47 protein-coding genes and 3 tRNA genes (1 of these 50 running past the window's edge) are annotated in these 49,206 nt (G+C 65.9%); 33 read left to right on the top strand and 17 right to left on the bottom strand.

Going from position 1 to position 49,206, the window contains the following annotated elements; all coding sequences use genetic code 11:
• Window positions 1-113: 113 nt before the first annotated feature.
• Window positions 114-1,496: a protein kinase domain-containing protein gene (locus LOC60_RS02180; RefSeq protein ID WP_230021299.1), complete on the bottom strand. Its 1,383-nt coding sequence runs from the start codon at window positions 1,494-1,496 to the stop codon at window positions 114-116.
• A 174-nt stretch (window positions 1,497-1,670) separates the two neighbouring features.
• On the opposite strand from LOC60_RS02180, the gene LOC60_RS02175 reads away from it, so the two are divergent.
• The 8 genes from LOC60_RS02175 (at window position 1,671) to LOC60_RS02140 (ending at window position 5,941) form a co-directional block, all read left to right on the top strand.
• Window positions 1,671-1,742: transfer RNA gene (locus tag LOC60_RS02175), tRNA-Thr, on the top strand.
• A 75-nt stretch (window positions 1,743-1,817) separates the two neighbouring features.
• Window positions 1,818-1,891, top strand: a tRNA-Met gene (locus LOC60_RS02170).
• 232 nt (window positions 1,892-2,123) lie between these two features.
• Entirely contained in the window at window positions 2,124-2,690 is a 567-nt protein-coding gene (locus tag LOC60_RS02165) for a type 1 glutamine amidotransferase domain-containing protein (RefSeq protein ID WP_230021291.1), read from the top strand.
• A 79-nt stretch (window positions 2,691-2,769) separates the two neighbouring features.
• On the top strand, window positions 2,770-3,717 hold the full coding sequence (locus LOC60_RS02160) for a DUF2797 domain-containing protein (RefSeq protein WP_230021289.1): 948 nt from the start codon (window positions 2,770-2,772) through the stop codon (window positions 3,715-3,717).
• A 31-nt stretch (window positions 3,718-3,748) separates the two neighbouring features.
• Window positions 3,749-3,988 carry a hypothetical protein gene (locus LOC60_RS02155; protein ID WP_230021288.1) on the top strand — a complete coding sequence of 80 codons (240 nt, stop codon included), beginning with the start codon at window positions 3,749-3,751 and terminating at the stop codon, window positions 3,986-3,988.
• Window positions 3,985-4,434 (top strand): FAS1-like dehydratase domain-containing protein, encoded by a 450-nt coding sequence (locus tag LOC60_RS02150; protein ID WP_230021286.1) that lies wholly within the window; start codon window positions 3,985-3,987, stop codon window positions 4,432-4,434. Before LOC60_RS02155 ends, LOC60_RS02150 begins: the two co-directional genes overlap by 4 nt.
• Window positions 4,435-4,439: 5 nt before the next feature.
• A complete protein-coding gene (locus LOC60_RS02145; protein WP_230021284.1) occupies window positions 4,440-4,871 on the top strand; it encodes a MaoC family dehydratase in 432 nt (143 codons plus the stop codon).
• A 5-nt stretch (window positions 4,872-4,876) separates the two neighbouring features.
• On the top strand, window positions 4,877-5,941 hold the full coding sequence (locus LOC60_RS02140; protein ID WP_230021377.1) for a UDP-N-acetylmuramate dehydrogenase: 1,065 nt from the start codon (window positions 4,877-4,879) through the stop codon (window positions 5,939-5,941).
• A gap of 21 nt (window positions 5,942-5,962) precedes the next feature.
• Here the strand turns inward: LOC60_RS02140 and LOC60_RS02135 are convergent, their stop codons facing one another.
• From LOC60_RS02135 to LOC60_RS02095, 9 genes are all read right to left on the bottom strand, one after another.
• Window positions 5,963-6,433, bottom strand: coding sequence for a hypothetical protein (locus tag LOC60_RS02135; protein WP_230021276.1), 471 nt, complete (start codon window positions 6,431-6,433; stop codon window positions 5,963-5,965).
• 114 nt (window positions 6,434-6,547) lie between these two features.
• Window positions 6,548-7,690, bottom strand: coding sequence for an aspartate-semialdehyde dehydrogenase (gene asd, locus LOC60_RS02130; protein ID WP_230021267.1), 1,143 nt, complete (start codon window positions 7,688-7,690; stop codon window positions 6,548-6,550).
• Between the two features lie 10 nt (window positions 7,691-7,700).
• The gene (locus tag LOC60_RS02125; RefSeq protein WP_230021264.1) at window positions 7,701-8,381 is read right to left on the bottom strand and encodes a dihydrofolate reductase; all 681 of its coding nucleotides are present in this window, start codon (window positions 8,379-8,381) and stop codon (window positions 7,701-7,703) included.
• A gap of 10 nt (window positions 8,382-8,391) precedes the next feature.
• Entirely contained in the window at window positions 8,392-9,195 is an 804-nt protein-coding gene (locus LOC60_RS02120) for a thymidylate synthase (protein ID WP_331460765.1), read from the bottom strand.
• A gap of 19 nt (window positions 9,196-9,214) precedes the next feature.
• Entirely contained in the window at window positions 9,215-9,988 is a 774-nt protein-coding gene (locus LOC60_RS02115) for a DUF1648 domain-containing protein (RefSeq protein WP_230021261.1), read from the bottom strand.
• 104 nt (window positions 9,989-10,092) lie between these two features.
• Window positions 10,093-11,058 carry an NUDIX hydrolase gene (locus LOC60_RS02110; protein WP_230021258.1) on the bottom strand — a complete coding sequence of 322 codons (966 nt, stop codon included), beginning with the start codon at window positions 11,056-11,058 and terminating at the stop codon, window positions 10,093-10,095.
• Window positions 11,058-13,283 (bottom strand): RNA degradosome polyphosphate kinase, encoded by a 2,226-nt coding sequence (locus tag LOC60_RS02105; RefSeq protein WP_230021255.1) that lies wholly within the window; start codon window positions 13,281-13,283, stop codon window positions 11,058-11,060. Before LOC60_RS02105 ends, LOC60_RS02110 begins: the two co-directional genes overlap by 1 nt.
• 88 nt (window positions 13,284-13,371) lie before the next feature.
• Window positions 13,372-14,361, bottom strand: coding sequence for a mycothiol synthase (gene mshD, locus LOC60_RS02100; protein WP_230021252.1), 990 nt, complete (start codon window positions 14,359-14,361; stop codon window positions 13,372-13,374).
• A 61-nt stretch (window positions 14,362-14,422) separates the two neighbouring features.
• Window positions 14,423-15,127: a winged helix-turn-helix transcriptional regulator gene (locus tag LOC60_RS02095; protein WP_230021238.1), complete on the bottom strand. Its 705-nt coding sequence runs from the start codon at window positions 15,125-15,127 to the stop codon at window positions 14,423-14,425.
• A gap of 142 nt (window positions 15,128-15,269) precedes the next feature.
• Between LOC60_RS02095 and LOC60_RS02090 the strand changes: the two genes are divergently transcribed.
• From LOC60_RS02090 to LOC60_RS02075, 4 genes are all read left to right on the top strand, one after another.
• A complete protein-coding gene (locus tag LOC60_RS02090; protein WP_230021236.1) occupies window positions 15,270-16,013 on the top strand; it encodes a hypothetical protein in 744 nt (247 codons plus the stop codon).
• 274 nt (window positions 16,014-16,287) lie between these two features.
• A complete protein-coding gene (locus LOC60_RS02085) occupies window positions 16,288-16,887 on the top strand; it encodes an FABP family protein (RefSeq protein ID WP_230021233.1) in 600 nt (199 codons plus the stop codon).
• A 53-nt stretch (window positions 16,888-16,940) separates the two neighbouring features.
• Window positions 16,941-18,032 (top strand): CAF17-like 4Fe-4S cluster assembly/insertion protein YgfZ, encoded by a 1,092-nt coding sequence (gene ygfZ / locus LOC60_RS02080; RefSeq protein WP_230021230.1) that lies wholly within the window; start codon window positions 16,941-16,943, stop codon window positions 18,030-18,032.
• A gap of 55 nt (window positions 18,033-18,087) precedes the next feature.
• Window positions 18,088-18,489: an ankyrin repeat domain-containing protein gene (locus LOC60_RS02075; RefSeq protein WP_230021221.1), complete on the top strand. Its 402-nt coding sequence runs from the start codon at window positions 18,088-18,090 to the stop codon at window positions 18,487-18,489.
• Between the two features lie 7 nt (window positions 18,490-18,496).
• Here LOC60_RS02075 and LOC60_RS02070 read toward each other — a convergent pair whose 3' ends face one another.
• The 5 genes from LOC60_RS02070 to LOC60_RS02050 all read right to left on the bottom strand — a co-directional run bounded on the left by LOC60_RS02070 (window position 18,497) and on the right by LOC60_RS02050 (window position 22,699).
• Entirely contained in the window at window positions 18,497-19,213 is a 717-nt protein-coding gene (locus tag LOC60_RS02070; protein WP_230021218.1) for a GNAT family N-acetyltransferase, read from the bottom strand.
• 164 nt (window positions 19,214-19,377) lie between these two features.
• Window positions 19,378-20,409, bottom strand: a complete 1,032-nt coding sequence (locus LOC60_RS02065; protein WP_230021216.1) for a 6-phosphofructokinase — start codon at window positions 20,407-20,409, stop codon at window positions 19,378-19,380.
• 70 nt (window positions 20,410-20,479) lie between these two features.
• On the bottom strand, window positions 20,480-20,722 hold the full coding sequence (locus tag LOC60_RS02060; RefSeq protein WP_230021214.1) for a PspC domain-containing protein: 243 nt from the start codon (window positions 20,720-20,722) through the stop codon (window positions 20,480-20,482).
• 85 nt (window positions 20,723-20,807) lie between these two features.
• Entirely contained in the window at window positions 20,808-21,188 is a 381-nt protein-coding gene (locus LOC60_RS02055; RefSeq protein WP_230021213.1) for a hypothetical protein, read from the bottom strand.
• Window positions 21,189-21,190: 2 nt separating this feature from the next.
• Window positions 21,191-22,699: a PspC domain-containing protein gene (locus LOC60_RS02050; protein ID WP_230021211.1), complete on the bottom strand. Its 1,509-nt coding sequence runs from the start codon at window positions 22,697-22,699 to the stop codon at window positions 21,191-21,193.
• 134 nt (window positions 22,700-22,833) lie between these two features.
• On the opposite strand from LOC60_RS02050, the gene LOC60_RS02045 reads away from it, so the two are divergent.
• Both LOC60_RS02045 and LOC60_RS02040 read left to right on the top strand, forming a co-directional pair.
• Complete coding sequence (locus LOC60_RS02045) at window positions 22,834-24,180, top strand: ATP-binding protein (protein ID WP_230021209.1); 1,347 nt, start codon at window positions 22,834-22,836, stop codon at window positions 24,178-24,180.
• A complete protein-coding gene (locus LOC60_RS02040; RefSeq protein ID WP_230021206.1) occupies window positions 24,180-24,842 on the top strand; it encodes a LuxR C-terminal-related transcriptional regulator in 663 nt (220 codons plus the stop codon). The genes LOC60_RS02045 and LOC60_RS02040 overlap by 1 nt, the downstream gene beginning before the upstream one ends.
• Window positions 24,843-24,845: 3 nt before the next feature.
• Here the strand turns inward: LOC60_RS02040 and LOC60_RS02035 are convergent, their stop codons facing one another.
• On the bottom strand, window positions 24,846-26,066 hold the full coding sequence (locus LOC60_RS02035; protein WP_230021204.1) for a pyridoxal phosphate-dependent aminotransferase: 1,221 nt from the start codon (window positions 26,064-26,066) through the stop codon (window positions 24,846-24,848).
• A 283-nt stretch (window positions 26,067-26,349) separates the two neighbouring features.
• On the opposite strand from LOC60_RS02035, the gene LOC60_RS02030 reads away from it, so the two are divergent.
• The 8 genes from LOC60_RS02030 (at window position 26,350) to rplL (ending at window position 31,603) form a co-directional block, all read left to right on the top strand.
• Window positions 26,350-26,422 (top strand) — tRNA-Trp (locus tag LOC60_RS02030).
• An 84-nt stretch (window positions 26,423-26,506) separates the two neighbouring features.
• Complete coding sequence (secE, locus tag LOC60_RS02025) at window positions 26,507-26,788, top strand: preprotein translocase subunit SecE (protein ID WP_230021202.1); 282 nt, start codon at window positions 26,507-26,509, stop codon at window positions 26,786-26,788.
• Window positions 26,789-26,883: 95 nt separating this feature from the next.
• The gene (nusG, locus tag LOC60_RS02020; protein WP_230021194.1) at window positions 26,884-27,657 is read left to right on the top strand and encodes a transcription termination/antitermination protein NusG; all 774 of its coding nucleotides are present in this window, start codon (window positions 26,884-26,886) and stop codon (window positions 27,655-27,657) included.
• A 129-nt stretch (window positions 27,658-27,786) separates the two neighbouring features.
• Window positions 27,787-28,218 carry a 50S ribosomal protein L11 gene (gene rplK, locus LOC60_RS02015; RefSeq protein ID WP_230021192.1) on the top strand — a complete coding sequence of 144 codons (432 nt, stop codon included), beginning with the start codon at window positions 27,787-27,789 and terminating at the stop codon, window positions 28,216-28,218.
• Window positions 28,219-28,331: 113 nt separating this feature from the next.
• A complete protein-coding gene (rplA, locus tag LOC60_RS02010) occupies window positions 28,332-29,039 on the top strand; it encodes a 50S ribosomal protein L1 (RefSeq protein WP_227918778.1) in 708 nt (235 codons plus the stop codon).
• A gap of 125 nt (window positions 29,040-29,164) precedes the next feature.
• On the top strand, window positions 29,165-30,259 hold the full coding sequence (locus LOC60_RS02005) for a GNAT family N-acetyltransferase (protein WP_230021189.1): 1,095 nt from the start codon (window positions 29,165-29,167) through the stop codon (window positions 30,257-30,259).
• Between the two features lie 338 nt (window positions 30,260-30,597).
• Window positions 30,598-31,167, top strand: coding sequence for a 50S ribosomal protein L10 (rplJ, locus tag LOC60_RS02000; RefSeq protein WP_230021187.1), 570 nt, complete (start codon window positions 30,598-30,600; stop codon window positions 31,165-31,167).
• A 61-nt stretch (window positions 31,168-31,228) separates the two neighbouring features.
• Entirely contained in the window at window positions 31,229-31,603 is a 375-nt protein-coding gene (gene rplL, locus LOC60_RS01995) for a 50S ribosomal protein L7/L12 (RefSeq protein WP_227918771.1), read from the top strand.
• A gap of 84 nt (window positions 31,604-31,687) precedes the next feature.
• Here rplL and LOC60_RS01990 read toward each other — a convergent pair whose 3' ends face one another.
• Entirely contained in the window at window positions 31,688-32,923 is a 1,236-nt protein-coding gene (locus tag LOC60_RS01990) for an acetyl-CoA C-acetyltransferase (RefSeq protein WP_230021185.1), read from the bottom strand.
• Window positions 32,924-33,428: 505 nt separating this feature from the next.
• On the opposite strand from LOC60_RS01990, the gene rpoB reads away from it, so the two are divergent.
• The 11 genes from rpoB to LOC60_RS01935 all read left to right on the top strand — a co-directional run.
• Window positions 33,429-36,929, top strand: a complete 3,501-nt coding sequence (gene rpoB, locus LOC60_RS01985) for a DNA-directed RNA polymerase subunit beta (RefSeq protein WP_230021183.1) — start codon at window positions 33,429-33,431, stop codon at window positions 36,927-36,929.
• A gap of 189 nt (window positions 36,930-37,118) precedes the next feature.
• On the top strand, window positions 37,119-41,009 hold the full coding sequence (locus LOC60_RS01980) for a DNA-directed RNA polymerase subunit beta' (protein ID WP_230021182.1): 3,891 nt from the start codon (window positions 37,119-37,121) through the stop codon (window positions 41,007-41,009).
• A 119-nt stretch (window positions 41,010-41,128) separates the two neighbouring features.
• Complete coding sequence (locus LOC60_RS01975; RefSeq protein ID WP_230021181.1) at window positions 41,129-41,896, top strand: IclR family transcriptional regulator; 768 nt, start codon at window positions 41,129-41,131, stop codon at window positions 41,894-41,896.
• 127 nt (window positions 41,897-42,023) lie between these two features.
• A complete protein-coding gene (locus LOC60_RS01970) occupies window positions 42,024-43,220 on the top strand; it encodes a 4-hydroxybenzoate 3-monooxygenase (RefSeq protein ID WP_230021179.1) in 1,197 nt (398 codons plus the stop codon).
• A 116-nt stretch (window positions 43,221-43,336) separates the two neighbouring features.
• Entirely contained in the window at window positions 43,337-44,161 is an 825-nt protein-coding gene (gene pcaH, locus LOC60_RS01965) for a protocatechuate 3,4-dioxygenase subunit beta (protein WP_442860356.1), read from the top strand.
• Window positions 44,161-44,727 carry a protocatechuate 3,4-dioxygenase subunit alpha gene (gene pcaG, locus LOC60_RS01960; RefSeq protein ID WP_230021175.1) on the top strand — a complete coding sequence of 189 codons (567 nt, stop codon included), beginning with the start codon at window positions 44,161-44,163 and terminating at the stop codon, window positions 44,725-44,727. The genes pcaH and pcaG overlap by 1 nt, the downstream gene beginning before the upstream one ends.
• A 2-nt stretch (window positions 44,728-44,729) precedes the next feature.
• On the top strand, window positions 44,730-46,142 hold the full coding sequence (locus LOC60_RS01955) for a lyase family protein (RefSeq protein WP_230021174.1): 1,413 nt from the start codon (window positions 44,730-44,732) through the stop codon (window positions 46,140-46,142).
• Complete coding sequence (locus tag LOC60_RS01950; protein ID WP_230021172.1) at window positions 46,139-46,951, top strand: alpha/beta fold hydrolase; 813 nt, start codon at window positions 46,139-46,141, stop codon at window positions 46,949-46,951. The genes LOC60_RS01955 and LOC60_RS01950 overlap by 4 nt, the downstream gene beginning before the upstream one ends.
• Before the next feature lie 52 nt (window positions 46,952-47,003).
• Window positions 47,004-47,360 (top strand): 4-carboxymuconolactone decarboxylase, encoded by a 357-nt coding sequence (gene pcaC, locus LOC60_RS01945; protein WP_230021368.1) that lies wholly within the window; start codon window positions 47,004-47,006, stop codon window positions 47,358-47,360.
• A 58-nt stretch (window positions 47,361-47,418) separates the two neighbouring features.
• Complete coding sequence (locus LOC60_RS01940) at window positions 47,419-48,618, top strand: thiolase family protein (protein ID WP_230021170.1); 1,200 nt, start codon at window positions 47,419-47,421, stop codon at window positions 48,616-48,618.
• Window positions 48,619-48,650: 32 nt separating this feature from the next.
• Window positions 48,651-49,206: the 5' portion of a 3-oxoacid CoA-transferase subunit A gene (locus tag LOC60_RS01935; RefSeq protein WP_230021167.1), read on the top strand. 128 nt of this gene lie beyond the right edge of the window; the window shows 556 of its 684 coding nt (coding positions 1-556); its start codon is at window positions 48,651-48,653; its stop codon lies off the right edge, out of view.

Raw genomic sequence — 49,206 nt, 5'->3', positions numbered from 1 at the left:
CCCCCGGGGGCCCCGTCCCCTACGCCCCCCCCCCGCTGTTCGGGACACTACGACGGGCGCCTCCCGAAGCGGGAGGCGCCCTTCTTATTTGTCCGTCCGGTTTGCTCGTCCGGCTACTGCACGGACCCGCCTGCACGGCGGCTCTCGAGGCGCATCTCCAGGTCATTCATGACAATGGCAGCCAGGTCCGAGAGTGTTGCCTCGTCTTCGGGGGAGAAGGTGCGTGGCTTCGTGTCCAGGATGCAGAACGTGCCCAGGTTGAACCCGTCACTGGTCTGCAGCGGAACGCCGGCGTAGAACTGCAGGCCGAAGTCTCCGGCCACCAGCGGGTTGGCCAGCGTCCTCGCGTCATGCCGGGCGTCGTCGACCACATACACGCCGTCCTGCAGGATCGCCGAGGCACACAGGCCGGGATCGCGGCCAATCTCGACGGCGTCCGTGCCGTGGTGGGACTTGAACCAGATCCGGTCGGTGTCCACCACGCTGACGATTGCCACGGGGACGTCGAAGAGGCGGGACGCCAGGGCAGTGACGCGGTCGAAGGCACCGTCCGGGGGAGTGTCCAGCAGCTCGTAGCGGCGGACCGCATCCATGCGCTGGGCCTCGTCCTCGGGAAGCAGGCCCGGGTCGACCCGGTGCCGTCCGCGTGCGGCGATGATCATGTCATAGAGGACCTGGGAGACGTCGTGGGCGCTGGGACGCTCTGCGGCGTCCTGTGCGGTCATGGCGCGCAGGAGCGGTTCCCAGTCCGTGCCGAGCTCTGCGGGGATCTCAGGGTCCCGGAGGAGGCGTGCCAGGGCACTTTCCAATGCGGGGCCCGGGAAGGCGGGTTTCCCGGTGAGGCACTGCAGCAGCACCAGGCCGAGGGAATAGACGTCGCTCCACGGCCCGGCCTGTTCGCCGCGGGCCTGTTCGGGGCTCATGAAGGCGGCTGTGCCCGAGAAGGTCCCGTGCTGCGACTGCGGATCGTTGGCCACGAGGGCAACGCCGAAGTCGGTGAGCTTGGCGCGGATGCGGGCGTCGGCGCTGCGGTAGTCGAACAGCATGATGTTCGCCGGTTTGACGTCCCGGTGCACCACGCCGTTTTCGTGGATGTACTCGAGGCCCAGGGCGAGGTCATAGCCGAGCAGTGCGGCCTGCCGCCGGGGCAGCGTGCCCTCTTTCAGCCGTTCGCGCAGGTCCAGGCCGTCGACGAGTTCCATGACCAGGTAGATCAGCGGCGATTCCGGGTCGGAAGTGTCCGATCCGGCATCCAGCAGGGTGACGAGGCTATGGTGGTTCAGGCGCGCCAGGATCTTGGCCTCGGCGTCGCTGCGCCGCAGGTCCATCTCGCTGGTGGCCGACGGGCGGATGATCTTCACCGCTACGTCTCGGCCCAGGAACTCATCCTTGGCCCGGTGGACGGTGCCCATGGCACCTGCCCCGATCTGATTCAGGAGCCGGTATCTTCCACCCGGGAAGAGGCCCTCTGAGACATGGTTCGGCACTATGCTCACGTGCCCTCGCTTTCTCGTAGTGTAAGCATACTGATTAACCGCCCGGAAGCTTACTTTTGACGCCCTGCCGGGCCGCGTGTCGGACCGGCAAAAAGTGTCACTGATCACCTTTGCCGCAAACGCCCCTTTTCGATTTCATGTTCCGGAAAAGTGCTGGTAGAGTTTTATGTCGTTGCCCCGATAGCTCAGTGGTAGAGCGCCATCTTGGTAAGATGGAGGTCCCGGGATCGATTCCCGGTCGGGGCTCTCAATGGGAGGGCCCGCGTTGCTAAGGCTGTTTGTTTTGCAGAGGCCTGTGTAGGGCGGGCTTTACTCATTTATGGCGGTGTAGCTCAGTTGGTTAGAGCGCACGACTCATAATCGTGAGGTCGGGAGATCGAGCCTCCCCACCGCTACGGACAAACCCCCGGAATCCAAGTGATTCCGGGGGTTTTTTCGTGTCCCGGAAGCGTTTGCGACGGGCACCCCTGGCGATCCCGCCCTCCGTAAGGTTGCTTATCATCGCAGGTTCTCCATAGGGTGGGCAGAGCGGGACCGCGAGGTTCCCGGATCGAAGCACCAACACCGTAGAAGCATCGCGGCGGCCCGCGAGTAGTCCGGCCGCAGCCGAAACGAACGGAGTTTTCCATGGCAGAGCACGACATTTCCGGCAAGAAGGTAGCTTTCCTCCTCACCGACGGCGTGGAGCAGATTGAGCTGACCAGCCCCTGGGAAGCGGTGAAGAACGCCGGCGGACAGCCGGTCCTCGTATCCCCGAAGAAGGGCACCATCCAGGGGTTCGACGGTATGGACAAGGGTGAGACCTTCACCGTTGATCTGGACGTGGCCGACGCCGATGCAAGCGACTTCGACGCGCTGGTCCTGCCCGGCGGCGTCGTTAATGCGGACTTCCTCCGCGTGGACAAAAACGCCCAGCAGTTTGCCCGCGCCTTCTTCGAGGCACACAAGCCGGTGGCTTCCATCTGCCACGGCCCGTGGCTGCTGATCGAAGCCGGCGTCGTCAAGGGACGCGACCTGACCTCCTATCACACGCTCGCGACGGACCTGAAGAACGCCGGAGCCAACTGGACCGACGAGGAAGTAGTGGTGGACCAGGGTTTCGTCACCAGCCGCAACCCGGACGATCTGCCGGCGTTCAACGACAAGCTCGTTGAGGAAATCGCCGAAGGGGAACACGCGGGCCAGCACGCCTGACGCCTCCCGAAACACCGCCCAGGGGTGGGGTAACGTGAAAACGTTATCCCACCCTTTTGGCGTTAACCGGAGGTCCGCTTTGCCTGCAGCCGGGAGTACCGCAACACGCGCCGACGCCGGCAGGTACCTGTGTTCGGGAACCTCCTGGGATGCCGCCGGCCCCAACCTGACGCTGCACCTTCCAAACGGGCAGGCCGAAAAGCAGCGGCTCGCTCCAGGCACCGAACTGCGGTTCCGTGTCCTGGCGGACACCGACGGGAACGGGAAATTCTGCCTTGGTTCCTGGCAGGTAAACGACGGCGTCCAGTCCCACACTCCCTGTCCGGGCCAGGCCCCCGCCGAGCGCGGTTATCAGTGCACCAGCTGCTTTATCCGGGACGAGGTGCGCGGAATCCACAACAGCCACCGGGCGGACAGTATCCCCGACGCGCTCCGGCGCTACCTGGAGCAGCCGCACTGGCTGTACGTGGCCACATTCGCCGACGGATCCACCAAGGTAGGTACAGCCGCTGACCGGCGCAAGCAGCTCCGCCTGATCGAGCAGGGGGCCGTCCGTGCCCGGTACGTCGCAAGGGCGGGCGACGGCCTGGTGGTGCGGGTGCTCGAAGACGCCGTGACATCCGTGGTCGGCCTGCAGCAGGCTGTCCGGGCGGGAACCAAAACGGCCGCACTGGCCCGGCCCCTGGCCGCTGCGGATCTGGACGCCCGCAACGCCGAGGCCGCGGACTCCGTGCGTTCCATGCTGGCGGACCTGGCGATTACCGGCTTCCGGACGGCCGAGGAAGTCTGGGAACCGCCGGCCCAGTTCGCCACCGTGCTGGAAACGCCGTGTGAACTGTATCCATGCGACCCGGCGTCCGGAGAGCACGGCATGGTCATCCAAGCCGTGCTGGGTGCAACGGCCCTGGTCCGGGTGGACGGCGAAGAAACCCTGTTCGCAGCCGACCTGTCCCGCCTGAAGGGCCGCCGGCTGCAGTACGGTCCCTTCCGCACTGCTGTCCCGGCACTGCAGGCCGCATTGTTCTAGGCCGCCCCGCCCGCCCCTGTATTCTGAAGACATGCTAAATACCCCTTGGGAAACCGGCTCGCCCCTGTACCGGAAACTTGTCGTGAGCGCACTGGCGCTCAGCGGCCTCGGGGTGCTGCTGGTACTTCTGGGAGCGGTCCTGGACAACCAGGTCCTGATGTACATTGCCCTTCCCCTGATTGTGGTGGGCCTGAGCACGCACCTGAGCGGTATGGTGGTCCGCGCCAGGGACACCCGCCGCCGCATCAAGGGCATGGAGGGCAACAAATGAGCATCAACCCCCAGCTCCTGGGACGCACCTACCCGGCAGGGGCCGCGTACTCCGTGGGCCGCGAGAAGATCCGCGAATTTGCTGCGGCCGTCAAGGCCACCAACCCGGCCCACTTCGATGTCGACAGTGCCCGGGAACTGGGCTACGCCGACCTCGTTGCCCCGCCCACCTTCGCCATCATCGTTGCCCAGCGGGCCGACGCGCTGCTGGTTGCCGACCCCGATGCCGGCATCGACTTCTCCCGGGTGGTCCACGCCGATCAGCGCTTCACCCACCACCGGCCCATCGTGGCCGGAGACGAACTGGTGGCCGAGCTGCACGTGGACTCCGTCCGGGCCATGGGCGACGGCGCCCTGATCACCACCCGCGCGGAAATCTCCACCACCGAGGGTGAACAGGTAGCCACCACCCTTTCATCCATCCTCGTCCGCGGAGAGGGGCAGTAACCGCTATGTCCATTGCACTGAGTGAACTGTCCAAGGGCACCGAGATCGGTTCCACCGCGCTGGAAATCAACCGTGCCGACCTGATCCGCTACGCCGGCGCCTCCGGCGACTTCAACCCGATCCACTGGAACGAGCGCTTCGCCCGCGAGGTGGAACTGCCCGGCGTCATTGCGCACGGCATGTTCACCATGGGTACTGCCGTCCAGCTGGTGAGCGACTGGATTGGAGACCCGGGAGCGGTGATCGACTACCAGACGCGCTTCACCCGTCCCGTTCTGGTGGAGGACGTCGACGGCGCCCCGGGCGCGGTTGTCGAGGTGGCCGGCGTAATCGGCGCCGTCGACCTGGACAACTCGACCGCACGCGTGGACCTCACGGTGACGTTCAACGGCCAGAAGGTGCTGGTCAAGGCCCAGGCAGTGGTGCGGGTCTGGTGACTGCTCTGACCCGGATGCCGCTGGCATCCCTGACCACCGCACGCGTCGGCGGCCCTGCCCGCCGCTACCTCGAAGCAGAAACCGAAGACGAACTGATCATCGCCGTCCGCGCCGCGGATGAAGCGGGGGAGCCCCTGCTGATCATCGGCGGCGGTTCCAACCTGTTGATCTCCGACGAAGGGTTCGACGGCGCCGTCATCCACATTGCCAGCCGCGGGCTGGACATCCGGGAGGCTGGGGACGGAACCGCCGTCCTGCGTGCCGAGGCCGGGCACCCGTGGGACGAACTGGTGGCTCACACGCTGTCGGAGGGCTTCTCCGGCCTGGAGGCGCTGTCCGGCATTCCGGGGCTGGCAGGGGCGACGCCGGTGCAGAACGTGGGTGCCTACGGCGCCGACGTGTCGCAGTCCATCACCTCCGTGCGGGCCTGGGACCGCACCGAGCGTGCGGTGGTGGAATTCGCCAACGCCGACCTCGGGTTCGGGTACCGGGATTCGGTACTCAAGCGCAGCACGGTCAACGGCTCACCCCGATACGTGGTGCTGACCGTGGAGTTTGCGCTCTCCAAGGGATCGACCAGCGCCCCGGTCCGCTACGCGGAACTCGCCCGGGCCCTGGGGGTGGATATCGGCGAGCGTGCCGACGCCGTGGACGTGCGCCGCGAGGTCCTGCGGCTGCGGGCGGGCAAGGGCATGGTCCTGGATGCCTCGGACCCGGACACCTACAGCACCGGTTCCTTCTTCACGAACCCCATTGTTGACGAGGCGACGGCGGCCGCACTTCCGGCCGACGCTCCCCGCTACCCGGTGGCGGACCCCGGCAAGGTGAAGCTCAGTGCGGCCTGGCTGATCAGCCATGCCGGCTTCCGCAAAGGCTTTGGGCTGGCACCCGGGGACGGCACGGGAGGGCGGGCCTCGCTGTCCACCAAGCACACCCTGGCCGTCACCAACCGCGGGGAAGCCAGCGCCGAAGACCTGCTGGTCATCGCCCGGGCGGTAGCGTCCGGCGTGGAGAAGGCCTTCGGCATCCGCCTCCACCCCGAGCCGCTGCTGGTGAACTGCGCACTGTAGCCGGCTCCGGCCCGGCAGGGGTTAGCCGCCGGGACTGTGAGCCGGCCCCTCGGGAGCCGGTCCCTTCCGTGCGGGTCCCTTCCTCGCCTCGGCGGCGGCTGCCCGCGCACTCCGGATAGCCGGCCGGTCCCGGCGTGCGTCCAGCAGGCAGCTGTTGCACAGCCACTGGATAAGCCGCGGCGTCAGGGCCACCTGCGTACGCCGGTCCTGCAGGTCCGGCAGCAGCCACTCCGGCTCGAGGAAACCGCTGAGGGCATAGGCAAGCTCGTGCGCCCCGAACAGCCGGGAAAAGGCCGCCTCCGGCTCCAACGACCGCTCAAGCGCCAGCAGTGCGCGGTCCTCTGCGCAGAGGATGCCTGACCCCTCGGCCTCCAGATACCGCCGCAGCTGCAGGGCCACACGGAGATAACGGGCCCGGGTGGGGATCTGCTTGCCGGCACAGCTGAAGGCGAAGAAGGTGTTAAGGATCGAATCCACGCTTTGCTGCTCCATGCGGACAACATGCCACCCGGCACTGACAGTTTCGTCCAGCCCGCGCGTTCGCCCGGTTTAACGCAGTCCGGGTCCGCTCCACGCCGGGAGCGGACCCGGAACGGGAACCGAAAATCAGAGGTTGCCCGTGGCGATACGCAGCATCCGGCGCAGCGGTTCGGCGGCACCCCAGAGCAGCTGGTCGCCGATGGTGAAGGCGCTGACGTACTGCGGGCCCATTTCCAGTTTGCGGATGCGGCCCACGGGGATGTCCAGCGTTCCGGTGACCGCCACCGGCGTCAGCTCGGCCATGGTCGCTTCCTTGGTGTTGGGGACCACCTTGGACCACTCGTTGTCCGCGTCGATGAGCTTTTCAATCTCGGCCACGGAGAGATCCTCCGTGAGCTTCAGGGTCAGGGCCTGCGAGTGGGAACGCATGGCACCGATGCGGACGCACAGGCCGTCGAACGGAATCCGCCCGTCAGCCCCGCGGCCCAGGATCTTGTTGGTTTCCGCGCCGCCCTTCCACTCTTCCTTGGACATGCCGTTGCCCAGGTCCGCGTCGATCCACGGGATGACGGATCCGGCCAGCGGAACGCCGAACTGGGAGGAGTCCATGGACGGGTTCCTCTGCTGGGCCAGGACGGCACGGTCGATCTCCAGGATGGCCGACGCCGGATCCGCGAGGTTGGGTGCCACGGCGGCGTTCAGCGCGCCGAACTGGTTCAGCAGTTCACGCATGTGCCGGGCACCGCCGCCGGAGGCCGCCTGGTAGGTCATGGACGTGCCCCACTCCACCAGGCCGTTGCGGAACAGTCCGCCCAGCCCCATGAGCATGCAGGACACGGTGCAGTTCCCGCCCACGAAGTTCTTCACGCCGCGGGCCAGGCCGGCGTCGATCACGTCGCGGTTCACCGGGTCCAGCACGATGATCGCGTCGTCATTCATACGCAGCGTGGAGGCAGCATCGATCCAGATGCCGTCCCAGCCTGCCCCGCGCAGCTTAGGGAAGATTTCCGCCGTGTAGTCCCCGCCCTGGGCGGTGACGATGATCGGCAGCTTCGCCAGCGCGTCGACGTCGTACGCATCCTGCAGCGGTCCGGCGCCCGGCGCGAAGGCCGGCGCAGCACCGCCGGCGTTGGAGGTGGAGAAGAATACGGGGTTGACCAGGCCAAAGTCGCCCTCGTCCTGCATGCGCTGCATCAGCACGGAGCCGACCATGCCGCGCCAGCCAACAAAACCTGCACTGGGAAAAGCGGGAATGGAGGAAGAAGTCATGGTTTCCACTCTAGGCCAGCGGTGCTGCGGCGTCTTGGTTCTCTGCGTCACGGTCCGCTGCGTCAGGGTCCCGTGTCCAGAGGGCGATCCGGTACCGGGTGCCGTTCGCAGCCGTGTACCAATCGGCGGCCGGGCTGACGCCGGTGAAGGTCCAGTCCGGCCCCAGGGCAGGGGCGAAGGTGTCGCCTTCGGTTTCCAGGTCAATGACCGTCACCACTGCGGTGTTGGCCACGGGAACGGCCGCTTCGTACAGCTGTGCGCCGCCGATGATCCAGATCTCTCCGCTGCCGGGGCTGGCGCCGGCGGTTGCCAGGGCCTCCTCGAGGGAGCCGACGACGACGGCGCCCGCGGCCTCGTCCCGCAGTCCGGCACTGGAGGACACTACGATGTTCGTCCGCCCGGGCAGCGGACGGTAGGCGGCCGGGAAGGATTCCCAGGTTCGGCGGCCCATGATCACCGGGTGCCCCGCCGTCGTCGCCTTGAAGTGCGCCATGTCCTCGGGCAGGTGCCACGGCATGCCGCCGTCGCGCCCGATGACGCCGTTCAGGGTCTGCGCCCACACCAGGCCGATGAGGGGTTCGCCGTCGGGTACCGTGCCGCGCCTGGCGAGGACCTGCTCCAGGTCCTCGCCCTCCTGGGCAGGGCCGCCCACGGGGAAGTAGCGGGTGGGGCTGGGGGTTGGGGAGCTCATGCAGGTCCTCTCAGACGGCAATCGGCGCTTTGATGCCGGGGTGGTGCCGGTAGTTGAGGACCTCGAAGTCCTCGAGCGTGTAGTCGAAAATGCTCTCCGGGGTGCGGCGGATGCGCAGCTGGGGATACGGGAAGGGCTCGCGGCTGAGCTGCTCGCGGACCTGGTCCACATGGTTGTCGTAAATGTGGACGTCGCCGCCGCTCCAGACGAATTCGCCGGGCTCCAGCCCGGTCTGCTGGGCGACCATCAGGGTAAGGAGCGCGTAGGAGGCGATGTTGAACGGAACGCCGAGGAAGGTGTCCGCCGAACGCTGGTACAGCTGGCAGGACAGCTTTCCGTCCGCCACGTAGAACTGGAAGAGGGCGTGGCAGGGCGGAAGTGCCATGTTCTCGACCTCGGCCGGGTTCCAGGCCGTGACGATGTGGCGGCGGGAATCCGGGTTGTTCCGGATGCCTTCCACCAGCTTCGCGATCTGGTCGATGTGTCCGCCGTCGGGGGTGGGCCAGGAGCGCCACTGGACGCCGTAGACCGGGCCCAGTTCGCCGTCGTCGTCCGCCCATTCGTCCCAGATGCTGACGCCCTGCTCCTGCAGCCAGCGGACGTTGGAGTCGCCGCGCAGGAACCAGAGCAGCTCGAGGGCAACGGACTTGAAGTGCACCCGCTTGGTGGTGATCAGGGGGAAGGATTCGCTCAGGTCAAACCGCATCTGGCGGCCGAACACGCTCCGCGTGCCGGTGCCGGTGCGGTCCGACTTCTGCGTGCCGTTGGCCATGACATCGCGCAGCAGGTCTTCATAGGGGGTAGGAATACTCACCCCGCCAGTCTAGAACAGGTCAGCGTGCCAGCAGCGGGAGTGCGATGCCCGCCACAAGGGCGGCTGCGCTGATCAGCAGGATGACGAGATAGAAGGCCAGGCCGGCAGGGCGCCCGGCATTCACGGTCCAGCCCGCCCCCAGCCGTTTGGGGACCAGGATGCGGGGATCTGTCCGGTTAATGTAGATGCCGGCCCGCCAGTGGCTGCGGTCAGCCATGCCGGCAACGGGGGAGGAGTCCGTGCCCTTCGGCAGGGAGGTTCCTGTCCCGATGCCCGCCGCCGAGACTTCCCGGCGGTAACGGCGCAGGGCCAGCATCCCGGTGCCGGCCATCGCCAGGATCAGGGCCAGCGTAGGGAGCGCGAATTCCCAGACGCTGCCGTCCGGCGGCAGGAGCCAGCCGCGGAGGGCGAACCAGGCGAGCAGCAGGCTCAGGCTAAAGGTGGTTGCCCCCAGGAAAAACTGGGTCGCCCGGATATTTGCGGTCTGGGCCACATGGCCGGCGTCCGGCTGCAGGTGCCCGGACGCCGCCGCCCGCGGCGTAACGGCGGCAGTACCCAGCAGGAACAGCACCAGCGCCGCGGTAATCAGCGGCACCGAGAAGACGGACCAGAAGGACTTATGCGCAAAACTGTCCGCTTTCCCTGCCCCGTTCCAGTGCACGGGCAGGGTCTCCGGCAGGTCCGGGTAGAGCACCATTCCGGTGCCGGCGAGTGCCGCAACCACCAGGCCGGAGGCCAGGTACCAGCCGTAGGCCGGCCCGGGTGCCGCGGCCTGTTTGGTTGTGTCCGTCATGTTTGGTGTCCCCCTTCTGTCCCCCGTCGCGGGGCCAGGCTAGCAAAAACGCACCCGGCCGGGTGTCCGGGACCGTGCACGTGCAGTAACGGCCCGCTTCACAGTCAGTCGTCGAAGGCCCGGTATTTTTCCAGTGAAACGATCCGGCCCTCATCTGCGCTGCTGACCTGGCAGATAACCGACTCGCCGGGGGCCAGGTACGGATCCTTTGCCGGCAGCCCGGCAGCCATGTCCGCCGGCATATGCGCGGCCAGCACATCGAAGACCAGGGGCAGCACCGGCCGGTGCGTGCAGACCGCCACGGGCCTGGCCTTATCGAACAGGCCCTCGACGGCGTTGCGGGCCTTGCCGGGCTTGCGCCTGGCATTGTGCTCGGTGAGTGCATCAACGGTCTTGAACTTGGCGCCCTCTGCCTTTACGTACGGGCGGACGGTCTGCACGCAGCGCAGCCAGGGGCTGGAGACCACCCGCTTGGGGCGCCAGGCAACCAGCAGCCGCGAAACGGCCATGGCCTGCCGCAGGCCCGTGGCGACCAGCGGCCGTTCGCCCTCGGCGCGGGTCCACGCGGAACGGGGCTTGGCCTTGGCATGCCGCACCACGATCAGCGGCCAGGTCCGCAGGCGCTGCTCGTCGTAAGCGAGGACCAGTTCCTGCAGCGGCAGCTTGTCCGTGGGGTTGGTGAGTGCTTCGGCTGCCTCTACCGGGCTGCACCAGCGCGTCCCGTCCACTTCCTTGCCGTCCGGCCGTGCCTTGTCCGAGTCCACGTGGGACGCCCAGTAGTGCACCATCTTCATGCCCGAGGCGACCGGATAGACGGTGGACGGCAGCGGAATCCCCAGGCTGATCCGGAGCCCGACTTCCTCCCGGACCTCGCGCACGGCGCATTCGGGAGTGGTTTCGCCGTCATCCAGCTTGCCCTTGGGCCAGGACCAGTCGTCATACCGGGGGCGGTGGATCATGAGGACCTGGAGTCTGCCCTCACGTACCCGCCAGCACAGGGCCCCCGCGGCGACCACCTTGACCGGCGGGTCCTGCCGCACTGCGGGGGCCGGAGCCTGAACTGCCTCCATCAGCGCCGGGCCACCGAGCGCTGGCGGGAGCGGGATGCCAGCAGCCAGGACTGCACGTCCAGCAGCGGGTTGCCTTCCTCATCCTTGTGGTGGCGGGTCCAGGTACCTTCCGGATCCAGGTGCCAGCTGGCCGTCCCCGGGTCCAGGTAGCGGTCCATGAGGGCGATCAGGTCGGCGACGTCGTCGCGGGCCACGAGCTGGACCAGGGCTTCGACCCGGCGGTCCAGGTTCCGGTGCATCATGTCCGCGGATCCGATGAAGACCACCGGATCCCCGCCGTTGGCGAACGCAAACACGCGGGAGTGTTCCAGGAAGCGGCCGAGCACGGAGCGGACGGTGATGTTCTCGCTCAGCCCGGGGACACCGGGGCGCACGGAGCAGATGCCGCGGACAATCACGTCCACCTGCACCCCGGCCTGGGACGCACGGTAGAGGGAATCGATGATTGCCTCGTCCACCATGGAGTTGACCTTGATGATCACCCGCGCGTTCAGCCCGGCCTTCTTATTGGCGATCTCCCGTTCAATCCGGTCAATCAGGCCGGACCGGACCGAGCGCGGTGCCACAAGCAGGCGCTTGAACGTGGACTTCGGAGCGTAGCCGGAGAGCTGGTTAAACAGCTTCGTGAGGTCTTCGCCCACCTGTTCATTGGCGGTCAGCAGCCCCAGGTCCTCGTAATAGCGGGCGGTGCGCGGATGGTAGTTGCCGGTGCCGATGTGGCAGTAACGGCGCAGCCCGTCCACTTCCTGCCGGACCACCAGGGACAGCTTGCAGTGCGTCTTCAGGCCCACAATGCCGTACACCACGTGCACGCCGGCCTGCTCGAGCTTGCGGGCCCAGGAGATATTGGCCTGCTCGTCGAACCGGGCCTTGATTTCCACCAGCGCGAGGACCTGCTTGCCCGCCTCGGCGGCGTCGATCAGCGCGTCCACAATGGGTGAATCGCCGGAGGTGCGGTACAGCGTCTGCTTGATGGCCTGCACCCGGGGATCGGCGGCAGCCTGCTCCAGGAAGGCCTGCGTGGACGTGGAGAAGGAGTCGTACGGGTGGTGCAGGAGGATGTCCCGGCGGCGCATGGCGGCGAACACGTTCGCCGGCTTGGAGGTCTCGGATTCCTTCAGGTGCCGGTTGGTGTGCGGCACCTGCTTCGGGTAGTGCAGGTCCGGCCGGTCGATCCGGCTGATCCCGGACAGGCCGCGCAAATCCAGCGGTGCGGGCAGGACGTAGACCTCGTCCGATTCCACTCCCAGTTCGCGTTCGAGCAGCTCCCGGATGTTCGGGTTCATTTCCGGAGTGACTTCCAGGCGCACGGGCGGTCCGAAGCGGCGGCGCAGCAGTTCCTTCTCCAGGGCCTGGAGGAGGTTCTCGGCGTCGTCCTCTTCCACCTCGAGGTCTTCGTCGCGGGTCACCCGGAAGGTGTAGTGCTCAATAACGTCCATGCCGGGGAAGAGCTGGTCCAGATGCTGGGCTATAACGTCTTCGAGCGTAATGAACCGGGCGGTGCGGCCGGCGACGTTGCCGGCGCGGGGACCGTCCACGGAGATCAGGCGGGGAAGCTGGTCCGGAACCTTGACGCGCGCAAAGAACTCCTTGCCGCTGACGGGGTTGCGCACCACCACTGCCAGGTTCAGTGAAAGGCCGGAGATGTAGGGGAAGGGATGGGCAGGGTCCACCGCGAGGGGAGTCAGGATGGGGAAGACCTTCGCCGCGAACTGCTTGTGCAGGCTCGCCTTTGCCGCTTCGTCCAGCTCGTCCCAGCTGACCAGGTAAATCTGCTCCTCGGCCAGGGCCGGCCGGATCTGCCGGGCGAAGACGTCCGCATGGCGCTGCTGCAGCTGGTAGCCGGCGGCGACGATTTCCTCGAGCTGTTCAATCGGGCTCTGGCCGGCGGCGGAGGGAACCGCGAGGCCGGTGGCGATGCGGCGCTTGAGGCCGGCAACCCGGACCATAAAGAACTCGTCGAGGTTGGACGCGAAGATGGACAGGAAACTTACCCGTTCCAGCAGGTACAGCTCCGGATCTTCGGCCAGTTCCAGGACCCTGGCATTGAAGTCCAGCCAGCTGATCTCCCGGTCCAGGAAACGTTCCGGCGAGATCTCTCCACTGGGAACAAGCGCTGGACCGAAGTCCGGGATGTCGATGCGGTCCTGGGTGGCCCGCGGTGCCGACATGGCCTCTGCGGACCCGAAGGTCGACCGGGGCTCGGCGTCGGTATCGAAACTCATAGTGTCTCCTGAGGTGCTGGCGGCGGATCAGGGCAGGCGGTACGGGCGGACCGCCTGGCCCTGCAAACAACATTACAAGCTGCGCTCCCTATGCGGGGGCGTACATCACGTCCTGGTCCCAGCGGACAAAGCCGAGGCGGCGGTACAGGGCAACGGCGGCGGTGTTGTCGGCGTCGACATAGAGCATCACGGCGTCCAGCCCCGCAGCGTGCAGGTGCTCGATTCCCGCGACGGTCAGTGCCTTGCCCAGTCCTCTGCCCTGGGCCTCGGGGGAAACGCCCACCACGTAGACCTCACCGATGGCCGGGTGTCCGCCGGTGCCGGGATGGACCTTGGTCCAGTGGAATCCAAGGATCTTTCCCTCTTCGTCCACGGCCAGGAGGAAGCCTGCCGGATCAAACCAGTCCTCGTCCATGCGGGCCTGCAGGTCCGACAAGCTCATGGAGCCCTGCTCGGGGTGGTGGGCAAATGCGGCGGCGTTGGCCTCGAGCCAGGCGCTTTCGTCGCGGCCCGGTTCAAAGGAACGCAGTGTCACCCCGGCGGGGAACTGCGCCGCAGGCAGGGAGGCGTTGGAGCGGCTCAGGCGCATCTTCCAGAGGTCGCGCACCGGGCGGTAGCCAAAGCGGGCAGCGAGCTCCACTGCTGCTTCATGGTTTCCGTGCGACCACGCTGCCGGCCGGGGATCGCCGTCGCCGGCGGAAGGGACAGCCCGCACCGAGTCCTGCACCGCGGCGGCAAGCGCCGTGCCGACGCCCTGGTTGCGGTAATTCGGGTGCACCACCAGCTCCAGCACGCCCGCATCCTGCGGAGTTTCGGAGACCAGGACGGCGACACCGGCGAGCCACTGTCCGCTGCCGGTATCCGGACCGGAGTCATTGGCGTAGGTGGTGAAGACGGAGAGCGTGTCCGGATCGGCGTCGGGAGAGCGCAGGTCCACGAGCGTCTGTTCGGACAGCGGCGGGTTGCCGTCGGAGTCCTGCGCGGCGGACGCCAGCTGCAGGATGTCGGACAGGGCGGCGGGCTCGGGCGTGCCGCGGGTTTCGACTACGGGCCAGGCTGTCTGCGGTTCTTCACTCATGCCGAAAGCCTAGCGCGGCCGGTGCAGCTGTGCAGGGCGGCCGCCGCACCGAAGCCACGGGTCAGGCATCCTGGCTGGCGGCCGCCGTCGTTTCCGCCCGCGACCGCGTGAACCGGTACCCGACGTTGCGGACCGTACCGATCAGGGTCTCATGGTCCGGTCCCAGCTTTGCCCGCAGCCGCCGCACGTGCACGTCAACGGTCCGGGTGCCGCCGTAATAGTCGTAGCCCCACACCTCGTGGAGCAGCTGGTCGCGGGTGAAGACGCGGCCGGGATGCTGCGCCAGGTACTTAAGGAGTTCAAACTCCTTATAGGTCAGGTTCAGCGCCGTGCCGTTCACGCGGGCGGTGTAGCTCGCCTCGTCAATGACGACGCCGGAGGCACGGATCTCGGTCGACTGGGCCTCCGCCGGGCCGGCGCCGCGTGCCGAGGCCAGGCGCAGCCGCGCTTCCAGCTCGGCGGGGCCGGCGGAATCGAGGATGACGTCGTCGGCCAGCCAGTTGGGGGCGACGGCGGCCATTCCCCCCTCAGTGAGGATCAGGATCAGCGGGGTGCCCAGCCCGGTGGCCTTCAGGAGCTGGGTCAGGGAGCGTGCACCGACGAGGTCCCTGCGGGCATCCACCAGGATCACTTCGCTGGGATCGGTATCCAGCAGGGCGGTCGGTTCCGCCGGCACCACGTGCACCTTGTGGTTAAGGAGTTCCAGGGCAGGCAGGACGTCAACTGAAGAACCGGAACTGTTGGTCAGGAGCAAAATGTGCGACATAGGTCCTCCGAGTGTTGGGCGCACACCGTTGGGCACGTTTCTTCGCCGATCCGCTTGGCTTGAAGTGATCGAAAGTATACCCATCGAAGGAACGGGCCTGTCGCTTTTCTTCTGGACGCCGTAATAAGGCAGGATAACTAGGGTGAAACTTTGGAGCTTAGCGGTGCCGGCGGCGCTCGCCATTATCGGTATCGTGACCGCTTCCTATCTGTCTGTGCCCGCCGTGGCAGTGCTAAGCGGCGTGGCGGCCGTCCTGACCGGCGTCTGCTGGCCGCACCTGATAGGCGTGCCTACCCGCAGGACGCAGGGCGCGGCGCTGGGATTCGTGGGTGCAGCGGCAGTGGTGGCAGCGTACTTCGCGCCCGCCGCGGCCATGCTGACCTGGCTGCCCGCCGCCGTCGCCGTCGGTGTCGGTGCCGTTTTCCTGATTCAGCTGCTCCGCGGCACCGGGCAGGCGCACCGGCTTGAGTCCATTGTCGGCATCATTTCCGGCGTGCTGGTTACGGCCCTGGGTTCGGGCTGGGTGGCTGCCGCCCGTCTGGCCGGCACCGACGGCGATCCGGCGCTCCTCACTGTGGCGGGCAGCGCCGCACTGGCCGCGGTCTGCGTGTCCCTGATTCCGCTTCCGGACCGGATGGCGGCACCCCTTGGCCTGCTCGCCGGCGGCCTGACCGCCGCCCTGACGGCACTGGTGGTCGCAGGCGTTGCCTGGCAGGCGGCCGCCTTCAGCGGCGTGGTGATTGCCGCCGTCGTGATGGCCTTCCGCCGGCTGGCCCTTTCCCGCCGCGACGAGTCCAATGCCGCCGGACGGCTGGCCCTTGGCCTGGCTCCGGTCCTTGTCCTGGGATCAGTGGTTTACTTCCTCGGGCGTCTCCTGGTCCCCTGAGTCCGGCGCGCCCGGGTTTTGCGCCGAAGCGGTTTTTGCCCGCAGGTGCCTGTCGTGATCGAATGGCGGGAAGGAAACTGTTCCTCCCGCGCGTTAGGATGTAGCCATGGTTGCTCTCGAAATTTTCTTTATTGCCCTGCTGGGCATCACCGGCCTCGCGATGGCCGGATTCGCCGCACTGGTTATTTCCCGCCTGTACAAGGGTCAAAAGTAAACACCGGCCAGAAGTAAACCGGCTTCGCCCCACCCGTAATACCGAAGGACAGGTCCCGCCATGCCAATGGAGATCCCCACCGATCTGACCCCGGAGCTGGTACCGCTGTCCTGGCTCCTCGGCACCTGGGAAGGGTCCGGACGCCTGGGGGAAGGCGAAGCCGAATCGGAGCACTTCGCCCAGAAGGTGACGTTCACCCAGAACGGACTGCCGTACCTGCAGTACACCGCGGAAAGCTGGCTCACCGATGAGCAGGGCACCCGCCTGCGGCCACTGGCGGTGGAGACCGGATTCTGGGCACTCGACCGGCCCCTGAACGACGCCGACGGCGGCCCCGGCCTGGTTCCCGCGGACATTGTGCCGGCGCTCCGCAGCGCGGACGAGGTCGAAGAGCTGCGCAACGACGCCGGCGGCTTTGACATCACGGCAACCATCGTTCACCCGGGCGGCATCGCCGAGCTCTACTACGGCCAGATCAAGGGACCGCAGATCCAGCTCACCACCGATCTGGTGATGCGCGGCGTGAACTCCAAGGAATACTCCGCAGCCACCCGCATCTACGGGTTGGTCAACGGCGACCTGTACTGGCGCTGGGACGTTGCCTCCGAGGGCGAAGCCCTCAAGGCCCACGCCTCGGCAATCCTGAAGAAAAACCCCTGACAACAAAGCGGTCCGAAGGAATAGGCCCGCGCCGCTAGGACGTTGCACCTGTCATGACGCATTCCAGCCCCCTGCTTGCCCGCCACGGTGCCGTTGAAGCCGGCGGCCTCGACGCCGGTACGGCCTCTCACTACGGTGATCCGCTGCGTGAGCAGCGCAACCTCGCCCGCGGCAGCGCCGTCGTCGACCTTTCCTTCCGCGGCGTGGTTACGGTGTCCGGTCCTGACCGGCTCAGCTGGCTGAACACGCTGTCCTCCCAGCAGGTGAGCGACCTGCAGCCCGGTGTGAGCTCTGAACTGCTGCTGCTCAGCGTGCAGGGCCGGATCGACTACGACGCACGGATCATTGACGACGGTGCCACCGCGTGGCTGCTGGTCGAGTCCGCCGAAGCGCCCGGACTGACCGAGTGGCTGCAGCGGATGAAGTTTATGCTCCGGGTTGAAATCGCTGACGCTACGGACCAGTGGGCGGTGGCAGGGGCCACCGCCGAGGTGCCGCAGTGGGAGCAGTACCTGCGCTGGACCGATCCCTGGCCGCACATCGGAACCGGCGGATTTGCGTACACCGCAGTGCCGGAAGACGCCCACCCGGGGTTGGAACGGCCGTGGTACGAATACCTTATTCCGCGCTCAGAATTCGAGGCCGCCATAGACGCCTCGGGGCGCACCCTTGCCGGTTCCATGGCTTCCGAGGCGCTGCGCATCGCCGCCTGGCGGCCGCGGCTGGGCGCGGAAACGGACGAGAAAACCATTCCGCATGAGCTGGACCTGATCCGCACCGCCGTGCACCTGGCCAAGGGCTGCTACAAGGGCCAGGAAACCGTTGCACGGGTCCACAACCTGGGGCACCCGCCCCGCCGGTTGGTGTTCCTTCAGCTGGACGGTTCCCAGCACACCCTCCCGGCCGCCGGCAGTCCGGTAATGCTGGGGGAGCGGCAGGTAGGAACACTCACCTCCGTCGGTGGGCACTATGAAATGGGGCCGGTGGGCCTGGCTGTGGTGAAGCGGTCCGTCGACCCGTCCGTGCAGTTGGTTGTGAACGACGACGGCGAGCTCTACGCTGCCGCACAGGAACCCATCGTGGCGCCGGATGCCGGCGCGGTGGTGGGACGTGCCTCGGGCTTCCTGAAAGCACCGCGGCGCTGACCGCAAGCTTCTTTTCCCGATTGACAGCCAGAAAATCAATACCTCCAGGAGCGCCATGAGCACCCCCGATTCCCGTCCCGAGATCGACAACGACATCATTGAGCTCGCAGGCATGGTGTTTGATGCTGCGCGGGCCGGCGACACAGAAGGGATCCGCCGCTATCTTGATGCAGGCGTGCCCGTAAACCTGACGAACGGCGCGGGAGATACCCTCCTGATGCTCGCCTCGTACCATGGCCACGCAGAGCTGACCGCACTTCTGGTCGAGCGCGGTGCGGATGTCAACACGCAGAATGACCGCGGCCAGACACCGCTTGCCGGTGCCGCGTTCAAGGGGTACGTGGAGATCTTCCGCATCCTGGCGGAAGCGGGTGCGGATCCCGACGCCGGATCGCCCACGGGGCGGGATACGGCCGGCTTCTTCAAGCGGCAGGAAATGCTGGACCTGCTCGGCTAGGGCGGCCCTAGGCGGTCAGGGCCACGGAAGTGCGGCTCCCGGCGGGGATAAACCCGGATCCCACAGCGGTCCTGGCTGCGCCGATGTTGTCGAGGCGCGCCCGCCACTGCGGGATCAAGCCGCCTGCCATAGCGTCCTCGAGCGCCACGGAGCTGATGTAGCTGCCCAGCCCGCGCAGCCGGTAACCGGGTGCAGTAAGCACGCTCATATCCGCCAGGATTCCGTCGGTGATGCTGTAGCCGGCACCCGCAACGGGACGGGGCTCGTCGACGGAATCGTCCATCAGGACGAAAACCTCTTCCTTACCCGCCAGGCCGGCCTCCGCCACATCGTCCGGCGGGCACAGCCGTTCCAAGGCGACGGCGAGATCCGGCTCGTTGCTGACGGCAAGCTCCTCGAGGGGAACGAGGCTCGGAAAGGCATCTGCGAAAAACAGCTGTTCGGCGCCCAGGACCCGGCCGCCGTGTTCCATGGACATCTGGATCAGCCCGGAGTTGCGGGTAAGCTGCGCGGCGCTCTGTGTCCGGGCACGCTCCGCGGCCCACTCGGGGCCGCTGAACACTTCGGCGCCGAACAGGCGCAGGAAACACGCGGTATCGGCCTGTTCCTGGACACTGTAGATGCGTTCGCCGGCATCCGTTTCCGCCAGGGCGTTGTCCGCCAGGCCCAGATGGCGGCACCAGGCCAGCTGGATGATCGCGATGGTTCCCGAGTCCAGATTCATGGTTTTCAACCTACACCGCCGTATGTACACGCATGCAAACGCCCTGCCGCCCCATATGGAATCCTCAGCAAATACACAGAATCGCTGACGGAATCCGCGCAACGCGCCGGATTTTCCGGTATTCGGGATGGGCGGTCGGGGCGGGAACAGCAGGGCGGGCGGCCCTAGCCGAAGAGGATGGCGGCCTCGTCGTAACGGTGGTCGGGAACCGTCTTGAGGTTGCCGAGTGCCTTTTCGAAGCCGACACGGGCAATGTCAGTACCGTGCAGCGACACCATGGTTCCCCACAGGCCGTCCACTACCGAGTCCACGGCTGCCATGCCCAGCCGGGTGGCCAGGACCCGGTCGAAAGCTGTCGGCACGCCTCCGCGCTGGATGTGGCCCAGCACCGTGGCGCGGGTTTCGATGCCGGTCCGGGCCTCGATTTCCGGCGCAAGCAGTTCGCCGATGCCGCCCAGCCGCGGACGGCCGAAGCTGTCGAGGCCGCGTTCGGAGTGCGGCATTTCCATATCCGTAGTGACAAAACCCTCGGCAACCACCACCAGGGGTGCGCGCCCGCGGTCGCGGGCATCGCTGACCCACTGGGAGATCTGCTCAATGCTGACCGGATGCTCGGGAATCAGGATGGCGTGGGCACCGGCTGCCATGCCTGAATGCAGCGCGATCCAGCCGACGTGCCGGCCCATCACTTCGGCCACCATGCAGCGGTGATGGGATTCGCCCGTGGTGCGCAGCCGGTCACAGGCCTCGGTGGCAATTTCCACCGCGGTATCGAAGCCGAAGGTGTAATCGGTGGCATCAAGATCGTTATCCACGGTCTTGGGCACGCCCACGATTTTCAGCCCGGCGTCCGTCAGACGCTGTGCGGCAGCCAGGGTGCCCTCGCCGCCAATGGCGATGATCGCATCTATGCCCAGCCGCTCCAGCGTGGCCTTGATCTTCTCCGGCCCGCCGTTCGGACCCTCAAACGGGTTGGTGCGGGATGTCCCGAGGATCGTGCCGCCCTGCTTGGAGATGCCGCGGACGCGGGAACGGGGGAGATCCATGATGTCGCCGTCGACGACGCCGCGCCAGCCGTCCCTGAAACCGACGAACTCAATGTCCTCATATTCCTTGATGCCTTTCAGGACGGCACCGCGGATCACGGCGTTCAGGCCGGGGCAGTCGCCTCCGCTGGTGAGGATACCGATTTTCATGTCATTACCCCTGGATCTGCTGGCGGTGATTGGATCTTGCCTTGATTCTAGCCAGCCATCGGGGCAGCGACTAAGCGCGGGGACTCACCAGGCTCTGCAGGAGGATGCTTCCGTCCGCTTTCGGCAGCAGCAGCCAGGCCACCAGATAGGTTCCTATCCCCACGAAGGGCAGCAGGAAACTCAGGAGGACGCCGATCCGGACCAGGGACACATCCCAGCCGTAGGTCGCGGCAATACCGGCGCAGATTCCGCCGAGCCAGCCCTTCCGCCGTTTTATGGGGGAGGAGCGCAGGATGCTGAAGAACTTTTCCATGTACTAAGCCTTATCTGGTGGTGTCGAAATAGGGAAATGAGTCACGAACTGACATGCCGGCCTGTCTGGGCCGTGAAGGAACACTTTAGCGGGACCGGCTCCGGCCGGAGAGGAAGCCGCCCGCCAGGAGGGCCAGGCCGGCACCCAGGGTGATGCAGAGGACCAGCAGGACCGGATCCACTGAGAGGCCCGCGGTGTTCGTCAGCAGCAGGAGCACGGCCAGGGCGGTGAGGACCAGGCCCCAGACGACGGTGCCCACCCGCAGGTCGCGCCTCGGAACGGCGGCCGGTGAGTCAGCGGTGTCTGCCGCCGGTGCTGCCGGAGTACCGCGGCCCTGCGGGCGGGTTTCGGCACTGTCCGGATTCTTTTCCGCTGCCGGTGCCGCCGGCACTTCTTCGCCGGTGCTTCCGATGCTTCCGGGCCCGTACTGCCGGCCCAGGTAGTCCCTCTCGTTGTCCTGTTCCATGGCTAGAGGTCGCTTTCTTCAGTAGTGACGAGTACGTTGCCCGCGAGTCCGCGGACGTCAATGGTGATCCGGTCTCCGTCGGCGTCGTCGTTGAGGGTGCGCTCGTCGGACGGCTGCCACAAGCCGCTGTATTCGTGCCGGTCCGACCCGTCGTTTACCTCAACGTTTCCCGCAGCCATGCCGTACCTGATGGTTACCGGCGAATCGTCGGGAACGAGGATGTCCAGGTTCCCTGCGGCGACGCTGGCGGGGATTTCGAAGTTCCCCGTACTCTCGGTCCCGCGCAGGTCGACTGTCCCGTTGGCGGCGATCAGGGTGTAGCCCCCGCTGGCCTGGGCAGCGTCCTGCGGCACCCAGTCCATATCGCTGGCCACCAACAGGTTGGCGTTGACCATGCTGCCCTGGGCCAGGAGGGAGGCGACGAGCACTGCCACTGCCGCCGTGCCGATCCCGCTGGAATGCCTGCCGACCACGCCCAGGATCACGATGCCGATGCCCAGGACGGCAGCGGCCGCTGCCAGCGCCACTGAAACCGCTGAGCCCAGCGAAAGGACGTGGACGTAGTCCAGGGCAAGGAGTGCGCCCCCGGCCAGCAGGGCGGCTCCGAACAGGGCCGCCGTGTAGGAACCCGGGGCTCCCGGAGCGCGGGCGCGCTTTGCCTCAGTTGTGCATTGCGCGTCCTTCGGGCCGGCCGGCGGGCACGGCACCGGGCCGGAAGGGACAGCGCCGGAAGGGACAGCGCCACTTCCAGGGACAGTGACGCCGGCAGCTTCAGACCCGGCAGGACCAAAGCCGGTACCTGCAGCGGGCATGCCGGGTTTGGCAAGCGTTACGGGCTTGCCGGGACGGGTGCCGGAGGCCGTGTCCGGAGCGCTGCTCGGAGTGTCAGCGGCTCCTGCGGGTCCCGGGCCGGTGTCCGAACCGGTTCGGTGGCCGGGAAGGTGCGGCCGGCCCTTCGTCGTGGAAAACCAGTAAATGGCCGCTACGCCCGACCCGATCCAGAACAGGGTCCAGACGACGGCACCGAACCAGCCGTCGTCGCCCAGGAAAGAGGCACCGGGTCCGCCTATGCCCAGTACCGTGAAGATGAGTGCCCCGGTCATGCCCGATGTCCAGGTTCCGCGCCCCGCTTCTTCCAGGTGGATCCGGCCGTCCGGTTCCGGGAGCAGCGCCCAGGCGATGCCGTAAACCAGTAGACCGATCCCGAAGACGCCCAGGACAACAAACAGTCCGCGCACAAGGACAGGGTCGAATCCGGTCCGCGCGGCGATCCCCGTGGCGACGCCGCCGAACCAACGGTCCCCGCCGCGCGTGATGCCAAGCGACCGGATCCAGTTGAAGAAACCGCTGTGGAATCCGCCGGATGCGCCGGTGCCTGCAGGACCGGTGCCGTCCGAACCGGCATCGGCCGAATGGCTGCCTGCCGGGAGGGCGTTCTGTTCGGCAGAAGCCGAAGCAGATTGCGATGCGGGGTCTTGGGCCCCGGGATCAGGTGATGGGGAAGGATTCATGGTTCCAGTCTTCTCCCGCCGCAGCCGTACCGCATCAGGGACTACCCTGAGCCGGCCCTGAACCTGCCCCTGAAGAATGGAATTCCTGCCCCCGGGGCCGGTCCCCGGCACCTCCCGCGTGCTTGGATAGGTCCATGAGAGAACCCTTGGTTCGCCCCCGTGACCGGATTATCGCCGGCGTATGCGCCGGACTGGCAGCACATCTGGGCTGGCCGGTGAAGCTGACCCGGATCATCATGGCCGTGCTGGTGCTGGGCGCCGGCAGCGGCTTCATCCTCTACGCGTGGCTGTGGATCATGGTTCCGACCCAGGAGGAGCAGGAGAAGAAGGAGCAGGTCCAGGCCAGCCCGCGCAGTATTGCCGAGAACTACGCCAGGCAGCTCCGCGAAGGCACAGCCCCCCGTCCGGGGCCGCGAAAGGCAGGGCGGCGGGAGGTAGCGGTGGGCCTTGCCCTGCTGCTGGTGGCTGCGGCCTTTATTGCCCAGCGTCTGGGAGCCGACCTGAACTGGGGCCTGATTGTCCCGGTCGCCGCGATTGCGGGTGGTGCGGTCCTGGCCTGGACCCAGCTCGACGAGAGCCGTCGGGCCGGGCTGATGAACAGTGCCGGAGCGGACCGCACCTCCGGCCTGATCCGCCTCGCGGCCGGCCTGGTGCTGGTGGTGTCCGGGGTGCTGGCGGTGATCTCGGGGGCGGTGAGCTGGGATCTCCTGATATCGGGGCTGCTGGCCTCCGCCGCGGTGCTGGCCGGGGTGGCACTGGTCTTCACACCGTGGGCGGTAAAGCACTGGCGGGACCTGGAAGCCGAGCGGTCCGGACGGATCCGGCAGACGGAACGGGCTGAAATTGCGGCACATCTGCATGACTCGGTCCTGCAGACCCTGGCCCTGATCCAGAAACGCGCCGGCTCCGAGCAGGATGTGGTCCGGCTCGCCCGGGCCCAGGAGAGGGAACTGCGGCAGTGGTTGTACACCGACCATGCCCGGGCCGAAGACCACCTCGTGGAGTGCCTGCGCCGGATCGCCGCCGAAATCGAAGACGCCTACGGACACCCGATTGAGCTGGTGGCCGTCTCGGACGCAGAGCTGGATGAACGGACCGAAGCCCTTGCCTCCGCCACGCGGGCGGCCGTGCTCAATGCCGCCCAGCATGCCGGCGGCACCGTTTCCGTTTATGTTGAATGCAGGCCCGAGCAGCTTGAAGTGTTTGTGCGGGACCGCGGGTCAGGCTTCGATCTGGACACGGTGCCGCCGGACCGGATTGGTGTGCGGGGCTCCATCATCGGACGGATGCAGCGCGCGGGAGGCAGCGCCGCCATCCGCAGCACGGCGGACGGCACCGAGGTGCAGCTGGTGCTGCCGCTGCCGAAGGGGCCGGAAAACGGGTCCTCCGAGCCGGGCGGTGCGGCAGGCAGCACGGCAGACGGCAGGGCAGCAAAGAAGAACCATCAGAGCCACGTATCGAGCAACGGAGCACAACCTTAATGACGATCCACCCCTCCCCGCCGGTCGACGTCGTGGTGGTTGACGACCACGCCATCTTCCGTTCCGGCCTCCGCGCTGACCTCGATGCCCGGATCAATGTGGTGGCGGAAGCCGACAGTGTTGAAACTGCGGTTGCCGTGATCACCGCCCGGCGGCCCGCCGTCGTCCTCCTTGACGTCCACCTTCCCGGCGGCAACGGCGGCGGCGGCGCGGAAGTGCTGGCGGGGTGTGCCGGGCTGCTCGGGGTGACCCGGTTCCTGGCGCTGAGCGTCTCCGATGCCGCGGAAGACGTGGTCACCGTAATCCGTGCCGGTGCCCGCGGCTATGTCACCAAGACCATTTCCGGCCCGGAGATTTCCGACGCCGTCCTCCGGGTGGCAGGCGGCGACGCGGTGTTCTCTCCGCGCCTGGCCGGTTTCGTGCTGGACGCCTTCGGCACGGCAAGCGTGGCCGCGGTGGATGACGAACTGGACCGCCTGTCGGCCCGCGAACTGGAAGTCATGCGGCTGATTGCCCGCGGCTACAGCTACAAGGAGGTGGCCCGTGAGCTGTTCATTTCCGTGAAGACCGTGGAAACCCACGTCTCCTCGGTGCTGCGCAAGCTCCAGCTTTCCTCGCGCCACGAGCTCACCCGCTGGGCCGCGGACCGCCGGCTGCTTTAGTCCTTACCGGCCCTTGCCGAGGAAGTCCTGCAGCCGCTCCATGCCGGTGGCGAGGTCGTCGTCGCCCAGGGCGTAGGAGAGGCGGAGGTAGCCCGAGGGGCCAAACGCTTCACCCGGAACCACTGCAACCTCAACGGTGTCGAGGATCAGTGCCGCCAGCTCGGCCGAGGTCTGCGGCCGGACCGGGCCGTCCTTGCCGGGGAACTCGCGTCCGAGCAGTCCGCGGACATCCGCGTAGGCATAGAACGCGCCTTCGGGCATGGGGCATTCGACGCCGTCGATCGAGTTCAGGGCCGAAACCATCGCGCGGCGCCGCCGGTCGAAGGCCTGCTTCATTTCATCCACGGCCGTCAGCGGGCCCGACACAGCTGCCAGGGCCGCCATCTGCGACACGTTGGAAACGTTGGATGACAGGTGGGACTGCAGGTTGGTGGCGGCCTTGATGACGTCCGCCGCGGCGATCATCCAGCCGACCCGCCAGCCGGTCATGGCGTAGGTCTTCGCAACGCCGTTGAGCACAACCACCTTGTCCCCAAGCTCCGGCGCGGCCGTGGCGATGGAGGTGAAGGGCACGCCGTCGTACGTCAGGTGCTCGTAAATCTCATCCGTGACCACCCACAGCCCGTTTTCCGCCGCCCAGCGTCCGATTTCGGCGACCTGCTCCGCGGGGTACACGGCACCGGTGGGGTTGGACGGGGAAACGAAGAGCAGCACCTTGGTGGCTTCGGTGCGGGCGGCTTCGAGCTGCTCGACGCTGACCAGGTAACCCCGCTCCGGTCCGGCGAAGACCTCCACCGGAACACCGCCAGCCAGCCGGATGGCCTCCGGGTAGGTGGTCCAGTACGGGGTGGGAACAAGTACTTCGTCGCCCGGGTTCAGCAGCGTCGCGAAGGATTCGTAGACGGCCTGCTTGCCGCCGTTGGTCACCAGGACCTGGGCGGGGTCAACGGCGTAGCCGGAATCGCGCAGGGTCTTGGCCGCAATGGCCTTCTTCAGCTCAGGCAGCCCGCCTGCGGGGGAGTAGCGGTGGAAGCGCGGCTGGCGGGCGGCGTCCACGGCGGCGTCGACAATGTAGTCCGGGGTGGGGAAATCCGGTTCCCCCGCGCCGAAACCGATCACGGGGCGCCCGGCGGCCTTTAGCGCCTTGGCCTTGGCATCCACTGCGAGGGTTGCGGACTCGGCAATGGATGCGATGCGCTCTGAAATACGGCCGGTGGAAGACATGGGATTCCCGTCTGGTGTGTGGCGGCGGCTTACATTTGCCGCGTCGGTCCTGCCGGACGACGGCGGCGTTCCCCCAGTTTAGGCGCTCGGAAACTCCGCCGCAGGTCAGCAGGGCACTCCGTGGCGGGGTGCCGGTTCGACGGGAGGGGAAAATTTGCGTAGACTGGTTCTTCGGTGGTTGAGCACACCACGCTGCTTTGTGCCTTTCGGTCGGAATGATTTGCGAAATAATCTCCGGTTCGTTGCGGCTACAATGGTGGCGGTAGGGTGAGTTTTCCTCCATAGGGTAGTGGCGCAATTGGTAGCGCAGCGGTCTCCAAAACCGCAGGTTGCAGGTTCGAGTCCTGTCTGCCCTGCGCAGAACTGTCATTTCCGGCAGCTCAGCAGTCCTTCATGGAATGAGCAGTCCCAGCGCTTGCTGTGATTGTGAACCGACACAGATGAGTGAGGCGAAGGTGACCGAGACAGCTGCCAGCAGCTCCAAGGGACACCCCTCCAGCGGGCCCAGGAAGCGCGGGTTCTTCGCCGGTATTGCTCTCTTCCTTCGCCAGGTGATTGCCGAGCTGAAAAAGGTGGTCACCCCCACCCGCAAGGAACTGCTGAGGTACACGCTCGTTGTCCTCGCGTTCGTGATGGTGATGATGCTTATCGTTACGGCTCTCGACTTTGCCTTCGGCAGGGGCGCACTGTGGATCTTCGGCTCGGGCGGCGGCGAAAGCTAGCCAGAGACTTAAGGTTCCGCCCCCGGGCACGGAACCGGAGACCATGAGCTAGTGACAAACCCGATAGTGCTCTGAAGAAGAAAGCAGGAATCTACGTGTCCGAGCAAGAACTCGAATCACAGATCAATGACAACGCTGATCTGGATACCGAGGATCAGATGACCGCAGCCGACGTCGACGAGGCGCCCGCTGCTGTTGATGCTTCGGCCGACGAAGAAAACGCAGCCGAAGAGGCTGCCGATTCCGCAGAAGACGCTGAGCCCGAGGAAGATCCGGCTGTTGCCTTCAAGGCAAAGCTGCGCCGCCAGGAGGGTGACTGGTACGTCATCCACTCCTACGCCGGCTACGAAAACCGCGTGAAGTCCAACCTTGAGACCCGCATCCAGACCCTGGACATGGAAGAGGACATCTTCGAAATCCAGGTCCCGATGGAGGAAGTCGTCGAGATCAAGAACACCACGCGGAAGATCGTCAACCGCGTCCGCATCCCCGGCTATGTCCTGGTTCGCATGAACCTCACCGACGAGTCCTGGGGCGTTGTCCGGCACACCCCCGGCGTCACCGGCTTCGTGGGCAATGCACACAACCCGACTCCGCTGAGCCTTTCCGAGGTGTACTCGATGCTCGAGCACACGATCGTTTCGCCGAAGACCGAGGCCGGTAAGCCTGCACAGCAGCAGTCCTCCAACATTGCCGTGGACTTCGAGGTCGGCGAGCCCGTAACGGTCAACGAAGGCCCGTTCGAAACGCTCCAGGCCACCATCTCGGAGATCAAGCCCGAGTCCCAGCAGCTGGTGGTCCTCGTGACCATCTTCGAGCGCGAGACGCCTGTGACCCTTGGCTTCGGCCAGGTCACCAAGCTCCAGTAGCTTTCAGATTTCGCTGCCCGCAGGTCCGCTTTAACCTGCAGGCAGCGTCCGGCCACCAAGCCATGGCGGCCAACACCCCGGACGGACGCTCCTGTCCTTCGGGAACATAATTTAGAGAAGGACCCTTTCATGGCCCCCAAGAAAAAGGTCACCGGCCTCATCAAGCTGCAGATCAACGCAGGTGCCGCCAACCCGGCTCCTCCGATCGGTCCGGCACTTGGCCAGCACGGTGTCAACATCATGGAATTCTGCAAGCAGTACAACGCTGCAACGGAATCCCAGCGCGGCAACGTTATCCCGGTGGAAATCACCGTCTACGAAGACCGTTCCTTCACCTTCATCACGAAGACCCCTCCGGCTGCACAGCTGATCAAGAAGGCTGCCGGTGTCGCCAAGGGTTCCGCAACCCCGCACACCACCAAGGTTGCCAACCTGACCCAGGCACAGGTCGAAGAGATCGCCACCATGAAGATGGAAGACCTCAACGCCAACGATGTCCAGGCAGCTGCCAAGATCATCGCCGGCACCGCCCGTTCGATGGGCATCACGGTACAGGGCTAAGTCCCCGTACTGGTTTCACTTTCAAATAACTGCCGCCGCCCCTAACGGGCGACGGCGCGTGGCAGGGCCGGGCGCGGTCCGACAGACCACAACTGCACAAGGAGAAAAAGCAGATGGCAAAGCGCAGCAAAGCATATGAAGCAGCTGCAGCCAAGATCGATGCGGACAAGCTGTACGCACCGGTCGAGGCTGTAGAGCTGGCGAAGGACACCAATCCTTCCAAGTTCGACGCAACCGTTGAGGTGGCTTTCCGCCTGGGCGTTGACCCCCGTAAGGCTGACCAGATGGTCCGCGGCACGGTCAACCTGCCCCACGGCACCGGCAAGACGGCCCGCGTCCTCGTTTTCGCTACCGGCGAGAAGGCTGAAGCAGCAATCGCTGCCGGCGCCGACTTCGTTGGTTCCGATGACATGATCGAAAAGGTTGCAGCCGGCTGGACCGACTTCGACGCCGCAGTGGCTACCCCGGACATGATGGGCAAGGTCGGCCGCCTGGGCCGCGTGCTCGGCCCGCGTAACCTCATGCCGAACCCGAAGACCGGTACGGTTACCCCGAACGTGGCCAAGGCTGTCACGGACATCAAGGGCGGCAAGATCGACTTCCGCGTCGACAAGCACTCCAACCTGCACTTCATCATTGGCAAGGTGTCCTTCGACGCCCAGAAGCTGGCTGAGAACTACGCAGCCGCCCTGGAAGAAGTTCTTCGCCTCAAGCCGTCCGCAGCCAAGGGCCGCTACATCTCCAAGGCGACCGTGTCCACCACGTTCGGCCCGAGCATCAGCGTTGATCCCAACGTCACCAAGGTCCTTGCAGACGCATAGTCAGCAGTAGAACCTGGGGATTTCTCCCCGAATAGAGCGGTCGCAGCCCCAGGCTGCGGCCGCTCTTTTGTGTTCCCGGGCCTCAGCCTTTGGTCCCGGGGACTGCGTACGGCAGGATGTGGGCCATGACACAGATGCCGGTTTCCATTGAGCCGATTGCCGTTCCGGACAGCCTGGACGCACCGGGGGCGGAGGATTTCGTCGCCGTTGCCGAGCTGCTCAATGCGCAGCTGCGCGAGTTCTGGGGCAATGATGACTTCTACGGCCCGCCGCAGGCCCAGCTGGCCGGCCGACGCAGCACCGAGACCCGCCGGCGCGAGATGCTGGCTGCCCGTGCCGGCACGGAGCCCGGCGGAACGATCGTCGGTGTGGCCCTGGTCAACCTGCCGCTTACGGACAACCTCCATACCGGATACGTCAATGTGGTTGTGGCCCCCTCTGCCCGCCGCCAAGGGGTGGGGACGCAGCTTTATGCAGCCGCGGAGGAACTTGCCGTGTCCCACAACCGGCGCATGCTGATGGCGGAGACAGAGCACCTGCTGCCCGGCGGATCCGTGCAACCGGAATCCGGGACGGAAAGCCGGATCCCGCAGGACGCCGCTGCCGCATTTGCCGCAGGGCTCGGCTTCCGGCTGGAACTGGTGGACCGGATCAGCCGGCTTGAGCTGGGAAGCGCTGCCGCCGGCATAGCTGTGCTGCAGCAGGCCGAGGCGGCCGCGGGAGCAGGGTACGAACTTGAGTTCTGGAGCGGTGCCTGTCCGGAGGATCTCGTGGAGGCCTACGCACAGCTGCGGCAGAAGATGAGCACCGATGCGCCGATGGGCGGGCTGGACCTGGCGGAAGAAGCCTGGGACGAAGCCCGGGTGCGGGAAGCCGAGGGCCTGGCCCGCGATATGGACGCAGAGGTGCTGGTCAGCGCCGCCCGGCATGTTGCCACCGGTGAACTCGCCGGCCACACCGTCCTGGAGGTTTTCCGCAACAACCCCGCCGTGGTTTACCAGGACGACACCCTGGTCCTGGAAGGCCACCGGGGGAACCGGCTGGGCATGCTGCTCAAGGCCGCGAACCTGGTCCGCCTCCGGGAGGTGGTTCCCGAAGCGCTCCGGGTCTACACCTGGAACGCTGAGGAAAACCGCTACATGCTCTCCATTAACGAGCAGCTGGGGTTCCGGGCCATCGGCTACTCCGGAGAGTGGCAAAGGGAGCTGTCCGCCGGTTGACATCCGCCGGCCCGCTGACATCCGCCGGGCGGCTGCCAGCCATGCAGGCCCCGGGACCGGGATTTGTTCCCTGCCGGATTCTCCCGTACTCTGGAACTACCAAAGACCGTCGGTCGATGTGCATTCAATCCCACCGTAAGGCTGAACCTTCAGCCCTCCACGCGTGGAACCCGGTTGGAGAAACATCCGAAAGTCCCTTGATAGGGCGGCCTGCGCAGGTGAACGAACTGAACTCCGGAACTTCGTGCGTCCGTAGAGTGAAGCCCCGTGCATCTGCCCGGGGCGTTTTTTATGTTCGGGACCCGATCCACCGGCACTATTTCCCCGGAAGGAGGGTTATGGCAACGCCAACAAAGGTGTCAGCAGTCGAGGAAATCACCACCGATTTCAAGGAATCGACCGCTGCTGTCCTAACCGAATACCGCGGGCTCACCGTTGCACAGCTCAAGGAGCTGCGTCGTTCGCTCGGCCAGGACACCAAGTACTCGGTCGTAAAGAACACCCTGACTGGCATTGCAGCCAAGGAAGCCGGCATCGACGCGTTCGAAGGCCAGCTTGCCGGACCTACTGCAATTGCCTTCATCAAGGGTGACGCAGTTGCAGCTGCAAAGAGCCTGACGGATTTTGCCAAGACCAACCCGCAGCTCGTCATCAAGACCGGTGTCTTCGAGGGCAATGCCCTGGATGCCGCCGGTGTAGCCGCACTGGCTGCCCTTGAGTCCCGTGAGTTCCAGCTTGCACGCGTCGCCGGTGTCCTCAAGGCACCGATGTCCATGCTCGCCCGCACGGCTGATGCACTGCGCATGAAGCTTGAAGAGGAAAGCGGCGCCCCCGCTGACTCCGCTGCAGAAGAGGCTCCGGCCGCTGCAGAAGAAGCTCCGGCAGCAGAAGCAGCCACCGAAGAGTAGAACCTCTTCTCCATCAATCTCCGGTGCCTGCGTGCACCAACTATAGGAAGGACGCCACACCATGGCGAAGCTCACCAACGAAGAGCTCATTGAAGCTTTCAAGGAACTGTCCATCATCGAGCTCTCCGATTTCGTGAAGCTCTTCGAGGAGACGTTCGACGTCACCGCTGCTGCTGTTGCAGTTGCCGGCCCCGCTGCCGGTGCCGCTGAAGCCGCTGAAGAGAAGACCGAATTCGACGTCATCCTCGAAGCAGCCGGCGACAAGAAGATCGCAGTGATCAAGGAAGTTCGCTCCCTGACCTCGCTGGGTCTGAAGGAAGCCAAGGACCTGGTTGACAGCGCTCCGAAGGCCGTCCTCGAAGGCGCCAACAAGGAAGCCGCTGACAAGGCCAAGGAAGCTCTCGAAGCTGCCGGCGCCACCGTCACCGTCAAGTAGTTTTTACTGCCTAACCGCATAAAAACGCCTTACAGAAGGCCCCGTTCCTTTCGGAACGGGGCCTTCTGCGTGTGCAGGCTCCTGCTATGCCTCTTCGCGGTAAAGCAGCAGCGCCTCGCCCTGTCCGCCGCCGCCGCAGAGGGCGACGCCGGCCCGGCCGGTTCCGCGCCGCGCGAGTTCATGTGCTGCCGTGAGCGCCAGCCGGGCGCCCGAGGCGCCGATGGGATGCCCGAGCGCAATTGCTCCGCCGTGCAGGTTGCATTGTTCCAGGTCCATGCCCAGCTCGTTCAGGGACTGGACCGCCACGGCGCCGAAGGCCTCGTTGATCTCGATGAAGTCCAGGTCCGAGGCGCTCCAGCCGGCCCGCCCGAGGGCGGCGAAGAGTGCATTGGACGGCTGGGAATGCAGCGTGTTGTCAGGACCGGCGACCTGGCCGGGAAGCCCGACGGCGGCGAGGATGTCCAGCCCGTTGGCTTCGGCATAGTCCCGGGTAGTGAGGATCAGGGCCGCCGCGCCGTCGGAAAGCGGGGAGGAGTTGCCGGCCGTGATGGTTCCCTCGGAATCGAATGCCGGGCGAAGGCCCGCCAGCGTCTCCACGGTGGTGTTGGGCCGCACGCCCTCGTCCGAGATGAGGACCAGGGGCTCGCCCCGGCGCTGCGGCACCGTGACGGGAATGATTTCCGCGTCGAAGATCCCCGTAGCCATGGCCGCTGCCGCACGCTGGTGCGAGGCAGCGGCTACTTCGTCCTGTTCCAGCCGCTTGATCGCCAGTTTCGTATTGCCCCGCTCGGTGGAAATACCCATGGAGTCGTTGTCGAAGGCATCCGTCAGGCCATCGTGCGCCACGGAATCCAGGGCGGAGATATTGCCGTAGTTCCAGCCCTGCCGGGACCCCGGAAGCAGGTGCGGTCCGCGCGTCATTGATTCCTGGCCGCCGGCCACCACCACGGTGGCCTCGCCGCCGCGGATGAGCCGGGCGGCATCAATCACTGCAGCCAGGCCGGACAGGCAGACCTTGTTGACCGTGGCCGCCGGAACGTTCCAGCCGATGCCGGCCTTGATGGAGGCCTGGCGGGCGGGATTCTGCCCGCAGCCGGCCTGCACCACATGGCCCATGATGACGGAGTCCACATCTGCGGCGTCGACGCCGGACTTTTCCAGGGCGCCCCTGATGGCAAAGGCACCAAGCTCGACGGCAGTAAAGGCGGACAGCTGGCCGTTCAGGCGCCCCTGGGGTGTCCGTGCGCCGCCGACAATGACCACTTCGGGAACGGCTGCGCCCTCGCGGGCCGCGGAGGGGTTTATGGGTGCGTTAGTCACTCGTGCGTCGCTTTCGTCGTTGTATTCGTCATTGAAGACAGGGACAAGGCTACGCCAACGCGCGGCGCCGGGGGAGAGCGCCGTCACACGCCCCTGCGGTCCCGCCCACCGACCGACGAGCGCGGAAGCGCGCTTATGCGGTAAGGTATCTGTATCCGATGCGTGAACGGTACGCCGGTGTTGCCTGTAGCTCCCCCTTAAAACGGGGTTGGATCCGGATCTGATAGCCGGAAAGTCCACCCCGGAACGTCCTTTCCGAGGGGTTGAGCGAAGCAGGGTTCAAATACCGGGTAGACTTGTCTGCCCATAATGCCCTATAGTGGATATTTGCTTCCTCCTGTTAACCTTCAGCCTTCATATAGCGGTGGGCTTCGTTCCGTGCCGGGCAGTATCCGCAACCTGTGGATGTGCCCGCCGCCGGACACTGGGACGCACACGGACTCGGTCCGGATCGTGCAGGGGAGGAGGCGTGAAACACGCCTGAAGGTCTGTGGAAGGATCCCTCTTGGTCGCCTCGAGCACCTCTAATAACGAAACCGCTACTAATCCGGAGAACGCAGCTTCCCGGATTTCATTCGCAAAGATTCACGAACCGCTTGACGTTCCCAATCTTCTTGCCCTGCAGACGGACAGCTTTGACTGGCTCGTCGGCAACGAGCGCTGGAAGGCGCGCGTTGAAAAGGCGCGGGAGACCGGCGAACAGGGTATTGCCACCACTTCCGGCCTGGCTGACATCTTCGAGGAAATCTCCCCGATTGAAGACTTCCAGGGCACCATGTCCCTGAGCTTCTCGGAGCCGGAGTTTGCCGACCCGAAGTACACCATGGCGGAGTGCAAGGACCGGGACGCTACGTACTCGGCCCCGTTGTACGTTAAAGCCGAATTCATGAACAACAACACGGGTGAAATCAAGCAGCAGACCGTGTTCATGGGCGACTTCCCCCTCATGACAGACAAGGGAACGTTCGTCATCAACGGCACCGAGCGTGTTGTTGTTTCCCAGCTGGTCCGTTCCCCGGGCGCGTACTTCGAGCGCACCGCGGACAAGACCAGTGACAAGGACATCTACACCGCGAAGATCATCCCTTCCCGCGGTGCGTGGTTTGAACTTGAGATCGACAAGCGCGACCAGGTGGGCGTCCGCCTCGACCGCAAGCGCAAGCAGTCCGTCACCGTGCTGCTCAAGGCACTGGGCTGGACCGAAGGCCAGATCCTCGAGACCTTCGGCGAATACGACTCCATCCGGGCCACCCTGGAAAAGGACCCCACGGAAACCCGCGAAGATGCCCTGCTGGACATCTACCGCAAGCTCCGTCCGGGCGAGCCGCCCACGGTCGAGGCTGCCCAGACCCTGCTGGACAACCTGTACTTCAACCCGAAGCGCTACGATCTGGCCAAGGTTGGCCGTTACAAGATCAACCGCAAGCTCGGCATTGACAAGCCCCTGACTGACTCCGACGCCTCGGTACTGAACAATGACGACATCGTCGCCATGATCAAGTTCCTCGTGGCACTGCACGCCGGCGAGAAGACGGTTCCGGGCAAGCGCAACGGCGACGACGTGGACATCCGCGTCGAGGTCGACGACATTGACCACTTCGGCAACCGCCGCATCCGCGCCGTCGGCGAACTGATCGAAAACCAGATCCGCACGGGCCTGTCCCGTATGGAGCGTGTGGTCCGCGAACGGATGACCACCCAGGACGTCGAGGCCATCACGCCGCAGACCCTGATCAACATCCGTCCCGTCGTTGCTGCGATCAAGGAGTTCTTCGGAACGTCCCAGCTCTCGCAGTTCATGGACCAGAACAACCCGCTGGCCGGTCTGACGCACAAGCGCCGCCTGTCCGCGCTGGGCCCGGGCGGTCTGTCCCGTGACCGCGCAGGCATGGAAGTCCGAGATGTGCACCCGTCCCACTACGGACGTATGTGCCCCATCGAAACCCCTGAAGGCCCGAACATCGGCCTGATCGGTTCGCTGGCTTCCTACGGCCGCATCAACGCCTTCGGCTTCATCGAGACCCCGTACCGCAAGGTCGAGGAAGGCGTAGTCACCGATAAGGTCGATTACCTGACAGCCGATGACGAAGTTGAGCGCACCATTGCCCAGGCAAACGCTCCGCTGCGCGCCGACCAGCACTTCGCCGAGGACCTCGTCCTCGTCCGTGCCCGCGGCGGTTCCGGTGAGCCCGTCCTCGTTGAGCCCAACGAGGTCGAGTACATGGACGTCTCCCCGCGCCAGATGGTGTCGGTGGCTACGGCCCTGATTCCGTTCCTCGAGCATGACGATGCCAACCGCGCCCTCATGGGTGCGAACATGCAGCGCCAGGCTGTGCCGCTGCTCCGTTCCGAGCGCCCCGTGGTGGGCACCGGCATGGAGAAGTACACCGCAGTTGACGCCGGCGACTCCGTGACCGCCAAGAAGCCCGGTGTTGTCACCGAGGTTTCCGCTGACCTCGTCACCGTCATGAACGACGACGGCACCGAGACCAGCTACCCGATCATGAAGTTCGAGCGCTCCAACCAGGGCAACGCCTACAACCAGCGCGTGCTGGTCTCCGAAGGCACCCGGGTTGAGGTCAACAGCATCATCGCCGACGGTCCCGCAACGGACCAGGGTGAACTGGCACTTGGTAAGAACCTGCTCGTGGCATTCATGTCATGGGAAGGCCACAACTACGAAGATGCCATCATCCTGTCCCAGCGCATGGTCTCCGACGATGTCCTGACCTCCATCCACATTGAGGAGCACGAGGTTGACGCCCGCGACACCAAGCTTGGTGCCGAGGAAATCACCCGTGACATCCCCAACGTCTCCGAAGAGGTGCTTTCGCAGCTCGACGAGCGCGGCATCATCCACATCGGTGCCGAGGTTGAAGCAGGAGACATCCTGGTTGGCCGCGTCACGCCTAAGGGTGAAACGGAACTGACCCCTGAAGAGCGCCTGCTGCGCGCAATCTTCGGCGAGAAGAGCCGTGAAGTCCGCGACACCTCGCTGAAGGTTCCCCACGGCGAGTCCGGCACCGTCATCGGCGTCCGCATCTTCGACCGCGACAACGACGACGAGCTGCCCCCGGGCGTCAACCAGCTGGTGCGCGTCTACGTGGCGCACAAGCGCAAGATCACCGACGGCGACAAGCTGGCCGGCCGTCACGGCAACAAGGGCGTCATCTCCAAGATCCTCCCGATCGAAGACATGCCGTTCATGGAAGACGGAACCCCCGTCGACATCATCCTGAACCCGCTGGGTGTTCCGGGCCGAATGAACGTCGGACAGGTCCTGGAAATCCACCTGGGCTGGGCTGCCAAGCAGGGCTGGAAGATCGAAGGCGAGCCGGACTGGGTCAAGGACCTGCCGAACCTGCCGCGCGAGACCGGCCCCACCACTGTTGCCACCCCGGTGTTCGACGGTGCCAGCGAGGACGAGATCACCAACCTGCTCGACTCCACCAACGTGACCCGTGACGGCAACCGCCTGATCGGTGCATCGGGCAAGGCCCGGATGTTCGACGGCCGCTCCGGCCAGCCGTTCCCGGACCCGATCTCGGTCGGCTACATGTACATCCTGAAGCTGCACCACCTGGTGGACGACAAGATCCACGCCCGCTCCACCGGACCGTACTCCATGATCACGCAGCAGCCGCTGGGTGGTAAGGCACAGTTCGGCGGACAGCGCTTCGGTGAGATGGAAGTCTGGGCCCTGGAAGCGTACGGCGCTGCCTACACGCTGCAGGAACTGCTCACGATCAAGTCTGATGACATCCATGGCCGCGTGAAGGTCTACGAAGCCATCGTCAAGGGCGAGAACATCCCGGAGCCCGGTGTTCCGGAATCGTTCAAGGTCCTGATCAAGGAAATGCAGTCGCTCTGCCTGAATGTGGAAGTCCTCTCCACCGAAGGCAACACGATTGAAATGCGTGACTCGGATGAAGAAGTCTTCCGGGCCGCGGAGGAACTGGGTATTGATCTGTCACGTGCAGAGCCCAGCTCCGTCGAAGAGGTTTAGCAGGTAGATCCGTCCCGGTCGGTGCCAGGACGGTCCGGAACGGCGGCAACGAAATTCCCAGCTCGCAGAGCTCGCAGGAATATTAAAGCCGCCTAACCCGGACCGGCTGGCGCCGGCCCTGATGGTCACCTTCAATCTTTTCCGCACCCGAGACATTCAGATTTAGAGAACAAGAGAGAACAGGGACCCATGTCCAACGATTCCACGTTCGGCCTCATGCGAATCGGCCTTGCCACCGCGGATGAAATCCGCGGCTGGTCTTACGGCGAAGTCAAGAAGCCGGAAACCATCAACTACCGAACCCTGAAGCCGGAGAAGGACGGTCTTTTCTGCGAAAAGATCTTCGGTCCTTCCCGCGACTGGGAATGCTACTGCGGTAAGTACAAGCGCGTCCGCTTCAAGGGCATCATCTGTGAGCGCTGCGGCGTCGAGGTCACCCGTGCCAAGGTGCGCCGCGAACGCATGGGCCACATTGAGCTCGCCGCTCCCGTCACCCACATCTGGTACTTCAAGGGTGTTCCGTCCCGCCTGGGTTACCTGCTCGACCTGGCACCGAAGGACCTTGAAAAGGTCATCTACTTCGCTGCCTACATGATCACCTCGGTTGACGAAGAGAACCGCCACGCGGAGCTTCCGAACCTGCAGGCCGAGCACGACGTGGAGCGCAAGCACCTCGTCGACCAGCGCGACTCCGACATCGCCGCGATCGCCAAGGACCTGGAAGGCGAGCTTGCCCGCCTCGAGGGCGAAGGCGCCAAGGCTGCCGACAAGAAGAAGGCCCGCGACTCCGCCGACCGCCAGATGGCCAAGGTCCGCCGCGACGCCGACAACAACATCGAGCGCCTCGAGCAGGTCTGGGACCGGTTCAAGAACCTCAAGGTCGGCGACCTGGAGGGCGACGAAGGCCTCTACCGCGAACTGCGTGACCGCTACGGTCTGTACTTCGAAGGCTCCATGGGTGCCGAAGCCATCAAGAAGCGTCTTGAAGACTTCGACATGCAGGCCGAGTCCGAGAACCTGCGCGACATCATCCAGAACGGCAAGGGCCAGCGCAAGACGCGTGCCCTGAAGCGCCTGAAGGTTGTCAACGCGTTCCTGACCACCACGAACAGCCCGCTGGGCATGGTCCTGGACGCCGTTCCGGTCATCCCGCCGGAACTGCGCCCGATGGTCCAGCTCGACGGCGGCCGTTTCGCGACGTCGGACCTTAACGACCTGTACCGCCGCGTGATCAACCGCAACAACCGCCTGAAGCGCCTGCTGGATCTCGGTGCCCCCGAGATCATCGTGAACAACGAAAAGCGGATGCTCCAGGAAGCTGTTGACTCCCTGTTCGACAACGGCCGCCGCGGCCGTCCGGTCACCGGACCGGGCAACCGTCCGCTGAAGTCGCTGTCCGACATGCTCAAGGGCAAGCAGGGCCGCTTCCGCCAGAACCTCCTGGGTAAGCGCGTTGACTACTCCGGCCGTTCCGTTATCGTCGTCGGCCCGCAGCTGAAGCTGCACCAGTGCGGCCTGCCCAAGCAGATGGCACTGGAGCTCTTCAAGCCGTTCGTGATGAAGCGCCTGGTTGACCTCAACCACGCCCAGAACATCAAGAGCGCCAAGCGCATGGTCGAGCGTTTCCGTCCGCAGGTCTGGGACGTACTGGAAGAGATCATCACCGAACACCCGGTGCTGCTCAACCGTGCACCCACCCTGCACCGCCTCGGCATCCAGGCCTTCGAGCCGCAGCTCGTTGAAGGCAAGGCCCTTCAGCTGCACCCGCTGGTCTGCGGCGCCTTCAACGCTGACTTCGACGGCGACCAGATGGCAGTCCACCTGCCGCTGAGCCCCGAAGCCCAGGCTGAAGCACGCATCCTGATGCTGTCCTCGAACAACATCCTGAAGCCGTCCGACGGCCGCCCGGTCACCCTGCCCTCGCAGGATATGATCATCGGCCTGCACCACCTCACCACCAAGCGTGACGGTGCTGCCGGTGAAGGCCGCGTGTTCGGTTCCATGGCCGAAGCCATCATGGCCTTCGACATGGGCGAGCTGCACCTGAACGCACTGGTGAAGATGCGCGTGGACGGCTTCGTCCCCAGCGCCACCCAGCCGGCACCGGAAGGTTGGGAAGAGGGCACTCCTGCCCTCATCGAAACCTCCCTCGGCCAGGTCATCTTCAACCAGACGCTGCCTGCGGACTACCCGTGGGTGAAGGAAGTTGCCGATAAGGGCCAGCTCTCCGCGATCGTCAACGATCTGGCTGAGCGGTACCCGAAGGTTGTCACGGCGGCAACGCTGGACAACCTGAAGGACGCCGGTTTCTACTGGGCCACCCGCTCGGGCGTCACCGTTGCCATCTCCGATATTGCGGCTCCGATCGACAAGCCGGCCATTATGGAAGGCTACGAAGCCCAGGCTGCCAAGGTTGAAAGCCAGTACGGCAAGGGCCTGATCGCTGAAGACGAGCGCCGCCAGGAACTGATCGACATCTGGAACAAGGCCACCAACGAGGTTGCTGCTGCAATGCGGGCGAACATGCCCGAGTTCAACAACATCAACCGCATGGTGTCCTCCGGTGCCCGTGGTAACTGGCTGCAGGTCCGCCAGATTGCCGGTATCCGTGGCCTGGTGGCCAACCCTAAGGGCGAGATCATTCCGCGCCCGATCAAGTCCTCCTACCGCGAGGGCCTGTCGGTGCTGGAATACTTCATCGCCACCCACGGTGCCCGTAAGGGCCTTGCCGATACCGCTCTGCGTACCGCCAACTCGGGTTACCTGACCCGTCGTCTGGTGGACGTTTCCCAGGACGTCATCGTCCGTGAGGAAGACTGCGGCACCGAGCGCGGCCTGAACGTAACCATCGCGGTTCCGGATTCCAACGGCGAACTGCAGCTGCATGAAGAGGTCGAGAACTCGGCGTACGCCCGTACGCTGGCCACCGACGTCACCGATGCCCAGGGCAACGTCCTGGCCAAGGGCGGCGACGATGTGGGCGACGTCCTCATCGCCAAGCTGTTCGAAGCAGGCGTTACCGACATCAAGGTCCGCTCCGTACTCACCTGTGAGTCCGCCGTCGGTACCTGTGCACTCTGCTACGGCCGCTCCCTGGCCACGGGTAAGACCGTGGACATCGGCGAGGCCGTGGGCATCATTGCCGCACAGTCCATTGGTGAGCCGGGTACCCAGCTGACCATGCGTACCTTCCACACCGGTGGTGTTGCTTCCGCTGAGGACATCACCCAGGGTCTGCCCCGTATCCAGGAGCTCTTCGAAGCACGTACGCCTAAGGGTGTTGCTCCGATCGCCGAGACCGCGGGCCGGGTCACGCTGGAAGAGACCGACCGCCAGATGCGTCTGGTTGTCACTCCCGACGACGGCTCCGAGGAAATCGCCTACCCGGTCCTGCGCCGTGCCCGCCTGCTGGTTGCCGACGGCGACCACGTAGAGGTTGGCCAGCAGCTGGTCTTCGGTGCGGTGGATCCCAAGCAGATCCTCCGTATCCTCGGCCCGCGCAAGGCACAGGAATTCCTGGTGGACGAAGTCCAGCGCGTGTACCGCAGCCAGGGTGTGGGCATCCACGACAAGCACGTCGAGGTTATTGTCCGCCAGATGCTGCGCCGCGTAACCGTGATCGAGTCCGGCGATTCCGATCTGCTCCCGGGTGAGCTGACCGAACGCCGCCGCTTCGAGAACGAGAACCGCCGCGTGGTTTCGGAAGGCAAGAAGCCTGCTTCAGGCCGTCCGGAACTCATGGGCATCACCAAGGCCTCCCTGGCCACCGAGTCCTGGCTGTCCGCAGCTTCCTTCCAGGAGACAACCCGCGTCCTGACGCAGGCTGCCATGGAAGGCAAGAGCGATCCGCTGCTCGGCCTCAAGGAGAACGTCATCATCGGTAAGCTGATCCCGGCCGGAACGGGCCTGCCCCGTTACACCGAGGTCACTGTCGAGCCGACCGAAGAAGCGAAGGCCAATCTCTTCACCGGCCCGAGCGCCTTCAGCGACTTCGACTACGCCGGCGTTGACGGCGGTCTGAGCCCCGAGTTCCACGCCATCCCGCTGGATGACTACGACATGGGCAGCGACTTCCGCTAACCAAGGCAAAACAGGCGCCGCGTACAGCGCGCAGCGTCAACGGCAGGTCCCGCACCCCAGGGTGCGGGGCCTGCCGCGTTTAACGGCTGTGCCGGTAACGGCTGTGCGAGACTTTAATAATGGCCAATTCCCCCAGCGGCGAGTCCATGACCAGCCGGATCGTCCGGGTTATCAGCGCCTTCGACGAAACCCACCAGGCCATGCCCATTGCCATGCTGGCCCGCCGTGCCGGGCTGCCGCTGTCCACTGCGCACCGGATCGTGAATGATCTGATGGGACACGGTTTCCTGCAAAGGGAGCCCGACGGCGGCGTGCGCCTTGGCCTTCGCCTGTGGGAACTGGCCAACCGCAGTTCCGCTGCGCTTGGCCTCAAGCAGATTGCCATGCCGTTTATGGAAGACATCCAGGCTGTGGTCCGGCAGCACACCCAGCTGTCGGTGCTGCGCCAGGACGAGGTCCTGTTCATCGAACGCCTTTCCAGCCACGGATCGGTGCTGAACCACGCCAAGGTTGCCGGCCGGCTTCCGGTCCACGTCTCCTCCTCCGGAATGGTCATGATGGCCCATTCACCCCGGCACGTGCAGGAGGACTACCTGCAGCGCCGGAACCTCGATGCCGCAGGGGAGAAGAGCCTGCGGGCGTCCTGGGCCCGGATGCGCCTGGAAGGCAGCGCAAGCCTGCCCGGCGCCGTCGTTCCGGACACCACCGGGATAGCGGTACCCGTGTTTGGTGCGGGCAGCACCGCGGTGGCGGCAATTGGCGTTGTGGTGCCTACCGGCGGCGAATACATCCCGGCGACCGTCCCGGCCCTGATGACGGCCGCCCGTGGAATCTCCCGGGGGCTCGGCGTCCGTGCGGAGGCGGCGGGACCGCACCACCAGTGCTGACCCCTGCTCCCGGCCGCCCTGGACGGCCGGCCGATTTCCCATTGAATGGGAATCGCCTTGGAGCCGGCTATGTGCCTCCAGTCACACTGGGGGTAGTGTCCGCTACAAGTTTCCAAGGGAGTCCCAGATGAGTGCAGAGCGCACGGTCCTCAAGACGCAGGTCGGTATTGTGGGCGGCGGCCCGGCCGGGCTGATGCTCTCGCATCTTTTGTCCAAGTCCGGCATCGAGAACATCGTGGTGGAAAAGCGGGATTACGAAACCATCCGCACCACGCACCGGGCCGGGATCCTGGAGCACGGCAGCGTCCGCATGCTCACCGAAACCGGCGTGAGTAACCGGGTGTTGACGGACGGGTACCGCCACGAGGGGATCGACCTGCGCTTCGGCGGCGAGAGCCACCGCATCGACTTTGAGGACCTGGTGGGGGAGTCCGTGTGGCTGTACCCGCAGAACGAGGTGTTCACGGACCTGGCCGCCGCCCGAGAACGGGACCACGGCGACGTCCGCTACGCAGTCACCGACACCGCCGTCACGGACCTGACCACCGGCACCCCGAAAATCCTGTTCACCGACAGCGACGGGCGGGACTTTGAAATCCACTGCGAGATCCTGGTCGGCTCGGACGGTTCCGCCGGAATCTGCAAGCGCTCCATCCCCAGGGAAGCCCGCACGGACAACTTCATCGAGTATCCCTTCGCCTGGTTCGGCATCCTTACCCGGGCGGCTCCCAGCGCCCCGGAACTGATCTACGCCAACTCGGACCGCGGCTTCGCCTTGATCAGCCAGCGCAACGACGAGGTCCAGCGGATGTACTTCCAGTCCGATCCGAACGAGGACCCGGATGCCTGGAGCGAAGACCGGATCTGGGACGAACTGCAGGCCCGGGTGGACGGCCCCGACGGTTTCGAACTGACGCGGGGCCCGATCTTCGAAAAGACCGTCCTGAAATTCCGCAGCTACGTCTGCGAACCGATGCGCTACGGCAACCTCTTCCTGGCCGGCGACGCCGGGCACACCGTTCCGCCCACGGGCGCCAAGGGCCTGAACCTCGCCCTGGCCGACGTGTCGGTATTGTTCGAGGCCATTGACTCGTTCTACGCCACCGGGTCCGCGGACCTGCTGGACGGGTACAGCGACAAGGCACTGCAGCGGGTATGGCGGGCGCAGAACTTTTCCTATTGGATGACTTCCATGCTGCACACCCGTGCGGATGCCAGCCCCTTCGAGCGCAAGCGTGCGCTGGGGGAGCTTAGCGGCGTCGTCGCTTCCCGGCACGGCAGCGCCTACCTGGCCGAGGCCTATACCGGGTGGCCGAACGCCTAGCTGTTCGTATGGCGAACACCTGTACATCCAATGAACAAGCCGTGTACTGTGGTCTCGACCACGTGGATGCTTGGAAAGCCGGAGCGCGAGGGCGCGCTTCATTGAAAGGAAGACCCATGGAAATGGAAGAGAATCTTTTCTCGAACAGCCATGTCATCGAGAAGCTGGATGCGGCAGAGGCCTCGCAGGACCAGATCTCCGCTGAAATCGCCTCGGTCCACGCCGACTACTCCAAGGGGGTGGACGACGGCGCCGCCGAGGAAACCCAGCCCCGCATCGATTTCACTCCCTACCGCAGCTCCCTGCTGCGCCACCCCACCAAGGATCCGCACCACGTGGACCCCGAAACCATTGAGCTGTGGTCCCCGGCCTTCGGGCACCAGGACGTCCACGCGCTCGAGAGCGACCTGACCATCCAGCACAACGGCGAGCCGATGGGGGAGCGGATCATCGTCCGCGGACGCATCCTCGACGGCGACGGGCACCCGGTCCGCAACCAGCTGGTGGAAATCTGGCAGGCCAACTCCGCCGGCCGCTACATCCACAAGCGCGACCAGCACCCGGCCCCGCTGGACCCGAACTTCACCGGCGTCGGGCGCTGCATCACCACCGACGACGGATCCTACGAGTTCACCACGATCAAGCCCGGCCCGTACCCGTGGAAGAACCACTACAACGCCTGGCGGCCGGCCCACATCCACTTCTCGCTCTTCGGGACCGACTTCACCCAGCGCATGATCACCCAGATGTACTTCCCCGGGGATCCGCTTTTCGCCCTTGACCCGATCTACCAGTCGATCACCGACTCCAAGGCCCGCGACCGCCTCGTGGCCACGTACGACCACAACATCACCTCGCATGAATGGGCCACCGGCTACAACTGGGACATCGTGCTCACCGGCAGCAACCGCACCTGGATGGAAGACGAGGACGCAGAGTAATGAGCGAGCAGAAGCTAACCGCCACGCCCGGCCAGACCATCGGCCCGTTCTACGGCTACGCCCTTCCCTTCGAGAGGGACAACCAGCTGCTTCCCCCGGGGATGCCCGGCAGCATCCGCCTGCAGGGCACCGTGACCGACGGCGCCGGGGACACCATTCCGGACGCCCTGCTGGAAATCTGGCAGGCCGACGCCGACGGCAACATCCCGCAGCGGACCGGTTCCCTGGTCCGCGACGGCTACACCTTCACCGGCTGGGGCCGTACCGCCGTCGACAATGTCGGCAACTACACCTTCACCACGGTGAACCCGGGCCCGACGGAGGAGGGATCGGCACCCTTCATCTCCTTCGTCATCTTTGCCCGCGGCCTGCTGAACAAGCTGCACACCCGGATGTACCTGCCGGATGACAAAGAGGCGCTGGCCCGCGATGCCCTGCTGTCCTCGCTGCCCGAGGAACGCCGGCGCACCCTGATCGCCACACGCGAGGCCGACGGCGGGCTGCGCTGGAATATCTGCCTGCAGGGCGAGGACGAAACCGTCTTCCTCGCCTACCCCGGGTCATAGCGGTGGGTGCAGCTGACAGTGCGGACTACGGGCTGCTCTCCCCGGTGTGGGCGGGAACCCGCGCCGCGGAACTGACCGGAGACCGCCAGTTGCTCCAGGCGCTCCTGGACGTGGAGCTCGAGTGGGTGCGCGTGCTGGCCTCCGCCGGACTGGCGGATCCTGACGCCCCCGCTGCGGTTGCGGCTGTCAGCGACGCCTCCCGGTACGACGCTGCGTCCCTCGCCGAGCGGGCACAGGGCGGCGGCAACCCCGTGATTCCGCTGCTGGCCGACCTCCGCACGCAGGCACGCGCGCAGTCCCCGAAGGCAGCGGCCGCCATCCACCGCGGCGCCACCAGCCAGGACATCATGGACACCGCCCTGATGCTGCTGGCCCGGCGTGCCCTGGAAGCGGTCCTGGCGGACGCCGACCGGGCCGCCGCTGCCCTGGCCGAAACGGCCCGCCGCCACGCAGCAACCCTGTGCGTGGCCCGCACCCTGACCCAGCACTCCCTTCCCTCCACGTTCGGCCTGCGTGCCGCCCAGTGGCTGCACGGCGTCGGCAGCGCCACCCAGGGGCTGCGCACCGCCTCCGGGAACCTGCTGCTGCAGTGGGGCGGCGCCTCCGGTACCCTGGCGGCGCTCACCCTGACTGCGGCTTCCGCACCGGGGCCTGTTCGCCCAACCGCCTTCGACCTCACTGCGCGGCTGGCGGATGCCCTTGGCCTGGCTGCCCCCGTGGCACCGTGGCAGACCAACCGGCTGCCCGTGACCGCACTCGGTGCCGCACTGCAGGACTTCACCGCGGCGGCCGGGAAGGTCGCCAACGACGTCCTGCTCCTCAGCCGCCCGGAGATCGGTGAAGTCTCCGAACCGCGTGCCGCCGGCCGCGGCGGTTCCTCCGCCATGCCGCAGAAGCAGAACCCCGTCCTGTCCGTCCTGATCCGCAGCGCTGCCCTGGCGGCACCCGGATACGGGATGCAGCTGAACGCTGCCGCGGCGGCCGCGGATGATGAACGGCCCAGCGGTTCCTGGCATGTCGAATGGCAGGCACTGCGCTCCCTGCTGCGCCTCGCCGGGGGAACTGCCGCCAAGCTGGCCGAACTGGCCGAAGGCCTCCAGGTCTCCACCGACGCGCTGGCCCGGAACCTGGAATCCGCCGGACCGCTCGTGGTCAGCGAGAAAATCATGGCTGTCGCAGCCCCGCTGCTCGACGACGGCGTGCCCGGGCGCGGCAAGGAAGTCATTGCCGGCGCGGTCGCCCGCTCCCTGTCCTCGGGCGAGCCCTTCGAGGAGCTGCTGCGCAGCGCCGTCCCCGCGGAAATCCTCTCCGACGCCGAACTCAAGAGCCTCCTCGACCCCGCCGAATACCTAGGGGAGGCCGCCGCCCTCATTGAGCGGATCATCGCCGCCTACCCCGGAAAGCCCTCAGCATGAGTACCCCCGCCATCAAGGCCACCCGCCTCTCCAGCGCCGGCCCCGCAGCCCCCGTCCTGATCGCCGGCCCGTCACTGGGCACCGCATCCATGCCGCTGTGGAGCCGTGCGGCCGCCGCCCTGGACACCTTCACCGTCATCGCCTGGGACCTGCCCGGACACGGTGCCAGTCCCGCCGCCGAGGAACCGTTCAGCATCGCGGACCTGGCCGCCGCCGTCGCCGCGATGGTCACCGGTGCCCGCAGCGCCGGAGACATTCCCGCAGACGTCCCGGTCTTCTACGCCGGGGTGTCGCTGGGCGGCGCCGTCGGGCTGCAGCTGGCGCTGGACCACGGATCGCTGTTCGACGGCGTGGCCGTCCTCTGCTCCGGAGCCAAGATCGGCGAGGCGGGGGCCTGGGAGGAACGCGCGGAAACGGTGCGCGTCCAGGGCACACCCACCCAGGTGGTCGGCTCGGGCCAGCGCTGGTTTGCACCGGGATTCATGGACCGGGAGCCCGCTGCCGCTTCTTCCCTGCTGCATTCGCTGCAGGACGCCGACCGCTTCTCGTACGCCCTGTGCTGCCGTGCCCTTGCCACCTTCGATGTCCGCGGACGCCTGCCGGACATCACGGTTCCGGTGCTCGCTGTGGCCGGGGCTGACGACGCCGTCACGCCGCCGTCGTTCGCGCAGCTTATTGCGGACCGCGTTGCCAACGGAACCGTCGCCGTCGTCGACGATGCCGCACACCTGGTCCCGGTGGAGCAGCCGGACGCCACCGCAGACCTGCTGAAGGATTTCTTCGGCGCACAGTACCTCGAAGGGAAGTAACGCAGTGATCGCAGACGCCGGCAAGAGCAGGCAGGACGTTTACAACGAGGGCATGGCGGTGCGCCGCGAGGTCCTCGGCGGCGAGCACGTGGACCGGGCCAACGCCGGCAAGGACGAATTCACCACTGACTTCCAGGACATGATCACCCAGTACGCCTGGGGCACCATCTGGACCCGTCCCGGACTTCCGCGCACCATGCGCAGCGCCATTACGCTGACCGCCCTGATCGCCCACGGACACCTGGAGGAGTTCGCCATGCACGTCCGCGCAGCACTGCGCAACGGCCTCAGCCGTGACGAAATCAAGGAGATCGTGCTGCAGTCGGCCATTTACTGCGGCGTCCCCTCGGCCAACTCCGCCTTCAAGGTGGCCCAGGGTGTTTTCCGGGAGATCGACGCCGGGGCCTGAGCCGCGGAATGTCCCTTCTCCCTCTTCCAGTTTTCGCTTTCCAGCTCAAGGAGTACCGGTGAACCAGGCTTATATCTACGACGCAGTCCGCACCCCCTTCGGCAAGTTCGGCGGTGCCCTGGCCGGAGTCCGCCCGGACGACCTGGCCGCGCAGGTGATGAAGGCGTCCGTCTCCCGGGCTCCCGGACTCGATCCCGAGCGCATCGACGAAGTAGTGTTCGGCAACGCCAACGGCGCAGGCGAGGAAAACCGCAACGTTGCCCGCATGGCCACACTGCTGGCCGGACTGCCGACCTCGATCCCGGGCACCACGGTCAACCGCCTCTGTGGCTCGTCCCTGGACGCCGCACTGATCGCCTCGCGGCAGATCAACACCGGCGAGGCGGACCTGATGCTCATCGGCGGCGTCGAATCCATGAGCCGTGCCCCCTGGGTGCTGCCCAAGAACGAGAAGCCGTACCCGGCCGGAGATTCCACCCTGGTCTCGACCACGCTGGGCTGGCGGCTGGTCAACCCGGCCATGCCCGCGGAATGGACAGTGTCCCTGGGCGAGGCCACCGAGCAGCTGCGCGAGAAGTACGGCATCACGCGGGAACGCCAGGACGAGTTCGCAGCCGCCTCCCACGCCCTGGCCGCCCGGGCCTGGGACGAAGGCAAATACGCGAACCTGACCGTAGCCGTGGACGGTGTGGACCTGGACCGGGATGAAAGCATCCGCGCCGGTTCCACGGTGGAAAAGCTCTCCACGCTGCGCACCGTTTTCCGTCCCGCATCGGAGGATGCCTCCGGCGGTACCGTCACGGCGGGCAACGCCTCACCGCTGAACGACGGCGCGTCCGCCGCCTGGCTGGGCAGCGAGAAAGCCGCCGGGATCCTCGGGCTGGAGCCCCTGGCCCGGATCGCCGGCCGCGGCGCCGCCGCCAACGAACCGCAGTACTTCGGGTACGCCCCGGTGGAAGCGGCCAACACGGCGCTGAAGCGGGCCGGCATCAGCTGGAGCGACGTCGGCGCCGTTGAACTCAACGAGGCCTTTGCCGCCCAGTCGCTGGCCTGCCTGGACGCCTGGGACGTTGACCCCGGCATCGTCAACGCCTGGGGTGGCGCCGTAGCCATCGGCCACCCGCTGGGTGCTTCCGGAACCCGCATCCTCGGCACGCTTGCCCGCCGGCTGCAGGAATCCGGAGAGCGCTGGGGCGTGGCCGCAATCTGCATCGGCGTGGGCCAGGGCCTCGCCGTCGTGCTCGAAAACGCCAACTGAGAATCCCGCCACCGAAGACGTAAGGAAAAACCGTGCTCAACATTGTGCAGGACGTTGATGAGGCAGTTGCGCCCATCCACGACGGCGCCACCGTCATGATCGGCGGGTTCGGCCAGGCCGGACAGCCCGTGGAACTCATCGAGGCGCTGCTGCGCCAGGGTGCCAGGGACCTGACCGTCGTCAACAACAACGCCGGCAACGGCGAACACGGGCTGGCCGCCCTCATCGGCGCGGGCCGGGTGAAGAAGATCATCTGCTCCTTCCCGCGGCAGTCCGACTCGCAGATCTTCGACGCGAAGTTCCGCGCCGGCGAGATCGAACTGGAGCTCGTGCCCCAGGGCAACCTGGCCGAGCGCATCCGCGCCGCCGGTGCCGGCATCGGCGGGTTCTTTACGCCCACCGCCTACGGCACCCCGCTGGCCGAAGGCAAGGAAACGCGGATGATCGACGGCCGCGGCTACGTCTTCGAAACCCCGCTGCACGCGGACTTCGCCCTGGTCAAGGCCCTGCGGGCAGATAAGGCCGGCAACCTGGTCTACCGGAAGACCGCCAGGAACTTCGGACCGATCATGGCCGCCGCCGCGAAGA

Source organism: Arthrobacter sp. zg-Y769 (assembly GCF_020907405.1).
Taxonomy (GTDB): domain Bacteria; phylum Actinomycetota; class Actinomycetes; order Actinomycetales; family Micrococcaceae; genus Arthrobacter_B.
This window is presented reverse-complemented; position numbering and strand designations above follow the sequence as displayed.

Bases quoted from the DNA above. Each gene is read 5' to 3' on its own strand.
- LOC60_RS02165 (WP_230021291.1), top strand. From the start codon at position 2,124: ATGGCAGAGCACGACATTTCCGGCAAGAAGGTAGCTTTCCTCCTCACC.
- LOC60_RS02155 (WP_230021288.1), top strand. From the start codon at position 3,749: ATGCTAAATACCCCTTGGGAAACCGGCTCGCCCCTGTACCGGAAACTT.
- LOC60_RS02150 (WP_230021286.1), top strand. From the start codon at position 3,985: ATGAGCATCAACCCCCAGCTCCTGGGACGCACCTACCCGGCAGGGGCC.
- LOC60_RS02145 (WP_230021284.1), top strand. From the start codon at position 4,440: ATGTCCATTGCACTGAGTGAACTGTCCAAGGGCACCGAGATCGGTTCC.
- LOC60_RS02135 (WP_230021276.1), bottom strand. From the start codon at position 6,433: ATGGAGCAGCAAAGCGTGGATTCGATCCTTAACACCTTCTTCGCCTTC.
- asd (WP_230021267.1), bottom strand. From the start codon at position 7,690: ATGACTTCTTCCTCCATTCCCGCTTTTCCCAGTGCAGGTTTTGTTGGC.
- LOC60_RS02125 (WP_230021264.1), bottom strand. From the start codon at position 8,381: ATGAGCTCCCCAACCCCCAGCCCCACCCGCTACTTCCCCGTGGGCGGC.
- LOC60_RS02115 (WP_230021261.1), bottom strand. From the start codon at position 9,988: ATGACGGACACAACCAAACAGGCCGCGGCACCCGGGCCGGCCTACGGC.
- LOC60_RS02110 (WP_230021258.1), bottom strand. From the start codon at position 11,058: ATGGAGGCAGTTCAGGCTCCGGCCCCCGCAGTGCGGCAGGACCCGCCG.
- LOC60_RS02105 (WP_230021255.1), bottom strand. From the start codon at position 13,283: ATGAGTTTCGATACCGACGCCGAGCCCCGGTCGACCTTCGGGTCCGCA.
- mshD (WP_230021252.1), bottom strand. From the start codon at position 14,361: ATGAGTGAAGAACCGCAGACAGCCTGGCCCGTAGTCGAAACCCGCGGC.
- LOC60_RS02095 (WP_230021238.1), bottom strand. From the start codon at position 15,127: ATGTCGCACATTTTGCTCCTGACCAACAGTTCCGGTTCTTCAGTTGAC.
- LOC60_RS02085 (WP_230021233.1), top strand. From the start codon at position 16,288: ATGCCAATGGAGATCCCCACCGATCTGACCCCGGAGCTGGTACCGCTG.
- ygfZ (WP_230021230.1), top strand. From the start codon at position 16,941: ATGACGCATTCCAGCCCCCTGCTTGCCCGCCACGGTGCCGTTGAAGCC.
- LOC60_RS02075 (WP_230021221.1), top strand. From the start codon at position 18,088: ATGAGCACCCCCGATTCCCGTCCCGAGATCGACAACGACATCATTGAG.
- LOC60_RS02070 (WP_230021218.1), bottom strand. From the start codon at position 19,213: ATGAATCTGGACTCGGGAACCATCGCGATCATCCAGCTGGCCTGGTGC.
- LOC60_RS02065 (WP_230021216.1), bottom strand. From the start codon at position 20,409: ATGAAAATCGGTATCCTCACCAGCGGAGGCGACTGCCCCGGCCTGAAC.
- LOC60_RS02060 (WP_230021214.1), bottom strand. From the start codon at position 20,722: ATGGAAAAGTTCTTCAGCATCCTGCGCTCCTCCCCCATAAAACGGCGG.
- LOC60_RS02055 (WP_230021213.1), bottom strand. From the start codon at position 21,188: ATGGAACAGGACAACGAGAGGGACTACCTGGGCCGGCAGTACGGGCCC.
- LOC60_RS02050 (WP_230021211.1), bottom strand. From the start codon at position 22,699: ATGAATCCTTCCCCATCACCTGATCCCGGGGCCCAAGACCCCGCATCG.
- LOC60_RS02045 (WP_230021209.1), top strand. From the start codon at position 22,834: ATGAGAGAACCCTTGGTTCGCCCCCGTGACCGGATTATCGCCGGCGTA.
- LOC60_RS02040 (WP_230021206.1), top strand. From the start codon at position 24,180: ATGACGATCCACCCCTCCCCGCCGGTCGACGTCGTGGTGGTTGACGAC.
- LOC60_RS02035 (WP_230021204.1), bottom strand. From the start codon at position 26,066: ATGTCTTCCACCGGCCGTATTTCAGAGCGCATCGCATCCATTGCCGAG.
- secE (WP_230021202.1), top strand. From the start codon at position 26,507: ATGAGTGAGGCGAAGGTGACCGAGACAGCTGCCAGCAGCTCCAAGGGA.
- rplK (WP_230021192.1), top strand. From the start codon at position 27,787: ATGGCCCCCAAGAAAAAGGTCACCGGCCTCATCAAGCTGCAGATCAAC.
- rplA (WP_227918778.1), top strand. From the start codon at position 28,332: ATGGCAAAGCGCAGCAAAGCATATGAAGCAGCTGCAGCCAAGATCGAT.
- LOC60_RS02005 (WP_230021189.1), top strand. From the start codon at position 29,165: ATGACACAGATGCCGGTTTCCATTGAGCCGATTGCCGTTCCGGACAGC.
- rplJ (WP_230021187.1), top strand. From the start codon at position 30,598: ATGGCAACGCCAACAAAGGTGTCAGCAGTCGAGGAAATCACCACCGAT.
- rplL (WP_227918771.1), top strand. From the start codon at position 31,229: ATGGCGAAGCTCACCAACGAAGAGCTCATTGAAGCTTTCAAGGAACTG.
- LOC60_RS01980 (WP_230021182.1), top strand. From the start codon at position 37,119: ATGTCCAACGATTCCACGTTCGGCCTCATGCGAATCGGCCTTGCCACC.
- LOC60_RS01975 (WP_230021181.1), top strand. From the start codon at position 41,129: ATGGCCAATTCCCCCAGCGGCGAGTCCATGACCAGCCGGATCGTCCGG.
- LOC60_RS01970 (WP_230021179.1), top strand. From the start codon at position 42,024: ATGAGTGCAGAGCGCACGGTCCTCAAGACGCAGGTCGGTATTGTGGGC.
- pcaH (WP_442860356.1), top strand. From the start codon at position 43,337: ATGGAAATGGAAGAGAATCTTTTCTCGAACAGCCATGTCATCGAGAAG.
- pcaG (WP_230021175.1), top strand. From the start codon at position 44,161: ATGAGCGAGCAGAAGCTAACCGCCACGCCCGGCCAGACCATCGGCCCG.
- LOC60_RS01950 (WP_230021172.1), top strand. From the start codon at position 46,139: ATGAGTACCCCCGCCATCAAGGCCACCCGCCTCTCCAGCGCCGGCCCC.
- pcaC (WP_230021368.1), top strand. From the start codon at position 47,004: ATGGCGGTGCGCCGCGAGGTCCTCGGCGGCGAGCACGTGGACCGGGCC.